This is a genomic window from Anaerococcus hydrogenalis DSM 7454, assembly GCF_000173355.1.
GTDB lineage: Bacteria > Bacillota > Clostridia > Tissierellales > Peptoniphilaceae > Anaerococcus > Anaerococcus hydrogenalis.
Genome location: NZ_ABXA01000019.1, coordinates 115,343 through 172,740, shown reverse-complemented (window position 1 = coordinate 172,740; position 57,398 = coordinate 115,343). Strand labels below are relative to the sequence as shown.

The 57,398-nt window shown below is 27.2% G+C and carries 68 protein-coding genes and 4 pseudogenes (2 of these 72 running past the window's edge); 68 read left to right on the top strand and 4 right to left on the bottom strand.

From position 1 onward, the window contains the following. The 25 genes from ANHYDRO_RS11140 to ANHYDRO_RS03365 form a co-directional block, all read left to right on the top strand. Positions 1-26, top strand: the 3' end of a protein-coding gene (locus ANHYDRO_RS11140) for a hypothetical protein (RefSeq protein WP_004813503.1). 103 nt of this gene lie to the left of the window's left edge; 26 of the gene's 129 nt are visible here — the last part of the coding sequence; its start codon lies beyond the left edge, outside the window; its stop codon occupies positions 24-26. A 2-nt stretch (positions 27-28) separates the two neighbouring features. Then, entirely contained in the window at positions 29-385 is a 357-nt protein-coding gene (locus ANHYDRO_RS03465) for a DUF1292 domain-containing protein (RefSeq protein ID WP_039913912.1), read from the top strand. After that, positions 378-1,334: a tRNA modification radical SAM protein MnmL/YtqA gene (mnmL, locus tag ANHYDRO_RS03460; protein ID WP_004813498.1), complete on the top strand. Its 957-nt coding sequence runs from the start codon at positions 378-380 to the stop codon at positions 1,332-1,334. The genes ANHYDRO_RS03465 and mnmL overlap by 8 nt, the downstream gene beginning before the upstream one ends. After that, positions 1,331-1,759 (top strand): ATP-binding protein, encoded by a 429-nt coding sequence (locus ANHYDRO_RS03455; protein ID WP_004813496.1) that lies wholly within the window; start codon positions 1,331-1,333, stop codon positions 1,757-1,759. Before mnmL ends, ANHYDRO_RS03455 begins: the two co-directional genes overlap by 4 nt. Positions 1,760-1,795: 36 nt before the next feature. Further along, entirely contained in the window at positions 1,796-2,323 is a 528-nt protein-coding gene (locus tag ANHYDRO_RS03450) for a DUF6648 family protein (RefSeq protein ID WP_004813494.1), read from the top strand. Positions 2,324-2,338: 15 nt separating this feature from the next. After that, positions 2,339-2,926 (top strand): pseudouridine synthase, encoded by a 588-nt coding sequence (locus tag ANHYDRO_RS11135; RefSeq protein ID WP_004813491.1) that lies wholly within the window; start codon positions 2,339-2,341, stop codon positions 2,924-2,926. A gap of 20 nt (positions 2,927-2,946) precedes the next feature. Further along, positions 2,947-3,294, top strand: coding sequence for a pseudouridine synthase (locus ANHYDRO_RS11130; RefSeq protein WP_004813489.1), 348 nt, complete (start codon positions 2,947-2,949; stop codon positions 3,292-3,294). After that, positions 3,278-4,906 (top strand): nucleoside kinase, encoded by a 1,629-nt coding sequence (locus ANHYDRO_RS03440; protein ID WP_004813487.1) that lies wholly within the window; start codon positions 3,278-3,280, stop codon positions 4,904-4,906. The genes ANHYDRO_RS11130 and ANHYDRO_RS03440 overlap by 17 nt, the downstream gene beginning before the upstream one ends. Next, positions 4,899-5,801 (top strand): ROK family protein, encoded by a 903-nt coding sequence (locus ANHYDRO_RS03435; RefSeq protein WP_004813485.1) that lies wholly within the window; start codon positions 4,899-4,901, stop codon positions 5,799-5,801. The genes ANHYDRO_RS03440 and ANHYDRO_RS03435 overlap by 8 nt, the downstream gene beginning before the upstream one ends. Continuing rightward, on the top strand, positions 5,791-6,486 hold the full coding sequence (locus ANHYDRO_RS03430; protein ID WP_004813483.1) for a response regulator: 696 nt from the start codon (positions 5,791-5,793) through the stop codon (positions 6,484-6,486). Before ANHYDRO_RS03435 ends, ANHYDRO_RS03430 begins: the two co-directional genes overlap by 11 nt. A gap of 50 nt (positions 6,487-6,536) precedes the next feature. Beyond that, complete coding sequence (locus ANHYDRO_RS03425; protein ID WP_244261625.1) at positions 6,537-7,922, top strand: HAMP domain-containing sensor histidine kinase; 1,386 nt, start codon at positions 6,537-6,539, stop codon at positions 7,920-7,922. Between the two features lie 20 nt (positions 7,923-7,942). Further along, on the top strand, positions 7,943-8,356 hold the full coding sequence (locus tag ANHYDRO_RS10430; RefSeq protein WP_004813479.1) for a hypothetical protein: 414 nt from the start codon (positions 7,943-7,945) through the stop codon (positions 8,354-8,356). Between the two features lie 125 nt (positions 8,357-8,481). After that, on the top strand, positions 8,482-9,381 hold the full coding sequence (locus tag ANHYDRO_RS10425; protein ID WP_244261624.1) for a hypothetical protein: 900 nt from the start codon (positions 8,482-8,484) through the stop codon (positions 9,379-9,381). A gap of 55 nt (positions 9,382-9,436) precedes the next feature. Further along, entirely contained in the window at positions 9,437-10,021 is a 585-nt protein-coding gene (gene rdgB / locus ANHYDRO_RS03415) for an RdgB/HAM1 family non-canonical purine NTP pyrophosphatase (protein WP_004816466.1), read from the top strand. Between the two features lies 1 nt (position 10,022). Continuing rightward, positions 10,023-10,520 (top strand): metallophosphoesterase family protein, encoded by a 498-nt coding sequence (locus ANHYDRO_RS03410; RefSeq protein WP_004813473.1) that lies wholly within the window; start codon positions 10,023-10,025, stop codon positions 10,518-10,520. Further along, complete coding sequence (locus ANHYDRO_RS03405) at positions 10,508-10,858, top strand: hypothetical protein (RefSeq protein ID WP_004813470.1); 351 nt, start codon at positions 10,508-10,510, stop codon at positions 10,856-10,858. Before ANHYDRO_RS03410 ends, ANHYDRO_RS03405 begins: the two co-directional genes overlap by 13 nt. Next, positions 10,845-11,588, top strand: a complete 744-nt coding sequence (locus tag ANHYDRO_RS03400; RefSeq protein WP_039913942.1) for an HAD family hydrolase — start codon at positions 10,845-10,847, stop codon at positions 11,586-11,588. The genes ANHYDRO_RS03405 and ANHYDRO_RS03400 overlap by 14 nt, the downstream gene beginning before the upstream one ends. Before the next feature lie 196 nt (positions 11,589-11,784). Then, positions 11,785-11,994 carry a hypothetical protein gene (locus ANHYDRO_RS10420; RefSeq protein ID WP_004813466.1) on the top strand — a complete coding sequence of 70 codons (210 nt, stop codon included), beginning with the start codon at positions 11,785-11,787 and terminating at the stop codon, positions 11,992-11,994. A 53-nt stretch (positions 11,995-12,047) separates the two neighbouring features. Next, positions 12,048-12,491 carry a hypothetical protein gene (locus tag ANHYDRO_RS10415; protein ID WP_244261623.1) on the top strand — a complete coding sequence of 148 codons (444 nt, stop codon included), beginning with the start codon at positions 12,048-12,050 and terminating at the stop codon, positions 12,489-12,491. Positions 12,492-12,531: 40 nt separating this feature from the next. Next, positions 12,532-13,026, top strand: a complete 495-nt coding sequence (ruvC, locus tag ANHYDRO_RS03390) for a crossover junction endodeoxyribonuclease RuvC (RefSeq protein WP_004813463.1) — start codon at positions 12,532-12,534, stop codon at positions 13,024-13,026. Beyond that, a complete protein-coding gene (gene ruvA / locus ANHYDRO_RS03385; RefSeq protein WP_004813461.1) occupies positions 13,026-13,619 on the top strand; it encodes a Holliday junction branch migration protein RuvA in 594 nt (197 codons plus the stop codon). The genes ruvC and ruvA overlap by 1 nt, the downstream gene beginning before the upstream one ends. 9 nt (positions 13,620-13,628) lie before the next feature. Further along, positions 13,629-14,642, top strand: coding sequence for a Holliday junction branch migration DNA helicase RuvB (gene ruvB / locus ANHYDRO_RS03380; RefSeq protein WP_004813459.1), 1,014 nt, complete (start codon positions 13,629-13,631; stop codon positions 14,640-14,642). Further along, positions 14,639-15,661, top strand: a complete 1,023-nt coding sequence (queA, locus tag ANHYDRO_RS03375; RefSeq protein ID WP_004813457.1) for a tRNA preQ1(34) S-adenosylmethionine ribosyltransferase-isomerase QueA — start codon at positions 14,639-14,641, stop codon at positions 15,659-15,661. The genes ruvB and queA overlap by 4 nt, the downstream gene beginning before the upstream one ends. A gap of 8 nt (positions 15,662-15,669) precedes the next feature. Next, on the top strand, positions 15,670-16,794 hold the full coding sequence (tgt, locus tag ANHYDRO_RS03370) for a tRNA guanosine(34) transglycosylase Tgt (RefSeq protein ID WP_004813454.1): 1,125 nt from the start codon (positions 15,670-15,672) through the stop codon (positions 16,792-16,794). Then, a complete protein-coding gene (locus ANHYDRO_RS03365) occupies positions 16,784-17,053 on the top strand; it encodes a preprotein translocase subunit YajC (RefSeq protein ID WP_244261622.1) in 270 nt (89 codons plus the stop codon). The genes tgt and ANHYDRO_RS03365 overlap by 11 nt, the downstream gene beginning before the upstream one ends. A 45-nt stretch (positions 17,054-17,098) precedes the next feature. On the opposite strand, the gene ANHYDRO_RS03360 is transcribed toward ANHYDRO_RS03365, so the two are convergent. Continuing rightward, positions 17,099-18,481: an alanine/glycine:cation symporter family protein gene (locus tag ANHYDRO_RS03360; RefSeq protein ID WP_039913906.1), complete on the bottom strand. Its 1,383-nt coding sequence runs from the start codon at positions 18,479-18,481 to the stop codon at positions 17,099-17,101. 169 nt (positions 18,482-18,650) lie between these two features. On the opposite strand from ANHYDRO_RS03360, the gene recJ reads away from it, so the two are divergent. The 15 genes from recJ to ANHYDRO_RS03290 all read left to right on the top strand — a co-directional run bounded on the left by recJ (position 18,651) and on the right by ANHYDRO_RS03290 (position 31,930). Next, positions 18,651-20,381, top strand: coding sequence for a single-stranded-DNA-specific exonuclease RecJ (gene recJ, locus ANHYDRO_RS03355; protein WP_004813447.1), 1,731 nt, complete (start codon positions 18,651-18,653; stop codon positions 20,379-20,381). Positions 20,382-20,389: 8 nt separating this feature from the next. Further along, complete coding sequence (locus tag ANHYDRO_RS03350) at positions 20,390-22,570, top strand: RelA/SpoT family protein (protein ID WP_004813445.1); 2,181 nt, start codon at positions 20,390-20,392, stop codon at positions 22,568-22,570. Beyond that, complete coding sequence (gene dtd, locus ANHYDRO_RS03345; RefSeq protein ID WP_004813443.1) at positions 22,570-23,019, top strand: D-aminoacyl-tRNA deacylase; 450 nt, start codon at positions 22,570-22,572, stop codon at positions 23,017-23,019. Before ANHYDRO_RS03350 ends, dtd begins: the two co-directional genes overlap by 1 nt. Then, a complete protein-coding gene (locus ANHYDRO_RS03340; RefSeq protein WP_004813441.1) occupies positions 23,019-23,624 on the top strand; it encodes an MBL fold metallo-hydrolase in 606 nt (201 codons plus the stop codon). The genes dtd and ANHYDRO_RS03340 overlap by 1 nt, the downstream gene beginning before the upstream one ends. Before the next feature lie 8 nt (positions 23,625-23,632). Then, positions 23,633-25,390, top strand: coding sequence for an aspartate--tRNA ligase (gene aspS / locus ANHYDRO_RS03335; RefSeq protein ID WP_004813439.1), 1,758 nt, complete (start codon positions 23,633-23,635; stop codon positions 25,388-25,390). 12 nt (positions 25,391-25,402) lie between these two features. Continuing rightward, the gene (locus ANHYDRO_RS03330; RefSeq protein WP_004813437.1) at positions 25,403-25,816 is read left to right on the top strand and encodes a SoxR reducing system RseC family protein; all 414 of its coding nucleotides are present in this window, start codon (positions 25,403-25,405) and stop codon (positions 25,814-25,816) included. Positions 25,817-25,878: 62 nt separating this feature from the next. After that, positions 25,879-27,195 carry a ribosome biogenesis GTPase Der gene (der, locus tag ANHYDRO_RS03325; protein ID WP_039913901.1) on the top strand — a complete coding sequence of 439 codons (1,317 nt, stop codon included), beginning with the start codon at positions 25,879-25,881 and terminating at the stop codon, positions 27,193-27,195. Continuing rightward, positions 27,192-27,770, top strand: a complete 579-nt coding sequence (gene plsY / locus ANHYDRO_RS03320; protein ID WP_004813433.1) for a glycerol-3-phosphate 1-O-acyltransferase PlsY — start codon at positions 27,192-27,194, stop codon at positions 27,768-27,770. Before der ends, plsY begins: the two co-directional genes overlap by 4 nt. Before the next feature lie 9 nt (positions 27,771-27,779). Beyond that, positions 27,780-28,760, top strand: a complete 981-nt coding sequence (locus tag ANHYDRO_RS03315; protein ID WP_004813432.1) for an NAD(P)H-dependent glycerol-3-phosphate dehydrogenase — start codon at positions 27,780-27,782, stop codon at positions 28,758-28,760. Between the two features lie 12 nt (positions 28,761-28,772). Then, positions 28,773-29,447 (top strand): YggS family pyridoxal phosphate-dependent enzyme, encoded by a 675-nt coding sequence (locus tag ANHYDRO_RS03310; protein ID WP_004813429.1) that lies wholly within the window; start codon positions 28,773-28,775, stop codon positions 29,445-29,447. Beyond that, the gene (locus ANHYDRO_RS03305; RefSeq protein ID WP_004813428.1) at positions 29,437-30,015 is read left to right on the top strand and encodes a cell division protein SepF; all 579 of its coding nucleotides are present in this window, start codon (positions 29,437-29,439) and stop codon (positions 30,013-30,015) included. The genes ANHYDRO_RS03310 and ANHYDRO_RS03305 overlap by 11 nt, the downstream gene beginning before the upstream one ends. A gap of 23 nt (positions 30,016-30,038) precedes the next feature. Then, positions 30,039-30,548 (top strand): YlmH/Sll1252 family protein, encoded by a 510-nt coding sequence (locus ANHYDRO_RS03300; protein WP_004813426.1) that lies wholly within the window; start codon positions 30,039-30,041, stop codon positions 30,546-30,548. Between the two features lie 23 nt (positions 30,549-30,571). After that, positions 30,572-30,805: a S4 domain-containing protein gene (locus ANHYDRO_RS10410; protein ID WP_004813424.1), complete on the top strand. Its 234-nt coding sequence runs from the start codon at positions 30,572-30,574 to the stop codon at positions 30,803-30,805. After that, positions 30,802-31,269, top strand: a complete 468-nt coding sequence (gene lspA, locus ANHYDRO_RS03295) for a signal peptidase II (RefSeq protein ID WP_004813422.1) — start codon at positions 30,802-30,804, stop codon at positions 31,267-31,269. Before ANHYDRO_RS10410 ends, lspA begins: the two co-directional genes overlap by 4 nt. Beyond that, positions 31,247-31,930 (top strand): uracil-DNA glycosylase, encoded by a 684-nt coding sequence (locus ANHYDRO_RS03290; protein WP_004813420.1) that lies wholly within the window; start codon positions 31,247-31,249, stop codon positions 31,928-31,930. Before lspA ends, ANHYDRO_RS03290 begins: the two co-directional genes overlap by 23 nt. A gap of 188 nt (positions 31,931-32,118) precedes the next feature. Here ANHYDRO_RS03290 and ANHYDRO_RS03285 read toward each other — a convergent pair whose 3' ends face one another. Continuing rightward, entirely contained in the window at positions 32,119-32,835 is a 717-nt protein-coding gene (locus ANHYDRO_RS03285; RefSeq protein WP_004813418.1) for a ribonuclease H-like domain-containing protein, read from the bottom strand. Positions 32,836-32,975: 140 nt separating this feature from the next. On the opposite strand from ANHYDRO_RS03285, the gene ANHYDRO_RS03280 reads away from it, so the two are divergent. From ANHYDRO_RS03280 to ANHYDRO_RS03180, 21 genes and pseudogenes are all read left to right on the top strand, one after another. Next, positions 32,976-34,028 (top strand): cysteine desulfurase family protein, encoded by a 1,053-nt coding sequence (locus ANHYDRO_RS03280; protein ID WP_004813416.1) that lies wholly within the window; start codon positions 32,976-32,978, stop codon positions 34,026-34,028. Further along, positions 34,028-35,194 (top strand): tRNA uracil 4-sulfurtransferase ThiI, encoded by a 1,167-nt coding sequence (gene thiI / locus ANHYDRO_RS03275; protein WP_004813414.1) that lies wholly within the window; start codon positions 34,028-34,030, stop codon positions 35,192-35,194. Before ANHYDRO_RS03280 ends, thiI begins: the two co-directional genes overlap by 1 nt. A 99-nt stretch (positions 35,195-35,293) precedes the next feature. Beyond that, complete coding sequence (gene rplU / locus ANHYDRO_RS03270; RefSeq protein ID WP_004813412.1) at positions 35,294-35,605, top strand: 50S ribosomal protein L21; 312 nt, start codon at positions 35,294-35,296, stop codon at positions 35,603-35,605. 16 nt (positions 35,606-35,621) lie between these two features. Then, the gene (locus ANHYDRO_RS09580) at positions 35,622-35,915 is read left to right on the top strand and encodes a ribosomal-processing cysteine protease Prp (RefSeq protein ID WP_148315701.1); all 294 of its coding nucleotides are present in this window, start codon (positions 35,622-35,624) and stop codon (positions 35,913-35,915) included. 1 nt (position 35,916) lies between these two features. Beyond that, positions 35,917-36,210, top strand: coding sequence for a 50S ribosomal protein L27 (gene rpmA / locus ANHYDRO_RS03260; protein ID WP_004813408.1), 294 nt, complete (start codon positions 35,917-35,919; stop codon positions 36,208-36,210). 50 nt (positions 36,211-36,260) lie between these two features. Continuing rightward, positions 36,261-37,543, top strand: a pseudogene (gene obgE / locus ANHYDRO_RS03255) (GTPase ObgE). An 8-nt stretch (positions 37,544-37,551) separates the two neighbouring features. After that, positions 37,552-37,839, top strand: a complete 288-nt coding sequence (gene yhbY / locus ANHYDRO_RS03250) for a ribosome assembly RNA-binding protein YhbY (RefSeq protein ID WP_004813402.1) — start codon at positions 37,552-37,554, stop codon at positions 37,837-37,839. Beyond that, positions 37,839-38,432 (top strand): nicotinate (nicotinamide) nucleotide adenylyltransferase, encoded by a 594-nt coding sequence (gene nadD, locus ANHYDRO_RS03245; protein WP_004813399.1) that lies wholly within the window; start codon positions 37,839-37,841, stop codon positions 38,430-38,432. The genes yhbY and nadD overlap by 1 nt, the downstream gene beginning before the upstream one ends. Next, entirely contained in the window at positions 38,425-38,985 is a 561-nt protein-coding gene (yqeK, locus tag ANHYDRO_RS03240; RefSeq protein WP_004813398.1) for a bis(5'-nucleosyl)-tetraphosphatase (symmetrical) YqeK, read from the top strand. The genes nadD and yqeK overlap by 8 nt, the downstream gene beginning before the upstream one ends. Beyond that, positions 38,978-39,290: pseudogene (rsfS, locus tag ANHYDRO_RS03235) on the top strand (ribosome silencing factor). The gene yqeK and the pseudogene rsfS overlap by 8 nt, the downstream one beginning before the upstream one ends. Before the next feature lie 23 nt (positions 39,291-39,313). Then, a complete protein-coding gene (locus ANHYDRO_RS03230; protein WP_004813394.1) occupies positions 39,314-39,940 on the top strand; it encodes a helix-hairpin-helix domain-containing protein in 627 nt (208 codons plus the stop codon). A 9-nt stretch (positions 39,941-39,949) separates the two neighbouring features. Next, positions 39,950-40,354: an RrF2 family transcriptional regulator gene (locus ANHYDRO_RS03225; protein WP_004813392.1), complete on the top strand. Its 405-nt coding sequence runs from the start codon at positions 39,950-39,952 to the stop codon at positions 40,352-40,354. Positions 40,355-40,367: 13 nt separating this feature from the next. Beyond that, positions 40,368-42,971 (top strand): alanine--tRNA ligase, encoded by a 2,604-nt coding sequence (alaS, locus tag ANHYDRO_RS03220; RefSeq protein ID WP_004813391.1) that lies wholly within the window; start codon positions 40,368-40,370, stop codon positions 42,969-42,971. Positions 42,972-42,990: 19 nt separating this feature from the next. Beyond that, positions 42,991-43,248 (top strand): IreB family regulatory phosphoprotein, encoded by a 258-nt coding sequence (locus tag ANHYDRO_RS03215; RefSeq protein ID WP_004813388.1) that lies wholly within the window; start codon positions 42,991-42,993, stop codon positions 43,246-43,248. Continuing rightward, positions 43,241-43,659 (top strand): annotated as a pseudogene (gene ruvX, locus ANHYDRO_RS09860) (Holliday junction resolvase RuvX). Before ANHYDRO_RS03215 ends, ruvX begins: the two are co-directional and overlap by 8 nt. Continuing rightward, on the top strand, positions 43,640-43,894 hold the full coding sequence (locus ANHYDRO_RS03205; RefSeq protein WP_004813385.1) for a DUF1292 domain-containing protein: 255 nt from the start codon (positions 43,640-43,642) through the stop codon (positions 43,892-43,894). Before ruvX ends, ANHYDRO_RS03205 begins: the two are co-directional and overlap by 20 nt. After that, on the top strand, positions 43,884-44,342 hold the full coding sequence (locus tag ANHYDRO_RS03200; RefSeq protein WP_004813382.1) for a Fur family transcriptional regulator: 459 nt from the start codon (positions 43,884-43,886) through the stop codon (positions 44,340-44,342). The genes ANHYDRO_RS03205 and ANHYDRO_RS03200 overlap by 11 nt, the downstream gene beginning before the upstream one ends. After that, complete coding sequence (locus ANHYDRO_RS03195; RefSeq protein ID WP_004813380.1) at positions 44,326-46,002, top strand: ribonuclease J; 1,677 nt, start codon at positions 44,326-44,328, stop codon at positions 46,000-46,002. Before ANHYDRO_RS03200 ends, ANHYDRO_RS03195 begins: the two co-directional genes overlap by 17 nt. After that, positions 45,992-46,629, top strand: a pseudogene (locus ANHYDRO_RS03190) (O-methyltransferase). The gene ANHYDRO_RS03195 and the pseudogene ANHYDRO_RS03190 overlap by 11 nt, the downstream one beginning before the upstream one ends. Further along, on the top strand, positions 46,619-47,851 hold the full coding sequence (locus ANHYDRO_RS03185) for a peptidase U32 family protein (protein WP_004813374.1): 1,233 nt from the start codon (positions 46,619-46,621) through the stop codon (positions 47,849-47,851). The pseudogene ANHYDRO_RS03190 and the gene ANHYDRO_RS03185 overlap by 11 nt, the downstream one beginning before the upstream one ends. Before the next feature lie 62 nt (positions 47,852-47,913). Continuing rightward, positions 47,914-48,534, top strand: coding sequence for a class I SAM-dependent methyltransferase (locus ANHYDRO_RS03180; RefSeq protein WP_004813372.1), 621 nt, complete (start codon positions 47,914-47,916; stop codon positions 48,532-48,534). A gap of 94 nt (positions 48,535-48,628) precedes the next feature. Here ANHYDRO_RS03180 and ANHYDRO_RS03175 read toward each other — a convergent pair whose 3' ends face one another. After that, positions 48,629-48,865 carry a hypothetical protein gene (locus ANHYDRO_RS03175; protein WP_004813370.1) on the bottom strand — a complete coding sequence of 79 codons (237 nt, stop codon included), beginning with the start codon at positions 48,863-48,865 and terminating at the stop codon, positions 48,629-48,631. 171 nt (positions 48,866-49,036) lie between these two features. On the opposite strand from ANHYDRO_RS03175, the gene dut reads away from it, so the two are divergent. From dut to ANHYDRO_RS03145, 7 genes are all read left to right on the top strand, one after another. After that, complete coding sequence (gene dut, locus ANHYDRO_RS03170) at positions 49,037-49,471, top strand: dUTP diphosphatase (RefSeq protein WP_004813367.1); 435 nt, start codon at positions 49,037-49,039, stop codon at positions 49,469-49,471. Next, positions 49,471-50,016: an oxidoreductase gene (locus tag ANHYDRO_RS03165; protein ID WP_004813366.1), complete on the top strand. Its 546-nt coding sequence runs from the start codon at positions 49,471-49,473 to the stop codon at positions 50,014-50,016. The genes dut and ANHYDRO_RS03165 overlap by 1 nt, the downstream gene beginning before the upstream one ends. Positions 50,017-50,465: 449 nt before the next feature. Continuing rightward, positions 50,466-53,075, top strand: coding sequence for a DNA mismatch repair protein MutS (mutS, locus tag ANHYDRO_RS03160; RefSeq protein WP_004813364.1), 2,610 nt, complete (start codon positions 50,466-50,468; stop codon positions 53,073-53,075). After that, positions 53,072-54,877: a DNA mismatch repair endonuclease MutL gene (mutL, locus tag ANHYDRO_RS03155; RefSeq protein WP_004813362.1), complete on the top strand. Its 1,806-nt coding sequence runs from the start codon at positions 53,072-53,074 to the stop codon at positions 54,875-54,877. The genes mutS and mutL overlap by 4 nt, the downstream gene beginning before the upstream one ends. After that, entirely contained in the window at positions 54,867-55,430 is a 564-nt protein-coding gene (gene miaA, locus ANHYDRO_RS11125) for a tRNA (adenosine(37)-N6)-dimethylallyltransferase MiaA (protein WP_262359385.1), read from the top strand. The genes mutL and miaA overlap by 11 nt, the downstream gene beginning before the upstream one ends. Then, complete coding sequence (locus tag ANHYDRO_RS11120; protein ID WP_004813357.1) at positions 55,411-55,821, top strand: tRNA dimethylallyltransferase; 411 nt, start codon at positions 55,411-55,413, stop codon at positions 55,819-55,821. The genes miaA and ANHYDRO_RS11120 overlap by 20 nt, the downstream gene beginning before the upstream one ends. After that, positions 55,811-57,106, top strand: a complete 1,296-nt coding sequence (locus ANHYDRO_RS03145; RefSeq protein WP_004813356.1) for a methionine gamma-lyase family protein — start codon at positions 55,811-55,813, stop codon at positions 57,104-57,106. The genes ANHYDRO_RS11120 and ANHYDRO_RS03145 overlap by 11 nt, the downstream gene beginning before the upstream one ends. Before the next feature lie 22 nt (positions 57,107-57,128). Here ANHYDRO_RS03145 and ANHYDRO_RS03140 read toward each other — a convergent pair whose 3' ends face one another. Beyond that, positions 57,129-57,398 carry the final stretch of a tyrosine recombinase XerC gene (locus ANHYDRO_RS03140; protein WP_004813354.1) on the bottom strand. The gene runs 723 nt beyond the window's last position, so the window shows 270 of its 993 coding nt (coding positions 724-993); its start codon lies beyond the right edge, outside the window — the gene reads right to left on this strand; it ends in the stop codon at positions 57,129-57,131.

Sequence of the window (57,398 nt, the reverse complement as noted above, 5' to 3'; positions counted from 1 at the left end):
TTAGGCTAAATAAAAGTTTGGAGTAATGATGTCAAAAAAATTTGAAATTCATGGTCATGATATTGAGTTTGAAAAAAACGAAGGAAAAGCAATAATTGAATTGCAACTTGGTGAAAATCCTAGTGAATGTTATCTAATAGATATATTTTCTGTTGATGGCATAGATTATATAGCATTAGTTGATTCTGAAAATAGTGAGTTAATAATACTCTTATATGAATTAGATGATGAAGAGACAGGAGAAATTAGGTTGAATTCATTGGAAGATGAAGAACAATTAGACCAAATATATCATCTATTTTCACATTATTGGGACTATGACACGATAGATAAAATTGTAAATGAATACGAATATGATTTAGAAAATAGGGATATTGATGAATAAGGATTTACCCTATTTTCCTATATCAGAATATTATAAAACTAAATATGGACAAAAAGTATATAAATTACCTGTAAAATTATCCTTGACTTGTCCAAATAGAGATGGAGAAAAAAGCAATCTAGGATGTATTTTTTGCTCAGAAAGTGGTGGAAGTTTTGAAAATCTTCCATCATCCATGACAGTGGACAAGCAATTAGAAACTAATAAAAATTATATAGGTAATAGATATAAAGCAAAAAAGTTTATAGCTTATTTTCAAAACTTTTCAAACACATATATGGAATATGATAAATTTGTAGAAGTTATAGAAGCTTGCGATAAAGAATATATATCAGCTATTTCAATATCAACTAGAAGTGATTGTATAACTTACAGAAAATTAGAATTTTTGAAAAAAATTTCTGAAAAAACTGGCAAGGATATAATTATTGAACTAGGCTTACAGACAGCTAATTATAAAACATTAAAAATTCTTAATAGATGTGAAGACTTGGCTGATTTCATTAAAGCTTGTAATATGATTAATGACTATGGATTTAGAATATGTACCCATGTAATCCTATCTTTACCTTGGGATGATAATCAAGATATTGTTGAAACTGCTAGAATTATTAATGTTCTTAAAGTGAGAGAAGTTAAAATTCATTCATTATTTATTATTAAAAACACACAACTTGAAAAAATGTATAAAAATAATGAATTTGTGATGCCTTCGAAAGAAGATTATCAAAAAAATGTTATTTTATTTCTAAGACATATTAACAAGGACATAGCAATTCAAAGATTAGTTGGTAGAGCTCCAAAAGAAGATACAGTTTTTTGCAACTGGGATACATCTTGGTGGTTGATTAGAGATGAAATAATAAAGTATATGAATGAGAATAATATTCTCCAAGGTGATCTTAGTATCCAAAGAGAATATAAAAAATTAAAGGGAGAGATGAAATGATTTATTTAGTATTAGGACCTTCAGGAAGTGGAAAAACAAAATGGTTAATTGACCAAGCTAATGATGAAAAAGGAAAGGGAAATGCAAATATCGTATTTGTAGATAGTGATAATGAACAAATTTATTCATTAGACCACTCTGTAAGATTGATAGATGCATCAGATTTCTTTATCGATTCAGTTGAGTCATTTAGAGGATTCATAGCTGGAATATTAGCAAGAGATTATGATATTGGAAAAATATATATCGATGGTATTTATGATATAGTTGATATAAATAGTGAAAATATTGAGAAACTTTCAGATAGCTTAACTAAACTTTCTAATGAATGTAAAGTCGATATCTATCTTGGCCTAGACTGTAAGGCAAGCGATATACCTGAATCACTTGATGCAGAAATTCACGAAACAAAATTATTAGATTAAAATAAAGCCGTCTCACAGAGACGGTTTTTTGATATTATGTTAGATGATATAAAAAAATTAGAAACTTTCAATAAATGGAGAAAGGAAAGTATTGATTTATTAACTGAGAAAAAAATCTGTAAAAATGAATTTTTAGAAATAAATTATGAGTATTTGGTGAAACTTGATCTAAAGCCATTTTCAAATATTTCTACAGTCCTAGAAGCTGTTTATAATTACCAATATTATAACATTATGGCAAAAAGATCTAACCAAATAGCCTTGAATTTAATATATAAAAAGAAAAAAAAGTATCAACAAGAAATAAATAATAGAGAAAATTATTATTACTTAAAAGATATAGCCACAGAAAAATTATTAGAATTAATAGATTATAAAGATATAGAAGCTTATTATATAAAATTGAAATCAAAAAGATTGACAGGTGAAATTTTTGAAATATATATTAAAGATTATGATAAATTAATTCTACATTCTAAAAATAAAAATCTATTAAAAAAACTTCAGGATAAAAAATGTTTTTTTAGAAGAAGCAAAAGTTTCTATGATAGATTCTTATGTTAATAAGTCATATTAAATATGATAGAAGTTAAAATAAATGAAAATGATTCAAATCAAAGATTTGATAGATTTTTGAGGAAATATTTAAAAAATGCTCCCTTATCAATTATTCAAAAAAATATAAGAAAGAAAAATTTCAAAATTAATGATAAAAGAGCAAAAAAAGATGATTTAGTAAAAAAAGATGACATTGTAAAAATGTATATAAAAGATGAGGATTATCATAAGTGGGTTAGAAAGGATGACTTTAAAGCAAGTAATTTTAATCTTGATATAATTTATGAAGATGAGAATATTATAATTATTGATAAAAAATCTGGAGTTTTATCCCATGCTGCAAGTTCAAGTGATTATGGTAAAAATTTGGTTGATCAAATGACTTCATACTTATATAAAACAAATAAAGTAAATAGTAGAGATTTGACATTTAGACCTAGCATTGTAAATAGGCTTGATAGAAACACAGCTGGGCTTATTATTGGTGCAAAAAATGCTAAGTCCTTAAGAGCTTTAAATGAGGCTATACGACAAGGAAAAATATACAAATATTATTTGACCTTAGTAGAAGGTGAAATAAAAAAGACTTTATTGTTGATACAAATATAAGTAAATATGAAAATAAAAATATGGTAAAAGGAAATAAAGGTGGAAAAAGGATAATTACAAAGTTTTATCCTCTTGAAAGCAAGAATAATTTTACCCTACTTGAATGTGAACTAATAACTGGAAAGACTCATCAAATTAGATATTCTTTACACAAAAACTCTACGCCTATTATTGGTGATAGAAAATATAGCAAATCAAAAATAAATTATAAGAAGATAAATTTAAATAGCCAAGCCTTACTTGCTTATAAATTGGTATTTGGAAAAATAAAAGACTTAAATTATTTAGAAAATAAAAGTTTTATTTCAAAACAAGTTAAAGAAATTGAAAGGCTAAAAGAGGAAGTATTTAATGAAGGTTTTAATTAATAAGGAAATTATTAATACAGATAAAAAAATATTATGCGAATTAGTTAAGCAATTATACCCAAATGACTACAAAAAATACGTACTTTCAAATGTAAATGGAAAAATAGAAGACTTAAATTATGAACTTTCAGCAAATGATGAAATTTATCTTATAGATAAATCTAGTCATATATCAAATCTAACTTACGAATCTAGCATAGCCCTAGTTTGTATATTGGCAATCAAAAAAATTTATAATAATATTAAAGTTAATGTTGAATATTCCGTAAATAATTGCTTATATTTATCTATTGATAATTTCAAAATTTTACATAAAGATTTATCAAAAATTAAAATAGAAATGAATAATATTATAAAAAGTGATATTTCATTTCTAAGAAAATTTTATACAAAAGATGAAGCTTTAAAAATTTTTAAAAAGAGCAATCAACTAGATAAGTATAATTTATTAAATAGTGTAGATATAGATGAGTTTAGTGTTTATGAAATTTTTGGTCAATATTTTTCTTTTACAAATTTTTTATGTCCAAAATCTTCATGGATAGAAGACTTTGAGTTAATTTATTACTATCCCGGTATATTAATTAACTTCAAAAAAAATAAGGATTCCAAATTATTAGATTTTAAAGAGCAGGTTAATATACCAAAAATATATGAAAGATCAAAAAAATGGACAAATTTATTAGGTATAAATTATGCGAGTGATCTAAATGATTTGGTAAAGAATGATAAAATAGAAAGTTTAATAAATGTAAATGAGACATACTACAATAATCAATTAGGCAAATGTGCAAAAGAAATTATTAGCAATGATATGAACATTGTAATGCTTGCAGGCCCATCTTCGTCAGGAAAAACTACAACTGCTAAAAAACTTGCAATTCAACTTGCAGTTTTAGGAAAAGATGCTTTTGTAATATCTACTGATGATTATTTTGTAGATAGGAATAAAACCCCTCTTGATGAAAATGGAAATAAAGATTATGAAAGCATTGATGCTATAGACTTACATTCATTAAATGAAGATTTACTAAATCTTTTAGAAGGCAAAGAAGTGATTTTACCTTCATTTAATTTTATAAAAGGCATTAGAACTTTATCAAATAAAAAAATCACAATGAAAGAAAATACCGTTTTAATTATAGAAGGAATACATGCTCTTAACCCAAAACTTACTGACTATATACCAGAAAAGAATAAATACAAGATTTATGTTTCAGTTTTAACAGGCATTAACATAGATTCAACAAACAGGATTTCTTCTACTGAAACTAGGTTGATTAGGAGAATTGTAAGAGATAATAAATATAGGGGATATAACACTTTAGAAACTTTAAAATCTTGGGAAAAAGTAAAATATGGTGAAGAAAAGTATATATTCCCATACCAAAACAGAGCAGATTTTTATATTGACTCATCTTTAATTTATGAATATAATGCTTTAAAAAAGTATGCAATGGAATGTTTAAAACAGGTTTCACAAGATTCTACTTATTATTATATGGTAGACAGGCTGAAAAATATTTTATTGTATTTTGTTAATATGGAAGATACAAAAATGATTGATGATCATTCAATACTAAGAGAATTTATAGGAGAGGATAATGACTAAAACAATTGGATTAGATATAGGTGGTACAAAAATACAAGGTGCAGTAATTGATGAAAATGGTGAGATTTTAAAAACTTATAGACTAGAAACTTGTGCAAGAGAAGGTAAAGATAAGGTATTAGATAATATTTCTAAAATAATAGATTTCCTAAAAACAGATGAAATTGAAGCTATTGGAGTAGGTACTCCTGGTTTTATTGATTCAGAAAATGGTATAGTTACTTTTGCAGGAAATATTGATGGATGGACTGGACTTAATCTAAAAGAAGAGTTAGAAAAAAGATCATCATTACCAGTTTTTGTTGAAAATGACGCTAATATCGCTTTAGTTTGTGAAAAATGGCTTGGTTCAGGTAAAGGATTTGATGATATTGTTATGATTACCATTGGTACAGGACTTGGTGGTGCTGTTTATAACAAAAAAATGGGACTTTTATCTGGAAGTAATTTTCAAGGGGCAGAATTAGGACATATAATTCTTCATCCAAATGGTGAATATTGTACTTGTGGACAAAGTGGTTGTGCTGAAAGTTATTGTAGTGGCACAGCTATTGTGAGACATTATGAAGAATTAACTAGAAATAGGTTAGAAGGCCAAGAAATTTTTGAACTTGCAGATAAGGATGAAAATGCTAAGAAAGTCATAGATAGGTTTACAAGTGATTTAGCTTGGTTTTTGACAAGTCTAAGAAATATATTTGACCCTCAAACTATAATAATTGGTGGTGGAGTTATTAATTCTAAAGACTTTTGGTGGAATGATGTATTAGAAAAATTTAATGAATACTGTCATTTATCAGAAAAAATACAAATTAAACCAGCTAAATTTTTAAATGATGCGGGCGTAATTGGTGCTGGAAGAATAGCGATGGAAAGGCTAGAAAATGAGCAATAAAATTTTGATTTGTGATGATGAGGATCACATAAGGCAGTTTATGAAAATCAATCTTGAATATGCAGGATTTGATATAGTTGAAGCTGGAACAGGCGAGGAAGCCTTAAAGATGGCTGATGAGGAAAAACCTTCTGTTTTCATTTTAGATATTATGCTACCAGGTATAAGTGGCTATGAGGTGTGTGATACTATTAGAAAAAAATATCCTAAAGTAGGGATAATTATGGTGTCAGCAAAAAGTCAAGATATAGATAAAATTTTGGGTCTTGAAAGAGGATGTGACGATTATATAATTAAACCATTTAATCCTCAAGAATTAATATTAAGAGTAAGGTCACTGTTAAGAAGAGTTAATTTTACAGAGGATGAAAAGAAGGAAAAAAATGATAATGTGATAGAAGATGGAATTTTCAAATTAGACCTTTATGCTAGAAACTTTTATAAAAATAATAAAGAAATTGATGTAACTCCTACTGAATTTATAATTTTAAAAAACTTTATTTTAAATAAAGGTAAGGCTATGAGTAGGATGGAAATAATGAAAGATACTTGGGGCGACAATTACAGCACTGATACAAAGATTGTAGATGTGAATATTAGAAGGATAAGAGCAAAAATTGAAGAAAATCCTGCTAAACCTGAGTATATTGAAACAGTTTGGGGCACAGGCTATAGATGGAGATAAAGAATAAAAAACTTTTAAATATAAAATTTAACAGCATTATATTTAGTATAATGAAAATCATAATGGTTTTTGTAACTGTAGTAGTTGTTGGTTTTGAAATTTTTTCATATAAATCTATTACTAATTACTATGAATCTGCCCTTGTAGGTGCTATGTTAAATCAAGCCAAATATAATCAAGTTTTATATACAAATTATTTATCTAGGTATGATTTATCAGAAATTGTAATTGGAGACAAAAATTCATTTTATAGAGACAATGTTAGCCAAGTTCAAATATTAGATAATTCTTCAAATGTCCTATTTGATTCTCAAGGATCATCTAGAATTGGAACTAAAGTTAAGACAAGCGATGTAATCAATGCTAATAAAGGTGAATATTCTTATCAAAAAATCAAAAATAAAAAAACTGGGGAAGAAGTAATTGCCTTATCATATCCATTAAGTGATAATCAAAAACAAATTGGAATATTAAGGCTTGTTTCTTCAACATCGAAAGTTAAAGAAAATGTTAATAATCAAATGATTATATTTTTATTTTTTGGATTTATAATATTATTTGTAGCTTCTGTAGTTTCCTATTACGCAGCAAAAAAATGGACTGAACCTATAAAAAAACTTACAAAAGTTGGGGAAAAATTAGCCCAGGGTGATTTTAAAGCTAAGGCGAACGAAAGTGGGAAAAATGAAATATCTGAGTTAGGTCAGACCTTAAATTATATGAGTGAAAATATAGTCAAAAGAGAAGATATGAAAAATGAATTTATTTCATCAGTTTCTCATGAGTTAAGAACTCCCTTAACATCTATTAAAGGATGGGCGATTACTTTACAATCAAAAGAAATTCAAAAAAATGAAGATATGCTGAATCAAGGTTTAACAATTATAGAAAATGAAGGAGAAAGATTATCTTTAATGGTTGAAGACCTTCTTAATTTCTCTAGATTATCTTCAACTTCCTTCCAATACGAAAAAGAAAATCTAAATATTGTAGAAATAGCAAGAGAGGTTTACCAACAATTATATCCTAGAAGTTTGAACGAAAAAATTAATTTTAATTTTAAAACTGCCTATGACAAAATAATTGTAAATTGTGATAAAAATAGACTTAAAGAAGTTTTTATTAATATTATAGATAATGCAATGAAATTTACAGATAAAGAAGGCCATATTGATGTTATGATAAGTAAAGATGAACAAAACGTAAATATAGAAATAAAAGATGATGGTGAAGGAATTAAAGAAGATGAGATTTCTTTTGTTTCTAGTAAATTTTTTAAAGGTTCCTCATCTAAAAGTCAGACTGGACTAGGCTTATCAATTTGTGAAGAGATAGTTAAAGCACATGATGGAAAACTTATTATAAAAAGTAAATATACTGAAGGTACTTCAGTCACTGTAGTAATACCGAGGGTTAGAGATCATGAACAAATTTAAAAAAATAAGCTTATTTTTTTTTGCTATTAATCCTAACTTCTTGTAGCTTTGGACGACCTGAGGATGTTACAGAATTAATTGAATCACCAAAACAAGAAAATCCAATTATCAAAGGAACATGGCAAGTTGAGGAGATAAAAAAAACAGGGAAGAATGAATTGTCAGGTATTAAACTAAAGGATAAGTTATATATTGACAATAACTTAGTAGCTTTAAATGAAGATTATGCTTTTCCACCAAAATTTTCTTCAAAGTTTGTCAATTTAAAATCTTATTTAGAAAGTAGATCTCTTGATTTTGATTTTTCATCAGATAAGTATGTAAAAATATTAACAGCAAACCAGGGTCAACTATATAACAAAGATTTTGTTATTTTAAGTAAGAAAAAAATATTTTTTATTCAAGATGACTGTGTGATAATTCTTAAAAAATAAAAAATTCAGTCGATAGGTCTATAATTAGTACTTATGCAAAAAAAGCATCAAAAGAAAGAAGCACAAGTAAAACTGGAGAAAAGGTTGAAAAAGACATAACTGTCTTAATAGGCGCTAGAGAAAGAGTGGATACAGATTCGAATAATCCAAATTATTATTATTATACCTATTGTGTAAGGCTTGAGCCCAACAAAATGGCAAGAATTGAAAAATCAGAACATATATTCTTTCCACATCAAGAGGAATTTTGGAGACTTAGGTGTAAGATGGATGCAAATAATAAAACCTATAACAAAATTGATGCCTACCCAATAAAACTTGAAAAAGAAATTAATAAAAAAGAAAATAAAGAAAAGTATACTTTAGAAAATGATGATATAAATTTAAAGATAAATTTTGTTAATGAGGACTACATTTCATTTGATTATAATTTAATCTCTGAGAAATTACCCATTACTAAATATGCAGTTGTAAAAACTGATGACTTAAAGTCAAATTCATTCATGTCAATTAATGAATTTACAGGTGATAAAAAGAGTAATGAGATTTTTAAAAAAGTTATTTATGATAAAATTAGTAGTAACTTATCATTAAGTAAAGATGGAAATATTTCTTATGATTATACAAATTTTGGTCTAGTTAGAAATTTTGGCTTATGGCAAATGCAATCATCATATCAATTAGAAAAAAATGATTCTCTTGAGCAAAAGACTTTCCCAATAGAATTAGCTTTTGATAAAAATTTATTAAATCAAAATAACAAAGATATAACAGTTGACCAAATTAAAAATATTAATGGACAAGCTAGGGATTATTTTGAGCTAGCAAATGGTCAATATGTGGCAGTACAAAGTCCAGATGAAATTTTATTTTATAGTATAAAAAATGGACTAATAGATCCTAATCCTAAATTTTCTATTAAATTAGCTAACTCAACACAGATAATAATGTTTGAACAAGGTCTAGGATCATATGCAGAAAAGTGGGAAAAAACATTTAATGATAATAACATAATCATACATTAGTTATAAAAATTGACTTTACTTCATGATTTTTGATAATATTTATAAAGAGGTTATTATGAAAATAGTATTAGCAACATCTAACAGTGATAAGGTTAGAGAAATAAAAGAAATTTTAGACAATAAAATAGAAATTTATACTCCAAAAGATTTTGATATAAATAATTTTGAAGTAGATGAAAATGGTGAAACTTTAAAGGAAAATGCTTATAAAAAAGCAAAGGCTTTATATGATTTAATAAACAAACCTACACTTGCAGATGATACGGGCTTGTTTGTAAAATCTTTAGATTTACAGCCTGGTGTCCACGCTCATAGGTATGCTAGTGAAAATCCAACTGATAAGGAAAATAGAGATAAATTATTAGATGAATTAAAAAATAAAGATGATAGGTCAGCATATTTTGAAACAACAATTTGCTATATAGATCAAGATGGTAAGGATTATTATTTTGATGGAAGAATTGATGGTGAAATAAGCGATAAAGAATATGGGGAAAAAGAGTTTGGTTATGATCAAATTTTTAAAGTAATAGAAAAAAATAAAACTTTTGGCCAAATGACTGACCAAGAAAAAAATCAATATAGCCACAGGTCTTTAGCTTTGGAAGAATTTAAAAAATTTCTAAAGAAAGAAGACTAAGATGAAAATACTTGTAACTAGTGATACACATGGCGAAATAAATTCTGTATGTGAGTTTATAGAAAATAATCACCTAGAATTGATGATTCATGCAGGTGATTTTACAAAAGATGCATATAATATATCAAAAGTTACTGGGATAAATTATATTACAGTCAAAGGTAATAATGATTATAGTGATCATACCAATCCCTATGAACAGATAATAAAGGTTGAAGATAAAAATATATTATTGGTTCATGGACACAGGGAAGATGTTTATTTTACAAATAAAATATTAATTCAAAAAGCCTTAGATTATGGTTGTAATATAGTTATATTTGGTCATACCCATACTTACAGCAATGAGTACATTGAAGATTTAGATTTGTATCTATTAAATCCAGGCTCACCTAGCCTAGCGAGGGATAATAATTTTGGATTTATATTAATTGATACAGAAAAAAAATTTGAAATAAAAAGAATAGACTTGGATAAGGAAAATTTATGGCAGGATTAATTAGTTTAGTAGTTGATAATATATCCAAATTAATAGTAATACCAATTATATCTTTAATTATAATTGGAATAACTTATTTTATGGATAAAAATAATGATAGTAAAATAGCAAAATTTTATCCATCTTTTATTATTGGAATTGTTGGTTTAGCTTTAGCAATTGTGGCTATTTTTAGTTTGACTTCATCAATTGGTCTTAATATTGCTTTGATTTCAGTAATTTTATTATCAAATGCCTTAGTAGGAATATTTTTTGCATTTATACTTAATCTAACAAACAATATTAAGAAAGATTATGATGATAATCATAAAAAGGTTAGAAAAGATGGAAAAAAATAAGGCTGCTTTTTTTGATATAGATGGGACCTTATTTAGAAATTCTTTGCTTATAGAGCATTATTTTCTTTTGACAAAAAATAATATTCTAGATAAAAATAATTGGATAACAAATGTAAAGCCTTTATATCAAAAATACCAGGATAGAAAGGGGCCTTACGAAGATTATCTCGATAAGGCTTCATTATTATATCAAGAAAATTTAAAAGGTATAGATAAAGATACAATAAACTTTTATGCAAAAAAGGTAATTGAAAATAATAAAAGTAAAATTTATAGAATAACTAAAAATGCTCTTGAATATCATAAAGAAAAAGGTTACAAAGTTTTTGTGATTTCAGGTTCTCCAGATTTTTTGGTAAATGATTTTGCAAAAATTTATGGAGCGGATGATACAATAGCTACTAAATATGTATTTGATAAATCCAATAAATTTACAGGTCAAATTTATCCTATGTGGGATAGTAAGAATAAGAAAAAATCTATAGATTATCTAACTAATAAATATAATATAGATTTATCAAAGTCACATGCTTATGGGGATACAAACGGAGATTATTCTATGTTTGAAAATGTAGGATTTGCTCATGCTATAAATCCAAGCTTTGAGCTTATTGATAGAATAAATAAAAGTGAGAATTTAAAAAATAAAACAATAGTTCATATTGAAAGAAAAGATGTGAATTATAGTTTTAAACTCAAAGATTTAAAAGTTTATTTTAATAAATTTTAAAAAAATTCAAATGAATAAAATTAAATCAGAGTTTTTTAAATAGCTAAAATGGATTTTATTTATTCAATTTTGTTCTTAAATTGAATAAAATTTCTATAAATTTTAGCTATTTTTATTTCTGCTTAAATAAACATAAATAAATAAATTCTAATTTGTGTTAAAATTTATTTACAGATTATAAAGAGGGATATGGAATATGACATCAAGTGCGGAAAAAAAACCAATAATAGAAAAACTTGAATATGATTATTTAATTAATGATGACATTTCATCACTTAATACATTGATGTCATTATATGACAATAAAAATTTTAGTAATTTTAGTAAAAATAAATATTTCATAAAAACTTATATATTTAAAAATTTAAAAAGAATTTTTGGTACTTATCCGATATTGATCAAATAATTAGAAGTTTAGATAGGTCTATAGGAAAAGATCTAGATAAATTTGAATTTTTATTGAGTATAAAAAGTGAAAACAAGTCATTTATGGATAAAAAATTAATTGATGACTTAGAGTTCTGTGCTATTAACTATTATGGGGACTCTTTTTTATTTGAAGAAAATCAGATTTTTACAGAAGATAATAAGTATGTTTCTGATACAAAAAATAAGTATGTTAGAAAAATTTATGAGAATAAAAAACTTATTGCAAGTATTAGAAAAGATGTAAAAAAATATTCGGATACATATTTAAAATATAAAGTTTTAAATTTGGATGTAAATACTAATAAGCAATTAGCATTTGATATGGATATGATTTATACAGAAGATATTACAATAAATCAGGCTATGGAAATTAATGATAAGCTAGTTAGCTTGTTTTATAATATAGCTATTGATGTATATGCTAATTATTATTGGAAAGGACTATGTATTGAGGTCATAAATAGGTATCATTAAAGGGCAGTTAGCCCTTTTTTAATTGCTAAGAAAGGAAATTATGATAGTTTTAGGTATAGATCCAGGAATTGCTATAATGGGTTACGGAGTTTTGGAAGTTAATGGAAACAGGTATAATGTTTTAGAAAATGGAGTTGTTACAACCTCAGCTAAAACAAAAACTCCAGAAAGATTAGAAATTTTATATAAAAATTTGAGCGATATTATAAGGCAATATAAACCAGATGAGTTTGCGATTGAAGAATTATTTTTTAATCAAAATGTAAAGACAGCTATTACGGTGGGACATGCTAGGGGGATACAAGTTTTGTGTGCACAAATGAACAATTTACCCATTTATGAGTACACACCTCTACAAATAAAGCAGGCGATAACTGGATTTGGTAGGGCAAATAAAAAGCAAATGCAAGAGACTATTACAACTTTGCTTAATTTAAGTGAAATTCCGAAACCAGATGATGCGGCTGATGCCTTGGCTGTTGCTCTTACACACGCCTTCAGTCAAAGATTTAAGGAACAATTTAGGATGAATTAATGATAAGTTATATAATAGGTGAGATAAAATATATTGGAGAAGAGAATTTTATTATCGAAAATAATAATATGGGTTATTTAATAAATTCTTCTTTTAATACTATAAAGACATTAGAAATAAACAATGAATTTAAAATTTTTACAAAAATGAATGTCAGAGAGGATGATATTTCTTTATTTGGCTTTTCATCAAAAGATGAACTTGAAGTTTTTGAGCTTTTGACAAGTGTATCAACAATCGGTCCCAAAAATGCTATAGCAGTTTTGTCGACTTTAAATGTAGATAAGATAAAATTTGCCATTGTAAATAATGATATAGATACGCTTACAAAAGCTAAAGGGATAGGAAAGAAAACTGCTTCAAGAATAATTCTAGAGCTTGTTGATAAGGTTAAGAAGATGGCAATTAATGATGATATATCAATTTCTGAAGATTCATTTACAACTTCTAATAAAGAAATTGATGTAGCAAGGGAAGCCTTAATAAACTTAGGCTATCAAAGAAATAGTATAGATAAAGTTTTAACTACATTGAAAGATTCTGACTTAAGCCTTGAAGAAATTATTAAAGAAGCTTTAAAGAAAATGATTTAGGGTGATTATATGTATGATCAAAATGAAAGAATAGTCGGCTCTAATGAGCAAATAAACGATAAATACAAGGAATTAAGTATAAGGCCTAAGTGGCTAAATGATTATATAGGTCAAGATAAGGCAAAAGAAAAATTGAAAATTTTTATAGAGTCATCTTTAAAAAGAGAAGAAGCTCTAGATCATGTGCTTTTGCAAGGACCTCCAGGTCTTGGAAAAACCACTCTTTCAAATATAATTGCAAATGAGCTTGGAGTAAATATTAGAATCACAAGTGGACCTGCAATTGAAAGACCATCAGATCTTGCAAGTATTCTTACAAATCTTGATAAGGGAGATGTTTTATTTATTGATGAAATTCACAGGATAAATAGGTCAGTTGAAGAAATTTTATATCCTGCTATGGAGGATTTTGCCTTAGATATAATAGTTGGAAAAGGGCCTAATGCCCAATCTATTAGAATAGATCTAGAAAAATTCACCCTAGTTGGAGCAACTACAAGAGCTGGTATGCTTTCTGCTCCATTAAGAGATAGGTTTGGAGTTTTATTATCTTTAAATCTTTATGATACAAAAGACCTTACAAAAATTGTAAAAAGGTCTGCAGATATATTAGATATACCGATTGATGAAAAAGGTGCGTTTGAAATAGCAAGAAGGAGCAGGGGGACACCAAGAATTGCAAATAGACTTTTAAAAAGAGTTAGGGACTATGCAATTGTTAAAAAAGACGAAATAATTGATTATGAAACTTCATGTGAAGGATTAGAATTACTAGAAGTTGATCCTATGGGTCTTGATAATATGGATAAAAAAATAGTTTTAACTATGCATGAAAATTTTGATGGTGGTCCTGTAGGTGTGGATACAATTGCTGCTTCAACAGGAATAGAAAATGTTACAATAGAAGATGTTTATGAGCCATATTTACTTCAAATTGGTTTTTTGACAAGAACTCCAAGGGGAAGAATATTAACAAAAAAAGCTTATGAACATTATGGATTAAAATACAAGGATAAAAAATGAGAACAGAAGATTTTGATTATAATTTACCAGAAGAATTAATTGCTCAACATCCAGCAGATAAAAGAGATTTTTCTAGATTGATGGTTGTTGATAGAAAAACAGGTCAAAGAGAAGATAAGCACTTTTATGATATTATAGACTACTTAAATGAAGGTGATCTTCTTGTAATGAATGATACAAGGGTAATTCCTGCAAGACTTTTTGGTCACAGACCAGAAAAGGAAGAAAAGATAGAAGTATTTTTGCTAGAAAATATTGAAAAAGATAAGTGGGAAGTTCTTGTAAAACCAGGAAAAAAAATGAAAATTGGAACCAAATGTATTTTTTCTGATGAATTAAGTCTAGAAGTTGTTGACATAAAAGAAGATGGAAATAGGGTAGTTGAATTTTCATATGAAGGGATATTTCAAGAAATACTTGATAGGCTTGGAAATATGCCCTTACCACCTTATATAAAAGAAAAACTAAAAGATAAGGAAAGATACCAAACAGTTTATTCAAAAAATCCTGGATCTGTTGCAGCACCTACTGCAGGACTTCATTTTACAAAAGAACTTCTTAAAAAAATAGAAGATAAGGGAGTGAAATTAGCCTTTATTACCTTAAATGTTGGACTTGGTACATTTAGACCTGTAAAAGTTGATGATGTAAAAAATCACAAAATGCATTCTGAATATTATCAAATTAGTAAAGAATCTGCTGATTTGATTAATGAAACTAAGAAAAATAATAAGAGGATTATTTCAACAGGAACAACTACCACTAGAACTTTGGAATCAGTTTTCAAAAAAAATGGACAAATAAAAGAAGATTCAGGTTGGACAGATATTTTCATTTATCCAGGATTTAAATTTAATGTAATTGATTGTCAAATAACTAATTTCCACCTACCAAAATCTACACTTATAATGCTTGTATCGGCCCTTGCTAATAAAGAAATAATTTTAGATGCATATAAAGATGCAGTGGAGAAAAAATATAGGTTTTTTAGTTTTGGCGATGCTATGTTTTTAAAATAGGAGAAAAAATGGCGATAAAATACGAATTAATTAAAAAAGACAAGTATTCCAATGCAAGGTGTGGAGTAATTCACACTGACCATGGAGACATACCAACACCAATTTTTATGCCAGTAGGAACTAAGGCTACAGTAAAAACTATGAGTGTTGAAGAATTAAAAGAAATTGATGCAAAAATAATTTTAGGAAATACCTACCATTTGTATCTTAGACCAGGCATGGATATTATGAAAAAAGCTGGAGGTCTACATAAATTTATGAATTGGAATGGACCTATTCTTACTGATAGTGGGGGATTTCAAGTTTTTTCCTTATCAGAAAATAGGGATATTTCAGAAAAAGGAGTAGTTTTTAGATCTCATATTGATGGATCAAAACATTTATTCACTCCTGAAAAATCTATAGAAATACAAAATGATATACATTCAGATATAATGATGAGTTTTGATGAATGCATTCCTTATCCGGCTGATTATAAATATGTAGAAGATTCAGTAGCAAGAACAGTAAGGTGGGCGAAAAGAGGACTTGATTATCATAAGGCTAATTCTCACAAAGACCAATCCTTATTTGGAATTATCCAGGGTGGAATGTATGAAGATTTAAGAAAAAGGTCTGTAGAAGAAACATGTGCTATGGATTTTGATGGATATTCTTTAGGTGGACTTTCAGTTGGGGAACCAAAAGAAGAAATGATTAGGTTATTAAAATATACAACCCCACTTTTACCAGAAGATAAACCTAGATATAATATGGGAGTAGGTAGCCCTGATTATTTATTTGAATCTTTTGAAGCAGGAATTGATATGGCAGATTGTGTTCTTCCTACAAGAATTGCAAGAAATGGAACAGCAATAACATCAGAGGGAAGACTAGTTGTAAGAAATGCAAAGTATAAGGATGATTTCACACCTCTTGATCATGATTGTGATTGCTATACATGTAAAAATTATTCAAGAGCCTATATTAGACATCTAGTTAATGTAAATGAAATTTTAGGAGCAAGACTTTTAACCTACCATAACTTATATTTCTTATTAAAATTGTGTGAAGATATAAGAAAATCAATAATGGAAGATAGGTTTTTAGACTTTAAAAAAGAATTTTACAAAAAATATGGATATGAATCTTAAATTAGAATATATAATTTTAATAATCTTAGCTTTGATGTTTTATTTTTATTCTTTAAAAGATGATTTGGAAAATAAGAAAAATAAAAAATTTGTAAGAAGAAATTTAAAAGTAGGATCAAAAATTATTACAGAAAGTAAAATTATTGGGGAAGTTATTGAATTTAACAAAACAGATTGCCTAATTATAAGTGGTAGTGAAGAAAAAAATTCTTATTTATTAATAGAAACTGATAGTATAGAGAAAATATTAGAAATTTAAAAGCTTTTATAGACTGTTCAAAATAGTCTATAAAAGCTTTTTTTTTTAATCATTTTTTAGTAAATAATTGTATTCATCTGGACTTTTTCTAATCCTTTCCGGATTTTTAAAGAAATCTTTACTTAACTTTACAACAATAGGTGAAAGATTTATCAGAGCATAGAGGTTAGGTAAGGCCATCAAACCATTTAATATATTTGCAACAATCCAAACAAGACCAAGATCCATATTTGCACCTAGAAAAACAAATATAACATAGAGAATTCTATATGGAATAATAATTTTTTCTCCAAATAAATATCTAAGTGCAGTTTCTCCGTAATAAGCCCATCCTAAAATTGTAGAAAAAGCAAAAAGGCTCAAGCCAAGACTTACGATTAAATTTCCAATGCTAGATCCTGTGGCAAAAGCTCTCGCTACAAGACTAGCTGCATCATTTGTATCAGTTATATCAACATTTGTAGAAAGAATTACAAGGGCTGTCATTGTACAAATTATAATAGTATCAACAAAAACCTCACTAATCCCCCAAAGACCTTGACGGACAGGATGATCTGTTGATGCACAAGCATGAGCCATTGGAGATGAGCCTAGACCTGCTTCATTAGTAAAAACTCCTCTTGCGACACCAGCGGAAATAATGGCTTTAACAGAAAGACCAGCAAAAGATCCACCAAGACTTTTTGGTCTAAAAGCACCAACAAAAATCGACTTAAAGGCTGGTAAAATATTAGCCTTATTTAAAATCAAAATCCATAAACAACCAACTATGTATAAAAACGACATGAAAGGAACTAGTTTTTCAGTCACCTTTGTAATAGAATTAATTCCACCTACTATAACAATTCCTGCTAAAATAGATAAAATTAATCCACTAATAATAGTATTTATTCCAAAAGAATCATGTAATACACCAGCAATAGCATTTGCTTGGGTAGAATCTCCAATTCCAAAAACGGCAATTCCAGCAAAAATAGCAAAAGTTTTTGCAAGTTTTTTATTATTTAATCCTTTTTCAATATAATACATGGGTCCACCAACATATTGGCCGTTTTTCTTTTCCCTATAGGCAAGAGCTAAGGTAACTTCAGAAAATTTAGTAGCCATACCCAATAAAGCAGCAAGCCACATCCAAAAAATTGCGCCAGGTCCTCCTAGGATTATAGCAAGAGAAACACCCACTATATTTCCAGTTCCAACTGTTGCAGCAAGGGCGGTAGCCAAAGCTCCAAATGGACTTATGTCACCCTTGTTTTCTTTATTAGGTTTTTCAAAGATTTTTCCAAGAGTATTATTAAGTGCAAAAGGTAGTTTCCTAAATTGTATAGCCTTTGTTTTAAGACTTATGTAAATACCAGTACCAATTATCCCGATTATTAAGGGTAATCCCCACAATAAATTTTCAAAACTTTTTAATAATTCAATCATATTTATCTCCATAAATGTTTTTTTATTATTTTATTTCGATTTTTATAAATTTCAAAATAATTTATAAAATATCAATTTTTTTCATTTTTATAAAAATTTATATTGTAATTATCTATAATCTTTATATTGATTATAAAAATGGTATAATTTATTCATAAGAGAGGTAATTATGACCAAGTGGTATATATATAATAAAAAAAATAATTATTTATCAAATTTAAAAAATAAAAATATTACCAAATTAGAAGCATTAATACTTGCGAATAGAGATATAGTAGAGCCAAATGTGGTAGACAGTTTTATAAATCCAAGCCTTGAGAAACTTCATGATCCATTTTTATTAAATGATATGAAAGAAGCAATAGATTTAATAATAGAAACTATGGAAAATGGACAATCAATTAGAATTTTTGGAGATTACGATCAAGATGGTATTAGTTCTACTATGACTTTGCTTGATGGTTTATTATATTTTTATGATGATATTAGTTATGATATTCCAGATAGAGTTATCGATGGTTACGGAATTAGTGATAGAATGATAGATAGGGCAATTGAAGCTAAAGTTAGTCTTGTTATAAGTTGCGATAATGGAATTACAGCAATAGACCAAGTTAAAAAATTAAAGGAAAATGGAATAAGGGTAATTATTACTGACCACCACCAAGTCATAAAAGAAAGTAATGGTGAGTGGATAAAACAAATTTTACCTGATGCTGATTGTGTAATAAATCCTAAAAGGCTTGATAACACTTATCCTTTTGATGACTTATGTGGGGCTGGTGTAAGTTTTAAATTAATGCAAGCTTTATACCAAAGACTAGAAGGAGATAGAGACTATTTATATGGTTTACTGGAATATGTAGCTATGGGAACAGTTTGTGATGTAGTCTCATTAACTGATGAAAATAGGATATTTGTTAGAGAAGGACTCAAAAGAATCAATAATACAGATAAATTAGCTATAAAAGCTTTGATTGAGGAAAATTCTTGGAATAAAGAAGTTGATGCTTATACTTTAGGTTTTGTAATAGGTCCATGTATGAATGCTACAGGAAGGCTTTCAACTGCAAAACTTGCTATTGATATGCTAATGGAAGAAGATATAGACAAAATTCATTCATATGCCAAAAAACTAGTTAGTTTAAACAATGAGAGAAAAGATTTAACAAGTATTGGTCTTGAAAAATCTATGGAAATAATAAAAGAAAAGAAATATTATAAAGATGATATAATCATTGTAGATGTTGATAATATTGAAGAAAGTATATGTGGAATCATAGCTGGAAGAATTAAAGAAAAATTTAATAAGCCAACAATAATCATGACAGGTTCAAGTCAAGAAGGAATTTTAAAGGGATCTGGCAGGAGCATTGAGGCTTATAATATTTATACAGAAATTTTTGAAATTAAGGATATGTTAGAATCATTCGGTGGCCATCCCATGGCATGTGGTTTGTCTATAAAACAAGATAGGGTGGATGAATTTAGAAAAAAATTAAATGATAAATCTAAATTAACAAAGGATGATTTTGAGGAAATAATAAATATAGATGCTCAAATTCCAATTGATAAACTATCTTTAGAATTTGCTGAAAGTTTAAATAGACTAGAACCTTTTGGTAAGGATAACCCTAAGGCGAAATTTGCAGATAAAAATTTGGAAATAAAAGCTATAAATATGATAGGGAAAAATAATAATACTTTAAAAATGACCTTGAATAAGAATGGGCGTGATCTTGAAGCAATCAAGTTTAATGCTGTAAAAGATTATAATTACCTATTAGATAAATTTAATTCCCATATAGTTGGTAATAAGATTGATGCAGTTTTTTATCCTGATGTAAATGAGTTTAGGGGCCAAAAAAATTTACAAATAAAATTAATTGATATTAGGTAGGTGATATTATGGCAAAAGATTTTCAAAAAGAATTTATAAATTTTAAGAAAATAATATTAAAAAATAATGAAAATGCAGATATTGATTTAATTAAAAAAGCTTATGATTTTGCTGAATATCATCATAGGGGTCAAAAAAGAAATTCTGGTGAAGATTATTTTATACATCCAATAGCTGTTGCGACAACTATTTCAAATATGCAACTGGATGATCAAACAATTTGTGCTGGACTAATGCATGATGTTTTGGAAGATACACCTGTAAGTAAAGATCAAATGAGAGATCTTTTTGGTGAAGAAATAACTTTTTTAGTTGATGGAGTAACCAAGCTTAAAAAATTAAATTACAAAACTAGAGAAGAAAAACAGGCTGAAAACATTAGAAAAATGGTTTTGGCCATGAGTAATGATATTAGAGTTATTTTAATAAAGCTAGCAGACCGTTTGCATAATATGAGGACTTTGGAATATAAGACTGAAAAAAAACAAAAACAAACTGCTAGTGAAACTTTAGAAATTTATGTTCCTTTAGCTCATAGACTTGGAATATATACAATGAAGTGGGAGCTTGAAGACTTATGTTTTAGGTATCAAAAACCGGAAGAATATTATGAGCTTGCTCAAATGGTTCACAATAAAAGAAGGGAAAGAGAGAACTATATAAATGAAATAATTGAAACTCTCGATAAGTCTCTTTCATCATCTAAGATAAATTATGAAATATCTGGCAGACCAAAAGGGCTTTTTTCTATTTATAAAAAAATGAGTAGAAATAAAATTGAATTCAATGAAATCTATGACTTAACAGCGGTTAGGGTCCTAGTTGATACGGTTGCTGATTGTTATGAAGTTTTAGGAAAGGTTCATTCAATTTGGAGGCCAATACCAAATAGGATAAAGGATTATATAGGCCAACCAAAACCAAATGGATACAGGTCTTTGCATACTACTGTATTTGGGGCTGATTCAAAACCATTTGAAGTTCAAATAAGAACTAGACAAATGCATTATGAATGTGAATATGGAATTGCTGCCCACTGGAAATACAAAGAAAATAAATCTAAGTCTACTGAATTTGATGAGAAATTAACCTTTATTAGACAAATTATGGAATGGCAAAAAGAAGGCGGAAAAGATGTTGATAGTAAGGAATTTCTTGATACATTAAAAGGTGATTTTTTCTCAAAAGAAATTTATATTTATTCTCCTCAAGGAGAGATTTATGCCCTTCCAGTTAATTCTTGTGCTATAGATTTTGCCTATAGGGTGCACACAGAAGTTGGAAACAAATGCGTTGGTGCAAAGGTAAACGGTAAAATTGTTCCTTTTTCCCACAAATTAAATACAGGGGACGTAGTAGAAATCCTTACAAGTAAAAATTCCCAAGGTCCATCTAGAGATTGGCTAAATATAGTTCAATCTAACCAAGCTAAAAATAAAATAAAACAGTTTTTCAAAAGGTATAGAAAAGAAGAAAATATTGAGATTGGAAAAGATTCACTATACAGAGAACTTAGAAAAACAAAGGAAATATACAAAAGGGATGTCAAAGATGATTGGCTAATAGAAATTGCTAATGACCTGGGTTATCCAACAGAAGACGAAATGTTTGCATCAATAGGATTTGGAAAAACTAATACAGATCAAATAATTCAAAAATTAATAAAAAAACACAAAGATGAATTACCAAAAAATCTTGAGAATTTGGATATAAATAAAAATAATAATAGTAATAAGTCATTTTCAAATGAGGTTAGGGTAAGCGATCTAGACGATCAAGTTGATGTTAAATTTGCAAAATGTTGTAATCCAGTTCCTGGAGATAAAATTGTAGGCTATATTACTAAAGGAAATGGAATAAGCGTTCATGTAAGAAATTGTCCAAACATAACAAATCTAAAAACACCAGAGAGATTAATAGATGTATATTGGCAAAATAGTTCAAGTGATATGTTTCCTGTTAGGATTCAAATTAATACAAAAGATGGCACAGGAATTATATTTGAAATTACAAAATTAATATCAGCTGAAAATGTAAGTATAGAAGCTATGAACGTTAGAAGCAATGAAAATCATGAAGGTGTAATAGATTTGACAGTTAGTGTGCCAAATACTGAAAAATTAAATGAATTGATAATGAAATTAAAAACTATAAAAATGATTGAAAGTATATATAGGGTGAAAAGTTAATGAGAGCGATAGTTCAAAAAATAAAAAAAGCAAGTGTTACAGTTTCCGATGAATTGATATCTGAAATTGGAAATGGATTATTAGTTTTTGTAGCAGTTACAGATTCTGATGATGAAAAAGATATAGATTATATAAAAAAGAAAATAGAAAAGTTAAGAATATTTGAAGATTCTGAAGGGAAAATGAACTTATCAGTTGAAGATGTTGGGGGAGAGTTGCTTATTGTAAGTCAATTTACCTTATATGGAGATGCACGAAAAGGTAACAGGCCTTCATTTATAAATTCATCAAATGCAAAAAAAGCTGAAGAATATTATGAGATACTAATTAAAAAATTAAAAGATGATGGGTTTGATGTTAAAACAGGGAAATTCCAAACTCATATGGAAGTGTCATTAATTAATGATGGCCCTGTAACTATTCAACTTGATAGCGAAAGGTTATATTAATGAATATTGTAAAAATAAGTGAAGGTTCTATGATGGCAAATTGCTATCTGGTTTTTGATGATAATAAAAATGGTTTTTTAATTGACCCAGTTTATCCTGGGGGAAAAATTGAAAATTATATAGATACGAATAAAATTAATATAGAGTTTATTTTATTAACGCATACTCACTTTGACCATGTTTTGGGTCTAGATTATTTCAAGGATAAATTAAAGGTAAAAGTTTATGCCAGTGAAGATAGTAAAAATATAGCTGATGATCCAGATTACAACTTATCTAGGGGATATTGTGATTTGACTGTTAAGATTGATCAATATTTAAAAGACCAAGAAGAGTTTTCTAAGTATAAAATTAAGGCTATAAAAACTCCAGGCCACAGTTTAGATTCAATGTCTTATAAGATTGAGGATCATATTTTTTCTGGTGATACCCTTTTTAATTTGTCAATAGGAAGAAGTGATTTTCCAGGTGGAAACTATAATATTTTAATAAATTCAATAAAAGATAAATTATTTATATATGACGATCAAACCAAGGTTCATCCAGGACATGGTGAATCTACAAGTATTGGTTTTGAAAAAAATAATAATCCATTTTTAAATTAGGAGGTAATATGGAATTTAAAAGAAGCCACATGTGTGGTGAACTTAGAGAAGAAAACATAGGAGAAGAAGTTGTTTTAATGGGTTGGGTTGCCAAAAAAAGAAATTTAGGATCTTTGGTATTTATTGATCTTAGAGATAAAACTGGCATAACACAAATTGTAACAAGAGAAGAAGACAGCGAAAATTATAAAACTGTAAAAGATGTAGCTGGCGAATATGTTCTTGAGGTTAAGGGTGAAGTAAGAGAAAGAGAATCAAAAAATCCAGAAATACCAACAGGAAACATAGAAATAGTTGCAGAAAAAATCAATATTTTAGATAAGGCTAAAACACCTCCAATTTATATAAAAGATGACGATGACGTTAGCGAAAATTTAAAATTAAAATATAGATATCTCGACATGAGAAAACAATCAGTTCAAAAAAATCTTAAATTGAGATCTGATATTGTTAGATGTATGAGAGAATATATGTACGATAATAAATTTACAGAGGTTGAAACTCCATTTTTAACAAAACCAACTCCTGAAGGAGCTAGAGATTATTTAGTACCATCAAGAGTAAACCAAGGTAGATTTTATGCTTTGCCTCAATCTCCACAACTAATGAAACAATTGTTAATGATTGGTTCTTTAGATAGGTATTTTCAAATTGTAAAATGTTTTAGGGATGAAGATTTAAGGGCGAATAGACAACCAGAATTTACACAACTTGATATTGAATTAAGTTTTGCCGACCAAGATGATGTAATAAAAGTTAATGAAGGTCTTCTTAAAAAACTTTTTGATACATTTACAGATTATGATTTACAATTACCAATTCCTAGAATGGATTATTCTGAAGCTATGAATTCATATGGATCTGATAAACCAGATTTAAGATATGGATATAAAATTAATGATATTTCTGAAATATTCAAAGGTTCAGACTTTAAAGTATTTACAGATAATATAAAAGAAGGTCATTCAGTAAGAGCGATTAATTTTACAGGACAAGCTTCAAACTATTCAAGAAAACAACTTGATAAATTAACAGACTTTGTGAAAGATTATGGTCTTAAAGGACTAAGCTTTATTAAATTTAATTCAGATAATGATATAAACTCATCAATTAAGAAGTTTTTGACTGATGATATTATAAATAATTTAAAAGAAAAATTAGATATCAAAGACAATGATTTAATTTTAATTGCAGCTGATAAAAACAAAACTGTACTTGAAGGTTTGGGTGCATTAAGAAGAAAAGTTGCAAAAGATCAAAATCTATATGAAAAAGAATATGCTTTTTGTTGGGTAGTAAACTTCCCTATGTTTGAATACAGTGAGGAAGAAGACAGATATGTATCTCAACACCATCCATTCACAATGCCTAATGAAGAAGATGTTGATTTATTATTGACAGAGCCTGAAAAAGTAAGAACTCAAGCTTACGATATAGTAATAAACGGAGATGAGATGGGTGGAGGTTCTGTTAGAATAAATAACCAAGAGCTTCAAGAAAAAGTATTTAAGGCTTTAAAATTATCAGATGAAGATATTAAACAAAAATTTGGTTTCTTTATAGAAGCCTTACAATATGGTACACCTCCTCATGCAGGACTTGCATATGGACTTGATAGAATGGTAATGTTATTTGCAAAAACTGATAATATAAAAGATATCATTGCCTTTCCAAAGACTCAATCAGCAACTTGTCCATTAACTCAAGCACCAAGCATAGTTGATGAAAAAAGTTTAAGTGAATTAAGTATAGAAGTAAAAGAGTAAGGATGGTAAGGGATGCAAACTATTAGTAAAAAAGGGATAGTTGTAGAAAATTTAAATGGAAATGTTAAAGTCATGATTCAAAAAGAATCAGGATGTGGTTCATGTTCTTCTTGTGGTGGTTGTGAAATAAAACCATCTTACTACACTGCATTTACTAATGAAAATCTTAATCCTGGAGATTTTGTTTATCTTGATTCAGACATTAAAACTGTAAATAGATTATCTTATTTCACTTACTTATTTCCTGTTTTCATGATGATTACGGGTGCGGTTTTAGCAAATACGATATTCAAAAATACTATTCAAGATAATAATTTACTTACTGTTTTATTTATATTTATATTTCTAGTTCTTTCCATTTTAGTATTAAGATTTATGGATAAGGGTTATGAAAATAAAGAAATCATAACATTAAGGAAGGCTTAATAGATAAGGTTAGCTTAGCTAACTTTATCTATTTGTTTATAAAAAAATATATGGAGAATAATATGAAGGCACCAATAGTAACGCTAGTTGGAAGAACTAATGTTGGAAAATCGACATTATTTAACAAATTAGTTGGAAAAAGAAAAGCCATTACAGAAGATGAAAATGGAGTAACCAGAGACAGAGTATATGATAAGGTCGAGTGGACTGGAAAAGAATTTATCTTAGCAGATACTGGTGGATTAGATATTTCAAATAAGGAAATTATGAATCAAGAGATAAAATCACAAGTAGAAAAAGCTTTATTAGAAAGTGATTTAATTTTATTTGTAGTCGACGGTAGAGAGGGAATAAATCCTCATGATTTTGAAATTTCTAATGAACTAAGAAAATATAACAAAAAAGTGATTGTTGTTGCAAATAAAATTGATAGAGAAACAATTCCTGATCATATTTATGATTTTTATCAATTTGGATTTGATGATTTAGTTACAATTTCTGCGGAAGGTTCAAAAAATTTAGGGGATTTATTAGATAAGGTTGTAGAATCGATAGATTTTTCAAAATTTGATACTGACCTTGATGCTACAAGAATTGCTATAATAGGAAAACCTAATGCTGGTAAATCTTCATTAGTAAATCATCTTTTAAATGAAGAAAGAATGATAGTAACTGATATTGCTGGAACTACAAGAGATGCAATAGACACTTACTGGCAATATAAGGATAATAATTATGTTTTAATTGATACAGCAGGACTAAGAAGAAAAAATAAGGTTAGTGATAATATCGAATATTATGCAAACCAAAGAACTTTTGATGCTGTAGATAGTTCAGAAATTTGTTTATTTTTAATTGATGCAACAGTAGGTGTTACTGAACAAGATACAAAAATTGCAGGATATGCACATAATAAAAGAAAAGCTATAATTATAGCTGTTAATAAATGGGATAAGGTAGAGAAAGAAACAAATACTATGAGAAATATGGAAAGAGAAATAAGAAATAAACTTTCTTTTGCTCTATATGCTCCAATAATTTTTATTTCTGTCCTAAAAAGTCAAAGAATTATAGACCTTCTAAACTTAATTGAGATTGTAAATAGTAATTATCATACTAGAATTAAAACTGGTGTGCTTAACACAATTTTACAAGATGCAATAATGATGACAGCGCCTCCTCAAGATAAGGGTAAAAGGCTTAAAATTTATTATATTTCCCAAGTTCAAACAGCTCCTCCTAAATTTTTATTACATGTAAATGATAAGGAATTAATGCATTTTTCTTATCAAAGATATCTAGAAAATCAAATAAGACAAAATTATAGCTTGCAAGGAGTACCATTTACTTTTGAAATAAGAGAAAGGAAAGAAAAATGAAAATTATCTTAGTTGCACTTTTTTCATACCTAGTTGGTTCTATTCCTTTTTCATATCTTATTGGTAAAATATTTTTTAAAAGAGATATAAGAATGATGGGAAGTGGAAATCCAGGTACTACAAATGTATTTAGAAATTTTGGAGCACTTGCAGGAACTTTCACCCTATTTCTTGACATGGCAAAGGGATTGGTTGCAGTTTATACTACTAATTTTTTCTTAGGTGAAAAATATGCTCTAACTTCATTAGTATTTGTTGTTCTTGGTCATATTTTTTCCATATTTTTAAAATTTAAGGGTGGAAAAGGTGTAGCTACATCTGCAGGAGCTTTATTTGCTTATGACTTGAGAGTATTTTTATGTTTAGCTATTGTTTTTATAATAGTATTCTTACTAACAAGAACTGTATCTAAAGCATCCTTGAGTGCTAGTATAATAGCTCCGTTTATATCTTATTATTTCCAAGGCTTAAATTTATTTACTATCATTATAATTTTTATTGCATCGATGATAATAATAGAACATAGGGCCAATATAATTAGAATTAAAAATCATGAAGAAAAGAAGATGTTTTAAGGGAGTAAGATGAATATTTCAATTATAGGTGCAGGAAGTTGGGCAAGTGCTATTGCTTATTTTCTGTCAAAAGAAAATAAGATTTTGATGTATACTAGAAACATTGAAGATGTAGATAATATAAACAAGCTACATATAAACAAAAAATATTTTCCTGACCTTAAATTAAGTAAAAGTATAAAAGCTACAAATAATTTAGAAAAATTATTAGATAATGACATAATTATTAATGCAATACCAACCCAAGCTATTAGAGATGTATTAGGAAAAATAAAAGATAAATTAGATGGAAATATATTAATAAATCTATCAAAGGGTATTGAGCTTGAAACTTATAAAAGAGTATCAGAAATTATAAATGATCTCAATCCAAATTGTACTTATGCCATTTTAACTGGTCCAAGTCATGCTGAAGAAGTTATAAAAAAAATGCCTACAGCTTTACTTTGTGCTTGCGAAGATGAAGAAGTTGCGATAAAAATACAAAATTTATTCTCTAAAGATTATTTAAGAGTTTATAGATCGACAGATGTTGTTGGTTCTGAAATTGGAGGAGCTATAAAAAATGTTCTAGCATTTGGAATAGGAATGGTTACAGGTCTTGGCTTTGGTGATAACACAAAGGCTGCAATTATGACAAGAGGAATTTATGAAATGAATAAATTTGCTGTAAGTCAAGGTGCAAATCCGAAATCAATAAATGGACTTTGTGGTATAGGTGATTTGATTGTAACTGCAACTAGTATGCATTCAAGAAATAACAAGTGTGGTATTTTATTTGGTAAAGGTTACTCCTTAGAAGAAGCTTGTAAAAAGGTAAAGACTGTTGTAGAAGGTATTCCTACAACAAAAGCCTTATATGAATTATCATTAAAAGAAAATATAGATTTACCTATAACAAAAGAAATATACAAGGTAATATATGAAAAATCTGATCCAAAAATATCTGTAGAAATATTAATGAGTAGGGATAAAAAAAGTGAATATTAAAAAGGATGTGTTATGAGTATAAAAGATAATATAGATAACTTAAAAAAAGATATGAAAGATTATGACGCTATGCTTTTAGCCGTAACAAAAACCCATGGTGTAGATAAAATTATGGAAGTATATAATTATGGTCTAAGAGATTTTGGTGAAAATAAAGTACAAGAACTTCTAGATAAAAAAGATAAGTTGCCAGATGATATTAATTGGCACTTAATTGGTCACTTACAAACAAACAAAGTTAATAAAATTGTTGGAGAAGTTTGCCTTATTCATTCAGTAGATTCTTTAAAAATTTTGAAAAAAATTAATAATAGGGCAAAAAAATTATCGATAGTTCAAGATTGTTTGCTTCAAATTAATATTTCCAAGGAAGAATCAAAATCTGGTTTTTATGAAGAAGATATAGAAGATATAATTAATCAAGCAAAAGAGTTAGAAAATGTTAAAATTAGGGGACTAATGACCATGGCTCCAAATACTGAAGATGTTTCAGTAATTAAATCATGCTTTAAAGGGCTTAAAAAAATATTCGATAATTTATCCAATTTAAGTTATAATAATATTGAAATGGAATATCTTTCTATGGGAATGACTCATGATTATAAAATAGCCTTAGAAGAGGGGGCTAATATTATTAGAGTCGGCTCAAAAATATTTGGTAAAAGGATGTATAAAAATGTTAGATAAATTTAAAGAATTTATAGGAATTAATGACGATTATGAAGATTATGATGAAGAAACTGAAGAAGATGAAAAAGAAATAAAAAGATCAAGTGAGAATACAGAAAGTACTTACACCCCTAGCTCAACATATGATTTTTCTAATAATACGATTGGAAACGATGACAAAACAAGCTCTTTTTCAAATTTTTCAAATGATTATTCTTCTAATAACAAAAATAGAAAAACAAGGGGAGGAGATAATATAGTTAGTATGAATAGTACAAGTAGAAGTTTTGGTCACAATTCATCAAATAGTTTTAGAATAGCAATTCAAGAACCTTTAAGCTATGATGAAGATGGTCCAAAAATTGTAGATGATATCTTAGATAAAAAGGTTGTTGTATTAAATCTTGAAATGCTTGAAGTTGACAAAAAAAGACAAATTCTAGATTTTGTTTCAGGTGCAGTTTATGCCCTAGAAGGAACAGTTGAAAAAGTATCAAAGGGGATTTTTGTAATTTGTCCAAAGGGTGTTGATATCGATAATTATGTTGAAGATCAAATATCTAATGGAAATTATAATCAACTTTAATATGATTTCAAAGATAGATTTTTATGAGATTAAAATATAATATAGATTTTGTTGAAGATAAATCTGTCAAGGCAAATATAAAAAAAGCTATCTCTTTATTAGAAAAATCATTTTATGCTCACAAAGAAGTTTCTAGTTTTTTCTTAAATCCTTTTGAAATTTCTGTATTAAATGATATAGCAAAAGTTAATAATATAGAGATAGTTTTTTTGTCATGTAATGATAAAAGTGAAAGGCAAATTTTCATAGCAAATCCTTATACAGATTATATAGAAAAAAGTTCTTATATTAATGTATTAGAATTTAAGATAAATAATATTTCTCATCCTGACGTACTGGGGGCTCTATTAAATTTAGGGCTTGATAGAAATGATATTGGTGACATTTATATCGGTGATGAGAAATGTGAATTTGTAGTTTTAAATAAAGATAAGGATTTTGTTAAATTTAATTTAACAAAAATAAAAACGAAAAAGTTAGCCTTGATTTTAAAAATGATAATATCTTATCTATTTCTAAAATTGAATATATAGAAAATAAGGGATTTATTTCTTCTTTGAGGCTAGATAATTTAGTAAGTGAATTTGTAAACTTATCAAGATCAAAGGCTCAAACTTTAATAAAAAGACGACTGATCAAGGTTAATTATCAAATTATCGATAATCCCTCAAAAATTGTAGAGGAAAATTCCTTAATTTCTATTAGAAGAGAAGGAAGATTTATTTTTGACAAGGTTATAGGAAAAAGTAAGAAAGACAATTATCATATAGAATATAGGAAGTACAAATGATTTACACAATTTTAATTATTATAGGAATAATTTTAGATAGGATAAGCAAATCTTATGCCATATCTCATTTTATTGAAAATCCTGTTTATGGTAAATTAATTAATTTAATTTATGTAGAAAATAAGGGAGCCGCATTTGGAATATTACAAAATAAAAGAATATTTTTTATAATTCTAACCTTAGTAGTTGTAATATATTTATTATATTACTTTATTAGAAATATGAAATCTAATCCAAATTTATTAAATTTGTCCCTATCTCTGATTGTATCTGGGGCTTTGGGAAATTTCTATGACAGATTATTTCATGGTTTTGTTGTAGATTTTATTGAATTTTCATTTTTTTCATTTCCAGTATTTAATGTAGCTGATATCTTAGTTACTGTAGGATCAGTTTTACTAATAATTTTTATAATTTTTGGAAAAATGGACGGAGAAGATCATGTCAGTTCAAATAGGAAATGATTGGGATGATATTTTAAAAGATGAATGGACAAAAGATTATTATATTAATTTAAGAAAAAAATTGATTGATGAATATAAAAATTACACTGTGTATCCAAATATGTACGATATTTTTAATGCCTTAAAAAAAGTATCTTATGATGATGTTAAAGTTGTAATTTTGGGTCAAGATCCTTATCACGGGCAAGGACAAGCACACGGCTTTTCTTTTTCCGTAAAAAAAGGAATAAAAACGCCACCCTCTTTACAAAATATCTATAAAGAATTACACAGTGATTTAGGCTTATATATTCCTAACAATGGGAATTTAATGAAGTGGGCAAATCAAGGCGTTTTACTTTTAAATTCGACCTTAACAGTAAGAGCCCATCAAGCAAACTCCCATAAAGATTTGGGATGGTCAATTCTTACAGATAATATTATAAAAATATTAAATAAAAGAAGTAAGCCTATAGTATTTATTTTATGGGGTAAATTTGCCCAATCAAAAGAAGAATTAATAACAAGCGATAGACACCTAATAATAAAAAGTGCCCATCCCTCACCTTTTTCAGCTCACAGGGGTTTTTTTGGATCTAGACCTTTTTCAAAAACTAATGAATTTTTACAAAAAAATAATATCAAGCCAATTGATTGGCAAATAGAAAACCTAGACTTATAAGTCCAGGTTTTTTTTAATTAAAAATTTCATTATATTTAAAATATTTTCAACTGAAAAAATTCCATTTTCCATTATACTTATTAAATTATTATTTATTTTATAATAACCCTTATTTTCTACATTAAATTTGTTAACAGCAACAAAACCAGATGCATCTTTAGAAAGTTTTCCATATAAAACTATTAATTTTAAAATAATACTTTTGTTTTTATCCTAAAATTATAATTATAGCCCTGAAATAATGAATCATCCAGGTTAAGATTTGATTCAAACTCAATATTTGCTATATTTTTATCAATATAAGCCTTATCAAGATGGATTTTGTAATTATTTACTTTAAAAGATAGTTTATCATCTATAACTTCTTTAATATTTGAAATGGCTTCGGTTGCTATTAAATCATTTTTATTGTGGATTAAAATAGGCCAGGGATTATTCCTGTTTTTAATCTCGTCAGTTAACTTACTAATAACCTTATATCTTGATGGGTCATTTCTTTCTATGCCAAATCTTTTTTCAATATCTATTAACTTCATAGAATTAAATTCTATTAATTTTCTTTTTGCCTTTATAATTTTATAGATATCTTTATTTTCAGGAAAAACTGCTTTTTCATTATTTTTTATTAGTCTAATATTTAAAAATGGTAAATCAAAAACCTCTCCATTATATGTAATTAGTTTTCTATTCTTGATTTTTTCTTTATAAATTTTAAGCAATCTTATTTCTTCTTTATCATTTTTTGCAAAGTATTGGTCTATATAAAACTTATCCTTATTAAAATATATTAAACCTAAAACTACAAGACTATCTGTATTTGGATCAAGTCCAGTAGTTTCTATATCTAAGATACATTCGTCTTTTTTTAAATTTTTTCCATTAAAGGGGTATCTAACACATAACATGTTTGTATTATACCTTATATTTGATTTATTTTCTTTGTAATAATATAATAAATGAGTTAAAGGATGTGATAAAATGATATACTTAGATAATGCTGCTACAACAAGAATGTATGATGAAGTAATAGATATAGAAAAAGATTTTGAAAAAAAAATATTTCGCTAATCCATCAGCCCTACATAGCTTTGGTATGGATGTAGAAAATAAGGTAAAAGAAGCGAGAGAAATAGTTGCTTCTAATATAAATTCAAATTCCAATGAAATTTATTTTACAAAAGGTGCAACTGAGTCAAATAATATAATAATTAACTCATTTGCAAATGAAAAAAATAAGGCTCTAACAACAAAATTAGAACATTCATCAGTAATTGATGCTTTTGAAAATTCTAACTTCAAAAAAATAGGCTTTATTAATAATGATGAATTTGGTTTTCTTGACTTAAAAGATTTAGATGAAAAAATAGATAAAGAAACAAAACTTGTATCCATAATTTATGTACAAAATGAGATATCTACTATACAAAATATAAAAAAAATATCTGAAATAATAAAATCAAAAAACAAAGACATTTTATTTCACATTGATGCTACCCAAGCTTTGGGAAAAATCTCATGTGATGTAAAAGATTTGGGAGTAGATGCAATGAGTTTTTCATCTCATAAAATCCATGGACCAAAGGGGATAGGTGGACTATATATTAATAATTCATTTAAAAATAAGATAAAACCTCTATTATATGGGGGAAGACAAGAAATTTTTTCATCTGGAACTTTAAATGCTCCTGCCATTTATGCCTTTGCTAAAGCCTTGGAATTATCAAAAGAAAAAGAGGATTATTCTTACATAAGAGATTTAAATTTGTATTTAAGAAATAAAATATTGGATAGATTTCAAGGATATAAGATAAACTCACCGCTTGAAAATTCAAGTCCTTATATTTTAAATATTAGTTTTGAAAAAATAAAATCAGAAGTTTTACTCCATATGTTAGAAAGTGACAATATTTTTGTCTCAAGTGGATCAGCTTGTTCAAAAGGGAACAACAGTAGAATTTTATCTGCCTTAAATTTAGATGAAAAATACATTGATGGTGCTATAAGATTTTCATTTTCTCACGATATAAAAATAAGAGATTTAGATTTATTAGTTGAAAAATTATATGAATATATAGAAGATATAAGAAAGGTGTTTTAATGCAAGATTTACTTTCAGTTAGTTTTGGAGAACTATTTTTAAAAGGAAAAAATAGAAATAAATTCTTTAAAGCTGCAATAGATAATATTAAAAGAAATATAGAAAAAATTGGATACGACAATATGTATCTTGAAAGCTCTAAACTATATATAGAGGCTGATAAAAAAGATTTTAAAGCTCTAATAAAAGAAATAAAGAAAGTTTTTGGAATTATTTATATTTCGGAAATTAAAAGATGTGATAAAGATATAAAATCTATAGAAAATGCTTTAAAAGAAATACTTGATAATATGGATATAAAAAACAAATCTTTTAAGGTAATAACAAATAGAGTTGACAAATCTTTTAATATAAAATCTCCAGACTTATCTCAAATGATGGGTGCCTATATTTTAAAAAATTATGCCCAAAAAAATAATTTAAAAGTTGATGTTCATAATCCAGATTTTAAAATTTTTATAGACATAAAAAAATATGCCTACGTTTACGCTAATAGACATGAAGGTATTGGTGGACTTCCTTTAGGATCTAGTGGAAATGGTCTATTGCTATTATCTGGTGGAATAGATTCACCAGTAGCAGGTTTTATGATGGCAAAAAGAGGAATGAGAATTAACTGCCTACATTTTCATTCATATCCCTTTACATCAAAAAGAGCCCTACAAAAAGCAATAGATTTAGGTAAAATATTATCTCAATACACCGGCAAGATGAGAATATATTCGGTTAATATGGCAGAAATTTATAAATCTATTAATAAGAATTGTCATAGAAATCAAACTACAATTTTATCAAGAAGATTTATGATGAGAATTGCAGAAAAAATTTCTGAAAAAAACAATTACCATGCTCTAATAACAGGAGAAAGTTTAGGGCAAGTTGCAAGTCAAACTATAGAATCCATGACTGTAATTGAAGATGCAACAAAACTTCCAATATTTAAACCTCTAATTGCACTTGATAAAACAGAAATTATTGATAGAGCCTTATTTATCGGATCTTACGAAAAAAGTATAGAACCTTTTGATGATTGTTGCTCAATATTTGCTCCATCAAATCCAATTACAAAACCAAAACTAAAATATATTAAAGAAAGTGAAAGCAAATTAGATATAGAAGAGCTTGAAAATAAGGCAATAGAAAATATGGAAATATTTGATATATAGGTTGACAAAACAGATGATAATTGGTAATATATTAAGGTAAACCGCTCAGTATGGGTACTGATCACCTTGACTGGCGAGAATCTAAATAGGAGGTGTACTATGTACGCTATAATTAAGACAGGTGGAAAACAATATAAAGTATCAGAAGGCGATCTAGTTAGAGTTGAAAAACTTAATGCAGAAGTAGGAGAAAGTGTAAGCTTTGAAGATGTACTATTAGTAAAAAGCGATAGTGATCTAAAAGTTGGAACTCCAACAGTTGAAAATGCAAAAGTTGAAGCTACTGTAAAAGATCAAGCTAAAGATAAAAAAATCGTTGTGTTTAAATATAGACCTAAAAAAGCATCAAAAACTAAAAAAGGTCATAGACAACCATATACTTTAGTTGAAATTAACAATATTTCTTGTTAATGATTGATGTTACTTTATTAAAAAAAAAGAAAGTAGATTAGGATTTGCTATAAATGGTCATGCAAATTTTGATCGACATGGATATGATATAGTTTGTGCTGCAGTATCTATTCTATCTTATACAGCAGTAAATACATTGGATTATTATGATATAGAATTTGATTTTTCTGATGATGGTGAAAACATGAAAGTTTTACTAGAAAAGTCGAATGATAAATCAGATATAATTTTATGTGATTTTGAAATAGGTATTAAAACCTTACTTACAAACTATAGTGAATATGTTAATTTAAATTATAGGGAGGTTTAGGATGTTTTTAAACATTAACTTACAAAGATTTTCTAGTAAAAAAGGAGTTTCTTCTTCAAAAAACGGTAGAGATTCTAATTCAAAAAGACTAGGCGTTAAAAGAGCTGATGGACAAACAGTAAACGCTGGAACAATAATCGTTAGACAAAGAGGAACAAAGATTCACCCAGGCGAAAATGTAAAAAGGGGTGGAGATGACACATTATTTGCATCATGCAATGGTGTTGTAAAATTTGAAAGAAAAGGAAAAAATAGAAAACAAGTTTCTGTATATCCAAAGCAAGACATTGCTTAATAGAGAACTAGCTTGCCCACGGGCAAGCTTTTTTTGTAAAAGGAATTTCAATGATTGATAATGCAAAAATAGAACTTCAAGCGGGAAAAGGTGGAGATGGAGCCGTTGCTTTTAGACGTGAAAAATACGAACCTACAGGCGGTCCTGCAGGTGGCGATGGCGGAGATGGAGCAAGTATATATATAAAAGCTACAAACTCTCTTTCGACCCTTGAAGAGTTTAGATATAAAACAAAATACAAGGCCTCAAATGGTGAAGATGGAATGGGCAAAAAAAGATTTGGAAAAAAGGTGAGGATCTTTATTTGTTTGTGCCAGTTGGAACTATTATTAGAGAAAGTACAAGCGGGAAAATTATAAAAGATTTTAAGAAAAATGGGGAAGAATTTCTTATAGCAAAAGGAGGAAGAGGTGGAAAAGGTAATGTTCACTATAAATCCTCAACCAGACAAGCACCACGTTTTGCTCAAAAAGGAAAAGAAGGTCAAAAAATAACAGTAAATCTAGAGCTTAAAATATTAGCGGATGTTGGCCTTGTCGGATTGCCAAATGTTGGTAAATCAACATTAATCTCTGTAATTTCAAAAGCTAAACCAAAGATTGCAAATTATCATTTTACAACTCTTGATCCTAATCTTGGAGTTGTAAAAATCGATAAAGAAAGATCTTTTATTGTAGCAGATATACCTGGCCTAATTGAAGGCGCAAATGAAGGATTGGGTTTAGGACACGATTTTCTAAAACATGTACAAAGGTGTAAAATTTTAGTACATTTAGTAGATATATCTGGTTTTGAAGGTAGAGATCCTATTGAAGATTTTGAACTTATTAATAATGAGTTAAAATTATTCGATGAGAATTTAGCTGATAAATATCAAATAATTGCTTTGAATAAATCTGATCTAGATTCAAATGAAAATTATAAAAGATTTGAAGATAAATATTCTGATAAGTATAAGATTTTTAGAATTTCAGCAGCTACGACAAGTGGTATAAAAGAATTAATAGATGAGGTCAGCAATGTATTATATTCTTTTGATGATGAAAAATATATCCTAGATGAAGAAGTTGATGAGGACTATCTAGAAGAATTTTATGATATGTCTGTTGCAAGTGATGAATTAAACTTTGAAATAGAAGAAGGAATTTATGTATGCAGTGGATATAGGATCGATAAACTACTTGAAAAGGTAAATTTGGACGATTATGACAGCCGTATGTATTTCGAAAAAAATCTAAGAGATATGGGCGTTTTTGATAAATTTAAAGAAATGGGAATTCAAGAAGGAGATTTAGTAGCAATCGGCGATATAGTGTTTGACTATTACGAATAGGAGGAAAAATGATTACAGGTAAAGAAAGATCATATTTAAAATCTTTAGCTCACGATTTAAAGCCTATAATTAATATTGGAAAAAATTCATTGACTGATGAAGTTATAGAAGCAATTGATGAGGCTTTAGAGAAAAGAGAGCTTATAAAGATAAAAATTTTAAATAATAATTTAGATGATAATAACGAAATTGTAGACGAAGCAATTGAAAAACTTAATTGTGAATTTGTTTCTCATTTAGGTAATATTTTTACCATTTATAGGGAAAGCAAAAACAATAAAAAAATTAATTTATAATGAAAATAGGATTGTTTGGTGGTACATTTGATCCAATCCATATAGGACACCTTATTATAATGGAAAATGTGATCAACGCTATGAATTTGGATAAGATATATATTCTTCCAAATTCAAATCCACCACATAAATTACAAAACAAAAAAACAGACATAAACATTAGACTAAAGATGGTGAGAGAAGCTGTAAAAGATAATCATAAGATAGAAATAAATGATTACGATTATAGAAATAATAGTATTCACTACACTTATCAAACAATAGATTATTTTAAAAAAACATACCCTGACGATGAGTTTTATTTTATAATAGGAGAGGATTCATTTTTAGATATAAAAAAATGGAAGAATTATGAACAAATATTAAAAGAAAACTTGATTGTTTTTAAAAGATACAGCGAAATAAATTCTTCTTTATTATCGGAAATAAATGAAATAAAAAAGTATAATAAAAATATATACTTAATTGATAATATAGCTTTGGATATTTCATCAACTCTTATAAGATCTTTAGTAAAAGATAAAAAGAGTATTAAATATCTAGTAAATGATAAAGTTATTGAAATAATTAATAGGGAGAATTTATATGTTTGATTTTTCTAAGTACAAAGATAAGCTTAAAAATGATATAGGAGAGAAAAGATTTAATCATGTAATAAGGGTTAAAGATATGGCATTAAAACTTAATAATGGAATAGATGAAAAAAAAGTTGAAACGGCTGCTCTCTTACATGATTGTGCTAAATACAATGAAGAATATTTTTTAGAAAAATACAAGGATGATTGTGATTTTTCTAATGAAATTATCACAAATAAAGCAGTTGTTCATTCCTTTTTAGGACCAATAGTTGCTAAATACGAATATGGTATTAAAGATACAGAGATTTTAAATGCGATTAAATACCATACTACTGGAAGAGAAAATATGACTGACTTAGAAAAAATTATATTTTTAGCTGATGCATGCGAAGAAAAACGAGACTATAAAGGTGTTGAAAAATTAAGAGAATTAGCTTTTAAGAATCTAGATGATGCAGTTTTATTTAGTTTAGATGAAACTATTAAGTCACTTATAGATAGGAAAAATATAATTTTTCCTCTAACAATAAAAGCTAGAAATTATTTATTAAGGAAGAAAAATGGGTAAATTAGATATAATAGTTAAAACTTTAGAAGACAAGCAAGCCTACGATATAAAAGTGATTGATTTAGAAAATAAATCATCTGTTGCAGACTATTTTGTATTAGCAACAGGAAATTCTATAAATCAAAATAAAGCTTTGCTTGAATATATTGAAGAAAATCTAAAAAAAAGAAGGATTTGATGTTTTATCAGTTGAAGGATTAAGAGAAGGAAATTGGATACTCATGGATTGTGGAGATATAATTGTTCATATCTTTACATCAAACCAAAGAGAGTTTTATAATATTGAAGATTTATGGGAGTCATAAATTATAATTGATTGAGGTGTTTTATGGAAGCTGACAAAAAAGATAAGCTTATAATAGCTTTGATAATTGGAATTGTTATTATTTTGTCTAGAAATTTTGTAAATAACCAAAAAAAAGATGAACTTGTATTTGAAAATACAAGTTCATCAGTTTCTATTGAATCTAATCAATTAAGCAATAAAGAAACAAGAGAAAAAATAGAAAATAATAATGCAACTATGAAAGTACATATAAGCGGAGAGATTAACAAACCTGGTGTTTACGATATTAAAGATAACTACAGACTTGAAGACTTAGTTAATGATGCAGGTGGTCTTACAAATAATGCCGATATAAATAGAATTAATTTGGCAATGAAATTAGAAGATCAAATGCACATAATAATTCCAAATAAAAACAATCAAGAAAATAACCAAACACAAGATCAATTAGTCACACCTACTAATACAAATGAAAATAAAAAAATCAATATAAATAGTGCAGACAAGAACTCTCTTATGACACTACCAAACATAGGAGAGAAAAGGGCTGATGCTATAATTGAATATAGGCAAAAAAATAAATTTAATAAAATTGACGATATAAAAAATGTGTCTGGAATTGGGGATAAATATTTTGAAGCAATGAAAGATATGATAGTAATAGATTGAGGAGAAAATATGAAATTATCAACTAGAGGTAGGTATGGACTTAGGGCTATACATTATTTAGCAGAAAATGAAGATAATGGATATATTTCAGTTTCTGATATTTCTAATACTTTAAAGCTACCTGAAAATTACCTAGAACAATTAATAAGAATATTAAAAAAAAATAATTTGGTTATATCGGCTAGAGGAGCAAAGGGAGGATATAAGCTCTCTAGATCCGCTAGTGATATAACAGTTGGTGATGTTTTAAGAGCCTTAGAAGGAGAAATGACCTCAAGCCAATGTGTTGCTGATAGAAATAATTGCAATAATGAAGAGTGTGAAGCTTATTATGTTTTTGCAAAAATTGACGATGCTATTAACAATGCTGTTAATTCTATCACCATAAAAGATATGGTAAATGAAAAACTATAATTAGGAGAATTTTATGAGAAAACTTGGAATGAACGAACTAAGAAAAGAATATTTGAATTTTTTTGGATCAAAAAAAAATCATACAGTATTAAAATCTTTTTCACTAATACCTGAAGATGATGATTCTTTACTTTTAATAAATGCAGGTATGGCACCATTAAAAAAATATTTTACAGGCGAAAAGAAAATGAAAAACAACAGGGCTACCTCATCACAAAGATGTATTAGAACTGGTGATATTGAAAGAGTAGGAATAACAGAAAGACATGGAACTTTCTTTGAAATGCTTGGTAATTTTTCTTTTGGTGATTATTTTAAAAGAGAAGCTATACACTGGGCTTATGAGTTTTTAACAGAAAATCTTGAAATTAATAAGGACCTATTGTGGGTATCTGTATATGAAAATGATGATGAAGCATATAAAATTTGGAATGAAGAAATAGGACTTTCAAAAGATAGAATTTTAAGATTTGGAAAAGAAGATAATTTTTGGGAACTTGAAGTAGGACCATGTGGACCAGACTCTGAAATTTTTGTTGATAGAGGAGTAGAAAAGGCTATTGATGAAAATGATAATAAGCCAGGAAATGACGATTCAGATCGTTTTATGGAAGTGTGGAACCTAGTTTTCACCCAATTTAATAAAAATATAAATAAAGAATATACACCACTTCTCCATCCAAATATTGATACAGGTATGGGTCTTGAAAGAATGGCTATGGTATTGCAAAACAAAGATAATATTTTTGAAATAGATGTAAATCAAAATATTATAAGAGAAATAGAAGAATTATCAAATAAGAAATATAAAGAAAATAAAAAAGATGACATTTCAATAAGAGTGATAGCTGACCACGCTAAGGCAATGACCTTTATGGTATCAGATGGAATTCAACCATCTAATGAAAAAAGAGGTTATGTGCTAAGAAGACTCATAAGAAGAGCTTTTAGACATGGAAAATTATTAGGAATTGAAGGTGAATTTTTATCATCAGTAATTGATTGTGTTATTGATTCATATAAAGATGAGTATGATGAGTTAGTAGACAGGAAAGACAAAATTATAAGTGTAATTAAAAAAGAAGAAGCTAATTTCCAAAATACTATAGATAGTGGTCTAGATATTTTAAATGAATATATTAAAGATTTAAGGGATAAAAATAAAGATACTCTTGATGGAAAAGAAGCTTTTAAACTATATGATACCTATGGTTTTCCGCTTGATTTAACAAAAGAAATTCTTACAGAAAATAATTTGAAAGTAGATACAAAAGAATTCGATAAACAAATGGAAAATCAAAGAAATCTAGCAAGAAATGCAAGAAAATCAGATGCTGGTTGGTCTTTGGATTCAATAAACATTGATGAATTTGATAAGACTGAATTTGTTGGTTATGATGACTTAGAAGTAAAGGCTAATATAATAGGATTATTTGATGATAAAGAAAAAGTTAGCTTTATAAAAGAAGGCAATAAGGGTATAGTTATAAGTGATAAGACTTCTTTTTATGCTGAAGGTGGTGGACAAGTAGCTGACACTGGATTGGTTATTACTGATAGTGCAAAAGCTAAAGTCTATAATGTTCAAAAGAAAAATGAAATAATTATTCATTATGTGGAAGTTATTGATGGTGATTTAAACTTAGCTAAAGCTGACTTTATAGTTGATAAAGAAAGAAGACTTGATATCACCAGAAATCACACTGCAACACATTTGCTTGACCAAGCTTTAAGAAACATCTTAAATGAAGATGTAAAACAAGCAGGATCTTTGGTAGATGAAGAAAAACTTAGATTTGATTTTACCTATCCTAATGCTTTAAGCGATGATGAAATTAGAAAAATCGAAAATGAAATTAATGAAAAAATCAGACAACAATTAAAAGTTAAAAAAGAAATCATGCCATATAAAGAATCTGAAAAATTAGGAGCTATTGGCTTATTTGAAGATAAATATAAAGATATGGTAAGAGTAGTTTCTATTGATGACTATTCCATTGAATTATGTGGAGGTTGTCATGTTAATAATTCTTCTGAAGTATTAATGTTTAAAATTCTACAAGAATCTTCAGCTGCTTCTGGAATAAGAAGAATTGAAGCAATTACTGGTAGAAAAGTTTATGATTATCTTAATAGTAATTTAGGCTTAATTAATGTAGTTTCAAAAGTTTTAAAAACAAATCCTAAAAACATTTTATCAAAAGCTGAATCATTAAATGAAGAAATTAAAAATCTTAAATTAGATATTCAAAAATTAAAAGAATTTAATGAAAAAGATGTATACAAAGATATTGAAAATGAAGTCCAAGATGCTAATGGAATTAAACTACTAGTTCATAAATTTGAGAATGAAGATCTTGATACTCTAAGAAACTTTGAAGAAAGAATTAAAGAAAAATATAAGGATCTAATTGTTGTATTTGCTACTGTAAATAATGATAAGATTGTATTTACAGCTTCAGTTTCAGATTCGCTAACAAATCGTTATAATGCAGGAAAGATAGTTAAAGAAGTAAGTAAAATAACAGGTGGAAATGGCGGAGGAAAGAAAAACTTTGCTCAAGCAGGAGGTAAAGACATCTCTAAATTAGATGAAGCTCTAAAAAAAAGTCTATGAATTAATATAAGGAGAAATTATGTCAGACAAAAATTTCAACGAAACTATGCGATTTAATCCGCAAGATGAAAAGGAAGTTGATATAAGAGAAGTTTTAACAGAAGTATATAAGGCTCTAGAAGACAAAGGTTATAAACCTACAAATCAAATAATAGGATACCTAATTAGTGGAGATCCTACTTATATAACTGGTCATAACAATGCTAGAAAACTAATCAGACAAATTGATAGAGATACCATACTTGAAGAAATATTAAACTATTATATAAATGAGTAGAATAATGGGACTAGACTTGGGTGATAAAACAATAGGAGTTGCTATAAGTGATCCATTTTTTATCACAGCCCAAGCCTATTTAACAATAAAAAGAAAAAAACTAGTTTAGATATTAAGAAATTAGTAGATATAATAAAAGATAAAGAAGTTAATTTAATAATTATTGGTTTGCCAAAAAATATGAATAACACCTTAGGACCTCAAGCCATGAAGGTGATTTCTTTTGTTGATTTACTAAAAAAAGAAACTGATATTGATATTAAATACCAGGATGAAAGGATGACTACCATACAATCAGATAAAGTATTGATGGATATGAGTGTCAAGCGCGAAAATAGAAAAAAATATATAGACAAAATTGCCGCATCTTTTATTTTACAAACCTATTTAGATGGGAGAAGTAATGGATAAGATAATTTTAACCGATGATAATAATAGAGAAGTCGAATTTAATATAATAGATACATTCGGAGTAGACGACAAAGACTATGCAGCATTGGAACCTATAGATGAAGATTTTATATTGATTTTGGAAATGATAAAAGATAAAGATTCTATTAGTTTTAAAGCTATTAGTAATGATAGAGAGTTAGACGAAATAGTTAAAATATACGAGGATATGAAAGAAGATAGTAATGAACATTGAACAATTAAAAAAAGTATTTGAAAAAAATGGTCATAAATTTACTAAGCAAAGACAAATAATATTCAATGCTCTTAAAAATTCTAATTCAAAGCATTTAACACCAGAAGAACTTTTTTCCATAGTTCATAAAGATAATAAACAAGTTGGCATTGCAACAGTTTATAGAACATTAAATATTTTTGAAGACTTAGGAATAGTTAATAAACAAGAGTTTACAGATTCTGTAAACACCTACGAGTTAATAGGTCCAAAAGATGATCATCACGATCATTTAATTTGTACTAACTGTGGAAAAATTGTAGAAGAAAAAATATTGGATAATGATGAGCTAGCAAAAACGTTAAAAGATAAATATAATTTTGAGCTAGATTATTATTCTCTAAGAATTTATGGTATTTGCTCCGAATGTGAAGATAATTTAAGGAGTAAAAATGAGAACGCAAAATAAATTAAAAGTCATCCCATTGGGTGGACTTGGCGAAATAGGTAAAAACTGCACAGTTGTAGAATATAAAAATGAAATGATTATGATTGACTGTGGATTGACATTTCCTGATGAGGACATGCTAGGTGTAGATATAGTAATACCAGATTTTACTTATATTGAAGAAAACAAGGATAAATTAAAAGGGATTTTTATAACACATGGTCATGAAGATCATATAGGAGCTATAGCTTATCTTTTAAAATTAATAGATACAAATGTATATTGCTCTAAACTTACAAAAGGTCTATTAGAAAACAAGTTTAAAGAACATGGACTTAATCCAAATAGACTAAAGATGGTAAATGTAAATAATACAGTAAAAGTTGGTGATTTAAGCGCTGAATTTATTAGAGTAAGCCACTCAATTCCAGATTCATGTGCAATAGCTGTAAAATCTCCAATTGGTACAATTTTATTTACAGGCGATTTTAAAATGGATTTTACACCTATAGATGGAGAACCTACAGATATTCAAAAACTTGCTGCTCTTGGAAAAAAGGGACTATTGTGCCTATTTTCTGATTCAACAAATGTTGAAATTGAGGGCAGTTCAATGAGTGAGAAAAAAGTAGGTGAAACTTTTATAAATTTATTTGGTCAAGCACCAGGAAGAATTGTTGTTGCAACATTTGCATCTAACCTTCATAGGGTTCAACAGGTAATTTATGCTGCTGAGAAGTATAACAAAAAAGTTGCATTATCTGGAAGATCAATGCTTAACAACGTAAAAATAGCTTCTTCTTTAGGATATATTAAAATAAGATCGAATACAATAATTGATATAAAAAATCTAAAAGACTATTCTGATGATCAAATAGTTATACTATCTACAGGAACACAAGGCGAACCTTTATCAGCTCTAACAAGAATGGCAAATAATGAACACAAACAAGTTCATTTAAATTCTTCCGATACTGTTATTTTATCGTCTTCAGCAATACCTGGAAATGAAATGTCAATTAATAATACTATTAATAACTTAACTAAAATAGGTTGTAATATTATTTATAATTCATTAGCAAAAGTTCATGCTTCAGGACACGCTTGCCAAGAAGAGATAAAATTAATGCACCAACTTACAACACCAAAATATTTTATTCCTGCCCATGGTGAACCAAGACAATTAAAAAAACATAAAGAAATAGCAATAGATATGGGAATGAACGAAGATAATGTACTAGTAGGTCAAAATGGTGATATCTTTGAATTTACTAAAAGAGGTGCAAGAATAAATGGTAAGGTTCAAGCTGGTAATGTCTTAGTTGATGGTTCTGGAATTGGTGATGTTGGTAATATTGTTTTAAAAGATAGAAAACACTTATCAGAAGATGGTTTGTTAGTAGTAAGTTTGACTATAGAAAAACATACCCAAAAAGTTCTTTCTAATCCTGAAATAGTTTCTAGGGGATTCATCTATGTTAAAGAAAATCAAGATTTAATAGAAAATTCTAAAGATATTGTTATTAGAACAATGAAAAAATGTCAAAAGAAAGATATACATGCAATTAGTCAAATAAAATATCAAATTAGAGAATCACTTAAATCTTATATTTATAATCAAACTGGAAGAGATCCAATGATTTTACCAGTTCTTACAGAAGTAGAAAATAATGAATATTAATTATAATCATATAGTTGATTATTTAAATAATATTTATATCGATGAAGATTTTGTAGAATTAAGAAAATTTGGAATTGAAAATAATATTCCTATTATGAAGTTAGAAACTAAAGAATTTTTAAAAAGCTTGCTTATAATTAAAAAACCAAAAAATATTTTAGAAATAGGTTCTGCTATTGGCTATTCTTCTCTGCTTTTTTCAAAATATACAGGTGCAAATATAACTACAATAGAAAAAAAGTGAAAAAAATGTACGAAATAGCTAAATCTAATTTTAAAAAATATGGTAAAGATATAAATATAATAAATATGGATGCAAAAAAAGCCTTGAATAATATTAATCAAGGCTTTGATTTTGTCTTCATTGATGCAAACAAGTCACAATATAAATATTATTTTGATAAATCAATTAGTTTATTAAATAAAAATGGGATTATAGTTTGTGATAATATCCTTTTTAGGGGTGAAATCGCAAATGATAATATTGTAGATAAAAGAGATATTACTATAGTTAAAAATTTGAGAAAATTTTTATCTTATATTACAGATTTAGACGAATATATTACTAGCATAATACCAATAGGCGATGGTATTAGTTTAAGTACAAGGAGAATTGATGAGAGATAAAGTTGAATTATTAGCACCAGCAGGTGATATGGAAAGACTAAAAACTGCAATTAAATTTGGAGCAGATGCTGTATATTTGGCAGGAAATAATTTTGGTCTTAGGAAAAATTCTAAAAATTTTGATGAAAATGAACTAAAAGAAGCAGTAGATTATGCTCATAAAAATAATGTTAGGTGTCATGTAACTATGAATATAGTACCACATGACAAAGATTTAGAAGGCATAATTGATTATATTAAATATTTAGAAAAAATAGGAGTAGATGCCTTAATTATTTCTGATCCTGGAATATTTAATATAGCAAAAGAAAACTCAAATATTGACCTTCATATTTCAACTCAAGCCTCTGTTACAAATTCACATACTATTAATTTTTGGTATAAACTTGGAGCTAAAAGAGTTATTCTTGCAAGAGAATTATCGCTTGAAGAGATAATTGAAATTAGAAAAAATGTTCCAAAAGATTTAGAAATTGAATGCTTTATTCATGGAGCTATGTGCATATCATATTCTGGTAGGTGTCTTTTAAGCAATTACATGACAGGAAGGGATGCAAACAGAGGAGATTGTGCTCATGCATGTAGGTGGAAGTATTCTATTCAAGAAGAAAAAAGACCTGGTGAGTATTATCCAATAGGTGAAGATGAAAATGGAACCTTTATAATGAATTCAAAAGATCTTTGCCTTATTGATGAAATTGATAAGCTAATAGAAGCAGGAATAAATTCTTTTAAAATTGAAGGAAGAATGAAAACTGTATTTTATGTTGCTACAGTTATCAGAAGCTATAGACAAGCCATCGATGCTTATTATAATGATTCTTTTGATGAAAAAGTAGCTAAAAAATATTTAGATGAAATAAAAAAAGCTAGTCATAGACATTTTACAAAGGGATTTTTCTATAAAAAGGCTGACTCAGATTCACAAATTTATGAAAATTCATCATATATTAGGGGATATGATTTTATAGCTGTTGTTTTAGATTATGATAAAGAAAACAAAATTGCAAAGCTTGAAGAAAGAAACAAATTTATTCTAGGAGATGAAGTAGAAATTTTTGGAAATAGTCCTGAATTTATTAAATTTAAAATTGATAATATGAAAGATTCAAATGGTTCAGATATAGAAGTAGCAAATAAAGCTAAGCAAATTGTTTATATAAAAATTGACCATGAACTTGAAAAAGGCGATATGGTTAGACGTAAAATTAAAGAAGATTAATATATTATCCTGTAATATAATAGGTATAATAATGAAACATAAAAAATTATTCGGAGAATTAATTGTTAAATAATAAAGGTTTTGATTTGTGGGCTGATAATTATGATAAAAGTGTCGAAATTTCTGATAATGAAGGCTCCTATCCGTTTGCAGGATATGATAATATAATACATGAAATCTATAAGGATATATTAAATAATTTTTATGATAATATTTTGGATATAGGATTTGGCACGGGAAACTTAATATCAAAATTATATGAATCTGGCTGTAAAATTTATGGACAAGATTTTTCTAAAAAAATGATAGTAATATCTAAAGAAAAAATGCCTGATGCTAAGCTTTATTATGGAGATTTTTCTAAAGGATTAGTTGAGCCATTATTGGAAAATAAATATAATGCAATAATTGCCACATACTCACTTCATCATCTTACTGATAAGAATAAAATTATATTATTGAAAAATTTACAAAAACAGTTAGCAAAAGGTGGATGCATATATATTGGAGACATTATGTTTTTAACTCGTAATGAACATAATAAATGTATGATAAAAACTAAAGATGATTGGGATAAAGATGAAATATATATTGTTATTAATGAGCTTAAATCATATTTTCCAGAAATGAAATTTAAAAAAGTTTCTGAATGTTCGGGAATAATTACTATAAAAAATAAGTAGATTTCTAGTTTAATTAACTATATTAAAAAATCTATTAAATATATATTAAAACAAATAAAAAAGGCTGTAATTATTTTACAGCCTAAAATTATAATTATTTATCTTTTGAAGGATTTTCAGATATATCTGTTCTAGTTCTTCTAGCTTCTGCACCAACATTTGAGTTTTCATCAGCTTCGTCAGATATACTTCTTAAATTTTCTTGATCAGCATGATCTTTTTTATCTAAAGATTCGCCACCTTCATTTTTATTAGCTTCTCTAGTTTTTTTGTCGAGTTCTTTGTCTCCTCTGTATTGATTTTCATTTGTAATATTTTTTTCGTCAGACATTTTTTACTCCTTTTTAATTTAAAAATTAGAATCTAATTTTATTATACCCTTTTGTCTTTAAATTAACCAATTTTATTATTAACAAATTTTTTAAAAATATTAAAAAGAATTTACATTTTAAATTATATGATAATATGGTAAAATAAGTTGTACAAATAGATAGGAGTGTTTATGACAAAAAAAATTCTTAAAATAAAAACAAATAATAATTTGCCAGAATATAAAACAAAGTATTCAGCAGGTATGGATATATATTCCTCAAATAAAAATGATATTATAATAAAACCAGGAGAGATAGCAAAAATTGAAACAGGATTGCATATTGAAATTCCTGAAAGATATTTTGCTGCTATTTATCCTAGGTCTTCAACAGGTGTTAAAAGACAATTAATGCTTGCTAATTCAACTGGAATTATTGATAGTGATTATAGGGGAGAAATAAAATTATTCTTTTATAATTTTGGAAATGATTGCCAAACTATAAAAAACGGTGAGAGACTTGCCCAAATGGTTATCCAACCTTATGAAAAAGTACAAATAGAAAGAGTTGATGAACTTTGTGAAAGTGAAAGAGGAGAAGGTGGAATCGGTTCAACCGGAAAATAATGAGGAGACGTAAAAATAATAATACATTCTTAAAATTATATAGAAAAAATAAATATAATCTAATTTTATTGGTTTTTGTAATAGTTATTGGCCTTTTTTTATTCTCTAAAGCTTTAGATTTTTTATCAAATAGAAATCTATCTTCATATGATAATGAAATAATTGTCGTAAAAAATAATGATAATGAGATTGATTCCTTAAGTCTTAAAGAATTAAGAAAATTAGGAGCAACTGAAAGTAAAGTTACATTAGAAAATGGTGAAGAATTTACTTTGACAGGTGTAGCTATAGAAAAAATACTAAAAAAAGAAAAAATTAATCCTAATCTTAATAATGTAATTGAATTTTCAGACCAAAAAGGGAACAAAACAAGTTTGAGTATGGAAACTGCCTTAGAGGTAAATAGGGTTATATTAGTATATAAAATTGATTCTAAACCTAATATTGAATATAATAAAAAATTGGGTGTTTTATTTGCTTTAGATAAACAAGATAAAGATTCAGGTAAATGGATTAGAAATATACAAACAATTAATATTAAATAACTCATGGTTTTTCATGGGTTATTTTTTTAACTTTATATCTTTCTATAATATTTTTAAATTCGTAGATACAAGTTTATTATAATATTATGATTTCATAAAGTTAGTGAAAATATTTAATTAAAGAAAATTTTAATAATATTAAAATTTATAAGCTCCTTAAACAAATTACTTGATGAATAATAATTTAATCAAGACTTAATACCAGCCAGTAGACTAGATATTATAGAAATAAGAAGATATATCCTTTTACAAATGTTTTTTTAAAAAAATATATATAAGGGATTGACAATCAAGTATTATGTATACAATAATTTTGTAGTAAGAACTTAGATAAAAGCAAAATAACTTTTGCATATTTTTTTGAATTTAAATTTTAAGCAAGAGTTCTAAATTACTATATTTATGGTACAATATAAGATGTTAAGTGTAGATTTTAAGGATGTGATTATATGGACCAAGAGTTTAAATATGAAAAATTAACGCCTATGTTAAGGCATTATGTAGATGTAAAAAATGATTTTAAGGATTCTTTGCTTCTTTATAGGGTCGGGGATTTTTATGAGGCTTTTTTTACTGATGCTATAACTATCAGCAAGACCTTACAGCTTGCTTTAACAGGAAAAGAATGTGGTCATGATAAAAGAGCTCCTATGTGTGGAGTTCCTCATCATGTAATTGATACTTACATTAATAAATTAGTCAAGAATGGATATAAAGTTGCTCTTTGTGATCAAGTTGAAGATCCTAAAAAAGCAAAGGGTTTGGTTAAAAGAGCTATTACTAGGGTTATTAGTCCAGGTACTGTTGTAGATTTAGAATCTTTGGATAAGAAAGATAATAATTTTCTATTGTCAATTTTTGAGAGTAAGTTTGGTATAGGGGCATGTTTTGCTGACATATCTACTGGAAAATTGATGACTTTTGAAATAAAAAGTGATAAAGATTCTAGTGCAAATAAATTAATAAATGAGATTGAAAAAATATCTCCATCCGAAATTATTATAAATTCTAATTTTACAAATAAAAAAGTCTTGGATTATTTAGACCTAAATAAGGAAACATTAATAAATAAGATTGATGAAACAGATAACTATAAGTCTTTAAGTAAAAATGTATTTAATCATTTAGGTGGGAGAAATTTTGAAAAAGTTAAAAACTTAAGAATATCCTTAATAGCTATTTCAAATTTACTTGATTATATTTATAGATATCATAAAAATAATCTAGCTCATTTAAATGAGATTGAAATTCTTGAAATTTCTTCTTATATGCAACTTGATGCTAATACAAGAAGAAATTTAGAACTTCATACTAATATAGATAAAAAAGGTAAGGAAAATTCTTTATTCAAATTAATTGATAAGGCTGATACAGTTATGGGTTCAAGACTTTTAAATGAATGGCTTGAAAGACCTTTAATTGATAAAGAAAAAATAGAAAAAAGATTAGATTTAGTTGAATATTTTTATTTGAATACTGATATATCTCATAAGATTACTTTTTATCTTGATGATATATATGATCTGGAAAGAATTATTGGAAAAATTTCTTATCAAAGAGCTAATGCTAGAGATTTCATTTCCTTAAAAACTTCATTAAGAAATATCCCAGAATTTAAGAAATATCTTTCTAAATTAGATAATAAAGATATAGTAAGTTTTTCTAAAAACATACCTGATGTCTCAAATATTTATGAAATTTTAGATAAGTCTATAATTAATGATCCACCTATTGTAATTACTGAAGGTGGAATTATAAAAGAAGGATTTAATGATGACCTAGATAAGTTAAAAGAGTCATCAATATCTGCTGAAAAAGACTTAATAAATTATGAAAAAGATGAGAAAGAAAAAACAGGAATTAGTAAGTTAAAAATAAATTATAATAAAAATAATGGATATTCAATTGAAGTAACAAAGGCAAATACACACCTTGTTCCAGATTATTATATAAGAAAACAAACCTTAAAAAACCAGGAAAGATATACTACAGAAAAGCTTGAAGAACTATCAAATTTAATTCTTGGCTCCAGTGATAAGATTAATGAATTAGAATATAAAATCTTTGGAGAAATTCGTGAATTTATTTTAGATAATACCAAAAAACTTCAATACTTGTCTAAACTAATTTCGATAATAGACTCATTAAACTCCCTTGCAAAACTTGCTATAGAAAATAATTATAAGAAACCTATAATTACCAATGATAATACTATAAAAATTAAAGATGGAAGACATCCTGTAATTGAAAAGAATTTAAAGGAAAATGAATTTATAGCAAATGATACAGATATTGGTGAGGATAATAATTTAATTCAAATTATTACAGGACCAAATATGGCTGGAAAGTCAACTTATATGAGACAGATGGCAATTATTATTATTCTAGCTCAAATGGGATCTTTTGTCCCTTGTCAAAGTGCAAGTATTTCGGTTTGTGATAAGGTATTTACAAGAATTGGAGCGAGCGATAATATTTCAAAAGGTGAATCAACATTTATGCTCGAAATGAATGAAGTTAGTAATATTTTAAAAAATTCTACAGAAAATTCCTTTATAATATTAGATGAAGTTGGTAGGGGAACAAGCTCTGATGATGGTTTATCTATTGCTATGAGTCTTGTTGATTATTTAAGTAAGAAAAAAAGAGCAAAAACTGTCTTTGCTACACATTTTCATGAGCTTACCATACTTGAAAATAAGCTTGATAATGTAGTTAATCTAAAGATAGATATTTTGGAAGAAGATAATAACTTGGTATTTTTAAGAAAAATATCCAAAGGTAAAACTGATAGGTCTTATGGTATTGAGGTTGCAAAACTATCAGGTTTACCAGATGAACTTATTGAAAACGCTAAAATTTTTATGGATAAACTAGATGAAGATGACAGGGTATTTAAAAATAGCACAAATATTGTAAATAATACTATTGACGATATATATAAGATAAAGGTGGATAAGTTAAAAGAAAATATTGATTCTATAAATATTAATGAGCTTACACCTCTTGAAGCTATAAATGTTTTAAGCAAGCTTATTGAAAATATTAAGGAGATATGATGAAAATCATAGAATTAGATGAAAAAACTATCGAACAAATTGCAGCAGGAGAAGTCATAGAATCTCCTGTTTCTATTATTAAAGAGTTAGTTGAAAACTCAATTGATGCAGATGCAAAAAATATAATAGTTGAAATAAAAAATGGCGGGAAATCATATATTAGAGTTACAGATGATGGTGTCGGAATTGAAGAAGATGATTTTATACGTGCTTTTAAAAGACATGCTACTTCAAAAATTAAAGATTTTTCAGACCTTTATAGGATATTTTCTTTAGGTTTTAGGGGAGAAGCCCTTTCATCAATTATTTCTTGTGCTGATGTTAAGGCTGTTTCTAAAACATCAAATCAAGAAATAGGTAAAAAATTAGAATTTAAAAATGGAAAAATTGGATCCAAAAGTTCTATTGCAACAAATAATGGAACAAGTATAGAAGTATTTAATTTATTTTCAAATCTTCCAGTTAGAAGAAAGTTTTTGGGTTCTGATATAAATGAATCGAATAAAATTTCAAAAATTATCCAAGCTCTAGCCTTAGGTTATGAGAATGTTTCTTTGAAATTTATTAAAGATAATAGATTAGTTTTTCAAACATTGGAAAATGATAGCTTAAAAGATAAAATTATAAATCTTATCGATGAAAATCTAAAGGATAATATTTTAAAAATAAAGGCTAAAAATTCTTTATATAACATTAGTGGTTATATTTCAAATACAAATTATTATAGGGGAAATAGGTCTTTTCAATATATTTTTGTCAATAATAGGTTGATTGAAAATAATAATATAAGTAAGGCTGTTGAAAGTAAATATAAATCATCAATTCCAAACCAAAGATATCCTGCTTTTTTCTTATTTATTAAAACAGATACAAATAATATTGATGTAAATATTCACCCCAATAAAAAAGAAATTAAATTTACCTATGAAGATAATCTAATAGAACTTTTAGAAGATAATGTATCAAAAGTATTATATGAGAATTCTGATTTTAAAAAAGTAAAAGTGCCAGAGGATCAAAAGGAAGAATTAAACTTTTACGATGACTATGCTGAGGTATTAAACTTATATAATAAGGTAAATGAAGAAAAAAATTCTTACGAGAAAGAGAATATTGATGATAAAAGTATTAGTGATACCCATGATGATTTTTTTGAAGTAGAAGAGCTAAATTTCATAGAAAAAGAAGAAAAAAAGAAAGTCTCCAAAGAATTAGAAGATAAGAGAAACAAAAATTTCATTGATACTAAAAATTTGTTATATAAGACTAGTATCTTTAATCGTTATTCTTTATTTATTAATTTAGATAAAATCCTCTTATTAGACCATAGAAGAGCAGATCAAAGGATAAAATTTGACGAATTTATTGAAAATTTTAAAAAAAATCAGATGAATTCACAGCAATTATTAGAAGCTAAAATTATAAAAGTTAGTCTCGAAGAATATAATAAGTATATAGAAAAAAAAGATGTTTTTAAAAAACTAGGATTTGAAATAGATACTTTTTCCTTTGATAAATTAATAATAAGATCAGTACCTATTGTCTTTGATAATCCTGAAAATCTTGAGTTTTTCTATAATCTATTAGATATTGATGATTCAAAAGAAGATTTATTTAAAGAAAAACTTTCTTCTTTAATAAATAAGAATACCTTTAGAAAAGGTGATAAAATTGATGAATCAGAGGCATATGCTACTATAGATAAATTAAATAAATCTGAAAATCCATATAAAACATACGATGGTAAGCCTACTATAATTGCAATAGAGGAAAATGAATTGGAGAAATATTTTGACAGATAGAGTTTTGATTATAACAGGTCCTACAGCAAGTGGTAAAAGTGATATAGCAATAAATTTAGCAAAAGAATTTGATGGTGAAATTATTTCTGCCGATAGCCAACAAATATATAAGGAAATGGATATTGGTACAAATAAAATTAAATCAATTGAGATGGGTGGTATCAAACATTATGGCCTGGATTTAAAATACCCTGACCAAGACTATTCAGTAAGTGAATTTAAAGATTTAGCAAGGGATTTGATCAAGAATATAAATTCAAGGGATAAACTCCCTATAATTGCTGGTGGAACTGGATTTTATATAGATTCTATAATTTTTGATATGAATTATGGAACATATAAAAAAGATGAGAATTTGAGAAAAAAATTAGAAAATGAAGCAAAAACTTATGGGAATGGTTATATTTATGAAAAATTATTAAAAATTGATCCAGTAGCAGCAGAGAAATACCATCCAAACGAAGTTCAAAGAATAGTAAGAGCTATAGAAACTTATGAACTAAGTGGAAAAAAGCCTAGCCAAATAAGAAAAGGTGAAAAAAAAGCTGAATAAAGAAATCAATCCCTTATTATTTTTTATAAACTATGATGACAGAGCGATTCTTTATGAAAAAATCAACAAAAGAGTTGACTTAATGTTTGATCAAGGATTAGAAAAGGAATTTAGAGATGTAGTTAAAAAATATTCTTTGAGTAAAAATTCTAAATCTCTTCAAGCAATAGGTTACAAAGAATTTTTCCCTTATATTGAAGGAGAATACTCAAAAGAAATTTTATTAGATGAAATCAAAAAAAATACTAGGCGTTATGCAAAAAGGCAAATAACATGGATGAAAAAATACTTAGCTTATGATTTCTCTTATCCTATTTATAGGGATAAGTTTTCAGATGAAGAAAATTTGTCGTATATTAAAAAATTAACAAAGGAGACTTATGATTTATAATAAATTTTATAATATAGATGAAAATATTGAAAAATATGTAGAAAAAATTGATATAAGTTTAGAAAAAAGATTTAAAAAACTTGATAAAGTTAGTGAATACAACCAAATTAAGGTTTTAAAAGCTTTTAATGAAAATAATCTATCAAGTATACATTTTAATTCTGCAACTGGTTATGGATATGCAGATATAGGTAGAGAGGTTGTAGAATCAATTTTTTCATCAATTTTTAAGTCAGAGGATTCTTTAGTTAGGCCGAATATAGTTTCTGGAACTCATGCCATTTCCTTAGTTTTATTTTCTCTTTTGAATTATGGTGATAAAATACTATCAATTAATGGAGATCCTTATGATACTTTACAGCAAGTTATAGGTATCGAAGGAAATAAAAAAGGTAATTTAATATCTAAGGGTATTAAATATGACAAAATAGACTTAAAAAATGATCAAGAGATCCAATACGACAAAATTAAAGAAAAACTAAAAAGTGATACAAAGCTAGTTATGATCCAAAGATCTACTGGATATACAAATAGGAGAGCTTTTAGTATAGAAGAAATTCAAAAAGCTATTAAAGCTATTCGTGAGGTAAATAAAGATGTAATTATATTTGTAGATAACTGCTATGGAGAATTTACTGAGACTAAAGAACCTATAGAAATTGGTGCAGATATTATTGCTGGATCATTAATAAAAAATCTCGGTGGGGGAATTGCTCTTACTGGTGGTTATATTTCTGGAAAAAAACATTTGGTAGAATACTGCTCTAATACATTGACAGCACCAGGAATAGGTAAAGATGAGGGGCTAAGTTTTGGAACTACAAGAGGTGTTTTACAAGGTCTATACTATTCAAGCAAAACAACAATAGAATCTATTAAGGTAGCCTTATTATTTGCTCAAGCTTTTGATAATTTAGGTTTTGAAATAATTCCAACAATGGATGACCCAAGAAGTGATATAGTTCAAGCTATAAAATTAAAATCTAGTGAGAGGCTGGAATTATTTGCTAAGGCAATACAAGAATCCTGTAGTGTTGATTGTAATCTAACACCAATTGCTGATGATATGCCTGGATATGAAGATAAGGTAATAATGTCATCAGGCGGCTTTGTGGAAGGAGCTACTTCAGAATTATCTTGTGATGGACCTCTTAGAAAGCCGTATACAGTCTATCTTCAAGGTGGATTGAATAAATTTCATGGGAAGTTAGCCCTAATGAAAGTTCTTGAAAAATATATGGATAATAAGATTTTAGACCAAAAGTCTTTAAAAATAAATTCTTAAATATAAGCTCCAAAATTGGGGCTTATATTTTTAAGTTTGATAAAGGATTTTTATTTACAGCTCTTTTTAAATCTTCATTATCCAAGTGAGTGTAAATTTGTGTAGTTGATACACTTTCATGACCTAAAACATCTTTCAAAGCTCTTATATCAACATTTCCATATTTATACATAAGAGTTGCTGCTGTATGTCTTAATTTGTGAGTAGAATAGACTCTTGTATCAAATCCTGCCTTTTTCAAATATTTATCAACGGTAGATTGAACAGCCCTATTAGATATCCTTTTTTTTCT

Bases quoted from the DNA above. Each gene is read 5' to 3' on its own strand.
- ANHYDRO_RS03465 (WP_039913912.1), top strand. From the start codon at position 29: ATGTCAAAAAAATTTGAAATTCATGGTCATGATATTGAGTTTGAAAAA.
- mnmL (WP_004813498.1), top strand. From the start codon at position 378: ATGAATAAGGATTTACCCTATTTTCCTATATCAGAATATTATAAAACT.
- ANHYDRO_RS03455 (WP_004813496.1), top strand. From the start codon at position 1,331: ATGATTTATTTAGTATTAGGACCTTCAGGAAGTGGAAAAACAAAATGG.
- ANHYDRO_RS03450 (WP_004813494.1), top strand. From the start codon at position 1,796: ATGTTAGATGATATAAAAAAATTAGAAACTTTCAATAAATGGAGAAAG.
- ANHYDRO_RS11135 (WP_004813491.1), top strand. From the start codon at position 2,339: ATGATAGAAGTTAAAATAAATGAAAATGATTCAAATCAAAGATTTGAT.
- ANHYDRO_RS11130 (WP_004813489.1), top strand. From the start codon at position 2,947: ATGGTAAAAGGAAATAAAGGTGGAAAAAGGATAATTACAAAGTTTTAT.
- ANHYDRO_RS03440 (WP_004813487.1), top strand. From the start codon at position 3,278: ATGAAGGTTTTAATTAATAAGGAAATTATTAATACAGATAAAAAAATA.
- ANHYDRO_RS03435 (WP_004813485.1), top strand. From the start codon at position 4,899: ATGACTAAAACAATTGGATTAGATATAGGTGGTACAAAAATACAAGGT.
- ANHYDRO_RS03430 (WP_004813483.1), top strand. From the start codon at position 5,791: ATGAGCAATAAAATTTTGATTTGTGATGATGAGGATCACATAAGGCAG.
- ANHYDRO_RS03425 (WP_244261625.1), top strand. From the start codon at position 6,537: ATGAAAATCATAATGGTTTTTGTAACTGTAGTAGTTGTTGGTTTTGAA.
- rdgB (WP_004816466.1), top strand. From the start codon at position 9,437: ATGAAAATAGTATTAGCAACATCTAACAGTGATAAGGTTAGAGAAATA.
- ANHYDRO_RS03410 (WP_004813473.1), top strand. From the start codon at position 10,023: ATGAAAATACTTGTAACTAGTGATACACATGGCGAAATAAATTCTGTA.
- ANHYDRO_RS03405 (WP_004813470.1), top strand. From the start codon at position 10,508: ATGGCAGGATTAATTAGTTTAGTAGTTGATAATATATCCAAATTAATA.
- ANHYDRO_RS03400 (WP_039913942.1), top strand. From the start codon at position 10,845: ATGGAAAAAAATAAGGCTGCTTTTTTTGATATAGATGGGACCTTATTT.
- ANHYDRO_RS10420 (WP_004813466.1), top strand. From the start codon at position 11,785: ATGACATCAAGTGCGGAAAAAAAACCAATAATAGAAAAACTTGAATAT.
- ruvC (WP_004813463.1), top strand. From the start codon at position 12,532: ATGATAGTTTTAGGTATAGATCCAGGAATTGCTATAATGGGTTACGGA.
- ruvA (WP_004813461.1), top strand. From the start codon at position 13,026: ATGATAAGTTATATAATAGGTGAGATAAAATATATTGGAGAAGAGAAT.
- ruvB (WP_004813459.1), top strand. From the start codon at position 13,629: ATGTATGATCAAAATGAAAGAATAGTCGGCTCTAATGAGCAAATAAAC.
- queA (WP_004813457.1), top strand. From the start codon at position 14,639: ATGAGAACAGAAGATTTTGATTATAATTTACCAGAAGAATTAATTGCT.
- tgt (WP_004813454.1), top strand. From the start codon at position 15,670: ATGGCGATAAAATACGAATTAATTAAAAAAGACAAGTATTCCAATGCA.
- ANHYDRO_RS03365 (WP_244261622.1), top strand. From the start codon at position 16,784: ATGAATCTTAAATTAGAATATATAATTTTAATAATCTTAGCTTTGATG.
- ANHYDRO_RS03360 (WP_039913906.1), bottom strand. From the start codon at position 18,481: ATGATTGAATTATTAAAAAGTTTTGAAAATTTATTGTGGGGATTACCC.
- recJ (WP_004813447.1), top strand. From the start codon at position 18,651: ATGACCAAGTGGTATATATATAATAAAAAAAATAATTATTTATCAAAT.
- ANHYDRO_RS03350 (WP_004813445.1), top strand. From the start codon at position 20,390: ATGGCAAAAGATTTTCAAAAAGAATTTATAAATTTTAAGAAAATAATA.
- dtd (WP_004813443.1), top strand. From the start codon at position 22,570: ATGAGAGCGATAGTTCAAAAAATAAAAAAAGCAAGTGTTACAGTTTCC.
- ANHYDRO_RS03340 (WP_004813441.1), top strand. From the start codon at position 23,019: ATGAATATTGTAAAAATAAGTGAAGGTTCTATGATGGCAAATTGCTAT.
- aspS (WP_004813439.1), top strand. From the start codon at position 23,633: ATGGAATTTAAAAGAAGCCACATGTGTGGTGAACTTAGAGAAGAAAAC.
- ANHYDRO_RS03330 (WP_004813437.1), top strand. From the start codon at position 25,403: ATGCAAACTATTAGTAAAAAAGGGATAGTTGTAGAAAATTTAAATGGA.
- der (WP_039913901.1), top strand. From the start codon at position 25,879: ATGAAGGCACCAATAGTAACGCTAGTTGGAAGAACTAATGTTGGAAAA.
- plsY (WP_004813433.1), top strand. From the start codon at position 27,192: ATGAAAATTATCTTAGTTGCACTTTTTTCATACCTAGTTGGTTCTATT.
- ANHYDRO_RS03315 (WP_004813432.1), top strand. From the start codon at position 27,780: ATGAATATTTCAATTATAGGTGCAGGAAGTTGGGCAAGTGCTATTGCT.
- ANHYDRO_RS03310 (WP_004813429.1), top strand. From the start codon at position 28,773: ATGAGTATAAAAGATAATATAGATAACTTAAAAAAAGATATGAAAGAT.
- ANHYDRO_RS03305 (WP_004813428.1), top strand. From the start codon at position 29,437: ATGTTAGATAAATTTAAAGAATTTATAGGAATTAATGACGATTATGAA.
- ANHYDRO_RS03300 (WP_004813426.1), top strand. From the start codon at position 30,039: ATGAGATTAAAATATAATATAGATTTTGTTGAAGATAAATCTGTCAAG.
- lspA (WP_004813422.1), top strand. From the start codon at position 30,802: ATGATTTACACAATTTTAATTATTATAGGAATAATTTTAGATAGGATA.
- ANHYDRO_RS03290 (WP_004813420.1), top strand. From the start codon at position 31,247: ATGTCAGTTCAAATAGGAAATGATTGGGATGATATTTTAAAAGATGAA.
- ANHYDRO_RS03285 (WP_004813418.1), bottom strand. From the start codon at position 32,835: ATGTTATGTGTTAGATACCCCTTTAATGGAAAAAATTTAAAAAAAGAC.
- thiI (WP_004813414.1), top strand. From the start codon at position 34,028: ATGCAAGATTTACTTTCAGTTAGTTTTGGAGAACTATTTTTAAAAGGA.
- rplU (WP_004813412.1), top strand. From the start codon at position 35,294: ATGTACGCTATAATTAAGACAGGTGGAAAACAATATAAAGTATCAGAA.
- rpmA (WP_004813408.1), top strand. From the start codon at position 35,917: ATGTTTTTAAACATTAACTTACAAAGATTTTCTAGTAAAAAAGGAGTT.
- yhbY (WP_004813402.1), top strand. From the start codon at position 37,552: ATGATTACAGGTAAAGAAAGATCATATTTAAAATCTTTAGCTCACGAT.
- nadD (WP_004813399.1), top strand. From the start codon at position 37,839: ATGAAAATAGGATTGTTTGGTGGTACATTTGATCCAATCCATATAGGA.
- yqeK (WP_004813398.1), top strand. From the start codon at position 38,425: ATGTTTGATTTTTCTAAGTACAAAGATAAGCTTAAAAATGATATAGGA.
- ANHYDRO_RS03230 (WP_004813394.1), top strand. From the start codon at position 39,314: ATGGAAGCTGACAAAAAAGATAAGCTTATAATAGCTTTGATAATTGGA.
- ANHYDRO_RS03225 (WP_004813392.1), top strand. From the start codon at position 39,950: ATGAAATTATCAACTAGAGGTAGGTATGGACTTAGGGCTATACATTAT.
- alaS (WP_004813391.1), top strand. From the start codon at position 40,368: ATGAGAAAACTTGGAATGAACGAACTAAGAAAAGAATATTTGAATTTT.
- ANHYDRO_RS03215 (WP_004813388.1), top strand. From the start codon at position 42,991: ATGTCAGACAAAAATTTCAACGAAACTATGCGATTTAATCCGCAAGAT.
- ANHYDRO_RS03205 (WP_004813385.1), top strand. From the start codon at position 43,640: ATGGGAGAAGTAATGGATAAGATAATTTTAACCGATGATAATAATAGA.
- ANHYDRO_RS03200 (WP_004813382.1), top strand. From the start codon at position 43,884: ATGAACATTGAACAATTAAAAAAAGTATTTGAAAAAAATGGTCATAAA.
- ANHYDRO_RS03195 (WP_004813380.1), top strand. From the start codon at position 44,326: ATGAGAACGCAAAATAAATTAAAAGTCATCCCATTGGGTGGACTTGGC.
- ANHYDRO_RS03185 (WP_004813374.1), top strand. From the start codon at position 46,619: ATGAGAGATAAAGTTGAATTATTAGCACCAGCAGGTGATATGGAAAGA.
- ANHYDRO_RS03175 (WP_004813370.1), bottom strand. From the start codon at position 48,865: ATGTCTGACGAAAAAAATATTACAAATGAAAATCAATACAGAGGAGAC.
- dut (WP_004813367.1), top strand. From the start codon at position 49,037: ATGACAAAAAAAATTCTTAAAATAAAAACAAATAATAATTTGCCAGAA.
- ANHYDRO_RS03165 (WP_004813366.1), top strand. From the start codon at position 49,471: ATGAGGAGACGTAAAAATAATAATACATTCTTAAAATTATATAGAAAA.
- mutS (WP_004813364.1), top strand. From the start codon at position 50,466: ATGGACCAAGAGTTTAAATATGAAAAATTAACGCCTATGTTAAGGCAT.
- mutL (WP_004813362.1), top strand. From the start codon at position 53,072: ATGATGAAAATCATAGAATTAGATGAAAAAACTATCGAACAAATTGCA.
- ANHYDRO_RS03145 (WP_004813356.1), top strand. From the start codon at position 55,811: ATGATTTATAATAAATTTTATAATATAGATGAAAATATTGAAAAATAT.